This window comes from Paenibacillus sp. FSL H8-0104, assembly GCF_038050215.1.
Taxonomy (GTDB): domain Bacteria; phylum Bacillota; class Bacilli; order Paenibacillales; family Paenibacillaceae; genus Paenibacillus; species Paenibacillus amylolyticus.
Window position 1 is genome coordinate 6,113,185 of the sequence record NZ_JBBOTC010000001.1, and the last position, 57,671, is coordinate 6,170,855.

General features: G+C 44.4%; 49 protein-coding genes, 1 tRNA gene, 3 rRNA genes and 1 other annotated feature (1 of these 54 running past the window's edge). Of the genes, 3 read left to right on the plus strand and 50 right to left on the minus strand.

The window, feature by feature from the left end:
- Nucleotides 1–87 precede the first annotated feature (87 nt).
- The 17 genes from rplL to NST38_RS27090 form a co-directional block, all read right to left on the minus strand.
- Nucleotides 88–447 carry a 50S ribosomal protein L7/L12 gene (gene rplL / locus NST38_RS27010; RefSeq protein ID WP_017692065.1) on the minus strand — a complete coding sequence of 120 codons (360 nt, stop codon included), beginning with the start codon at nucleotides 445–447 and terminating at the stop codon, nucleotides 88–90.
- Nucleotides 448–519: 72 nt separating this feature from the next.
- Complete coding sequence (gene rplJ, locus NST38_RS27015; protein ID WP_047841127.1) at nucleotides 520–1,023, minus strand: 50S ribosomal protein L10; 504 nt, start codon at nucleotides 1,021–1,023, stop codon at nucleotides 520–522.
- Between the two features lie 24 nt (nucleotides 1,024–1,047).
- Nucleotides 1,048–1,194, minus strand: a sequence feature (ribosomal protein L10 leader region).
- A 68-nt stretch (nucleotides 1,195–1,262) separates the two neighbouring features.
- Nucleotides 1,263–1,955, minus strand: a complete 693-nt coding sequence (gene rplA, locus NST38_RS27020) for a 50S ribosomal protein L1 (protein ID WP_017692063.1) — start codon at nucleotides 1,953–1,955, stop codon at nucleotides 1,263–1,265.
- A 94-nt stretch (nucleotides 1,956–2,049) separates the two neighbouring features.
- Complete coding sequence (gene rplK, locus NST38_RS27025) at nucleotides 2,050–2,475, minus strand: 50S ribosomal protein L11 (protein WP_017692062.1); 426 nt, start codon at nucleotides 2,473–2,475, stop codon at nucleotides 2,050–2,052.
- A gap of 68 nt (nucleotides 2,476–2,543) precedes the next feature.
- Entirely contained in the window at nucleotides 2,544–3,077 is a 534-nt protein-coding gene (nusG, locus tag NST38_RS27030; protein ID WP_036607165.1) for a transcription termination/antitermination protein NusG, read from the minus strand.
- A 21-nt stretch (nucleotides 3,078–3,098) separates the two neighbouring features.
- On the minus strand, nucleotides 3,099–3,290 hold the full coding sequence (secE, locus tag NST38_RS27035) for a preprotein translocase subunit SecE (protein WP_017692060.1): 192 nt from the start codon (nucleotides 3,288–3,290) through the stop codon (nucleotides 3,099–3,101).
- Between the two features lie 17 nt (nucleotides 3,291–3,307).
- Nucleotides 3,308–3,457, minus strand: coding sequence for a 50S ribosomal protein L33 (gene rpmG / locus NST38_RS27040; RefSeq protein WP_072735843.1), 150 nt, complete (start codon nucleotides 3,455–3,457; stop codon nucleotides 3,308–3,310).
- Between the two features lie 304 nt (nucleotides 3,458–3,761).
- Entirely contained in the window at nucleotides 3,762–4,406 is a 645-nt protein-coding gene (gene sigH / locus NST38_RS27045) for an RNA polymerase sporulation sigma factor SigH (protein WP_017692059.1), read from the minus strand.
- A 171-nt stretch (nucleotides 4,407–4,577) separates the two neighbouring features.
- Nucleotides 4,578–5,099 carry an NYN domain-containing protein gene (locus NST38_RS27050; RefSeq protein ID WP_036607162.1) on the minus strand — a complete coding sequence of 174 codons (522 nt, stop codon included), beginning with the start codon at nucleotides 5,097–5,099 and terminating at the stop codon, nucleotides 4,578–4,580.
- Nucleotides 5,100–5,104: 5 nt separating this feature from the next.
- Nucleotides 5,105–5,851 carry a 23S rRNA (guanosine(2251)-2'-O)-methyltransferase RlmB gene (gene rlmB, locus NST38_RS27055; RefSeq protein WP_017692057.1) on the minus strand — a complete coding sequence of 249 codons (747 nt, stop codon included), beginning with the start codon at nucleotides 5,849–5,851 and terminating at the stop codon, nucleotides 5,105–5,107.
- 43 nt (nucleotides 5,852–5,894) lie between these two features.
- Nucleotides 5,895–6,374: a Mini-ribonuclease 3 gene (locus NST38_RS27060; protein ID WP_036671576.1), complete on the minus strand. Its 480-nt coding sequence runs from the start codon at nucleotides 6,372–6,374 to the stop codon at nucleotides 5,895–5,897.
- Nucleotides 6,371–7,771 (minus strand): cysteine--tRNA ligase, encoded by a 1,401-nt coding sequence (gene cysS, locus NST38_RS27065; protein WP_341344191.1) that lies wholly within the window; start codon nucleotides 7,769–7,771, stop codon nucleotides 6,371–6,373. The genes NST38_RS27060 and cysS overlap by 4 nt, the downstream gene beginning before the upstream one ends.
- Nucleotides 7,772–7,813: 42 nt before the next feature.
- Nucleotides 7,814–8,473 carry a serine O-acetyltransferase gene (gene cysE, locus NST38_RS27070; RefSeq protein WP_036607155.1) on the minus strand — a complete coding sequence of 220 codons (660 nt, stop codon included), beginning with the start codon at nucleotides 8,471–8,473 and terminating at the stop codon, nucleotides 7,814–7,816.
- Nucleotides 8,474–9,011: 538 nt separating this feature from the next.
- The gene (gene gltX, locus NST38_RS27075) at nucleotides 9,012–10,469 is read right to left on the minus strand and encodes a glutamate--tRNA ligase (RefSeq protein ID WP_036607153.1); all 1,458 of its coding nucleotides are present in this window, start codon (nucleotides 10,467–10,469) and stop codon (nucleotides 9,012–9,014) included.
- 32 nt (nucleotides 10,470–10,501) lie between these two features.
- Nucleotides 10,502–10,978 carry a 2-C-methyl-D-erythritol 2,4-cyclodiphosphate synthase gene (gene ispF, locus NST38_RS27080; RefSeq protein ID WP_017692052.1) on the minus strand — a complete coding sequence of 159 codons (477 nt, stop codon included), beginning with the start codon at nucleotides 10,976–10,978 and terminating at the stop codon, nucleotides 10,502–10,504.
- Nucleotides 10,975–11,670, minus strand: a complete 696-nt coding sequence (gene ispD, locus NST38_RS27085) for a 2-C-methyl-D-erythritol 4-phosphate cytidylyltransferase (RefSeq protein WP_339191204.1) — start codon at nucleotides 11,668–11,670, stop codon at nucleotides 10,975–10,977. Before ispD ends, ispF begins: the two co-directional genes overlap by 4 nt.
- An 82-nt stretch (nucleotides 11,671–11,752) precedes the next feature.
- Nucleotides 11,753–12,838 (minus strand): PIN/TRAM domain-containing protein, encoded by a 1,086-nt coding sequence (locus tag NST38_RS27090; RefSeq protein ID WP_047841132.1) that lies wholly within the window; start codon nucleotides 12,836–12,838, stop codon nucleotides 11,753–11,755.
- A 173-nt stretch (nucleotides 12,839–13,011) separates the two neighbouring features.
- On the opposite strand from NST38_RS27090, the gene NST38_RS27095 reads away from it, so the two are divergent.
- Entirely contained in the window at nucleotides 13,012–13,407 is a 396-nt protein-coding gene (locus NST38_RS27095) for a hypothetical protein (protein WP_017692049.1), read from the plus strand.
- A 126-nt stretch (nucleotides 13,408–13,533) separates the two neighbouring features.
- On the opposite strand, the gene pssA is transcribed toward NST38_RS27095, so the two are convergent.
- The 12 genes from pssA to NST38_RS27155 all read right to left on the minus strand — a co-directional run bounded on the left by pssA (nucleotide 13,534) and on the right by NST38_RS27155 (nucleotide 28,752).
- On the minus strand, nucleotides 13,534–14,265 hold the full coding sequence (pssA, locus tag NST38_RS27100) for a CDP-diacylglycerol--serine O-phosphatidyltransferase (protein WP_017692048.1): 732 nt from the start codon (nucleotides 14,263–14,265) through the stop codon (nucleotides 13,534–13,536).
- A 45-nt stretch (nucleotides 14,266–14,310) separates the two neighbouring features.
- Nucleotides 14,311–15,387, minus strand: coding sequence for a DNA integrity scanning diadenylate cyclase DisA (disA, locus tag NST38_RS27105; RefSeq protein ID WP_036607144.1), 1,077 nt, complete (start codon nucleotides 15,385–15,387; stop codon nucleotides 14,311–14,313).
- Between the two features lie 13 nt (nucleotides 15,388–15,400).
- Nucleotides 15,401–16,768 (minus strand): DNA repair protein RadA, encoded by a 1,368-nt coding sequence (radA, locus tag NST38_RS27110; protein WP_036671578.1) that lies wholly within the window; start codon nucleotides 16,766–16,768, stop codon nucleotides 15,401–15,403.
- A 272-nt stretch (nucleotides 16,769–17,040) separates the two neighbouring features.
- Complete coding sequence (locus NST38_RS27115; protein ID WP_036607223.1) at nucleotides 17,041–19,503, minus strand: ATP-dependent Clp protease ATP-binding subunit; 2,463 nt, start codon at nucleotides 19,501–19,503, stop codon at nucleotides 17,041–17,043.
- Nucleotides 19,504–19,687: 184 nt separating this feature from the next.
- Nucleotides 19,688–20,758, minus strand: a complete 1,071-nt coding sequence (locus NST38_RS27120) for a protein arginine kinase (RefSeq protein WP_036607140.1) — start codon at nucleotides 20,756–20,758, stop codon at nucleotides 19,688–19,690.
- A 28-nt stretch (nucleotides 20,759–20,786) separates the two neighbouring features.
- Entirely contained in the window at nucleotides 20,787–21,311 is a 525-nt protein-coding gene (locus tag NST38_RS27125) for a UvrB/UvrC motif-containing protein (RefSeq protein ID WP_036607138.1), read from the minus strand.
- A 31-nt stretch (nucleotides 21,312–21,342) separates the two neighbouring features.
- Nucleotides 21,343–21,804: a CtsR family transcriptional regulator gene (locus tag NST38_RS27130; RefSeq protein WP_036607135.1), complete on the minus strand. Its 462-nt coding sequence runs from the start codon at nucleotides 21,802–21,804 to the stop codon at nucleotides 21,343–21,345.
- 461 nt (nucleotides 21,805–22,265) lie between these two features.
- The gene (locus NST38_RS27135) at nucleotides 22,266–23,441 is read right to left on the minus strand and encodes a GNAT family N-acetyltransferase (protein WP_341344192.1); all 1,176 of its coding nucleotides are present in this window, start codon (nucleotides 23,439–23,441) and stop codon (nucleotides 22,266–22,268) included.
- A gap of 178 nt (nucleotides 23,442–23,619) precedes the next feature.
- A 5S ribosomal RNA gene (gene rrf, locus NST38_RS27140) occupies nucleotides 23,620–23,736 on the minus strand.
- A gap of 143 nt (nucleotides 23,737–23,879) precedes the next feature.
- Nucleotides 23,880–26,805, minus strand: a 23S ribosomal RNA gene (locus tag NST38_RS27145).
- A gap of 210 nt (nucleotides 26,806–27,015) precedes the next feature.
- Nucleotides 27,016–27,091 (minus strand) — tRNA-Ala (locus tag NST38_RS27150).
- A gap of 108 nt (nucleotides 27,092–27,199) precedes the next feature.
- Nucleotides 27,200–28,752, minus strand: a 16S ribosomal RNA gene (locus NST38_RS27155).
- The 16S, 23S and 5S rRNA genes sit together here with 1 tRNA gene alongside, the layout of an rRNA operon.
- Nucleotides 28,753–29,463: 711 nt before the next feature.
- On the opposite strand from NST38_RS27155, the gene NST38_RS27160 reads away from it, so the two are divergent.
- Nucleotides 29,464–30,837, plus strand: a complete 1,374-nt coding sequence (locus NST38_RS27160; protein ID WP_076254154.1) for a molybdopterin-dependent oxidoreductase — start codon at nucleotides 29,464–29,466, stop codon at nucleotides 30,835–30,837.
- Between the two features lie 133 nt (nucleotides 30,838–30,970).
- On the opposite strand, the gene ligA is transcribed toward NST38_RS27160, so the two are convergent.
- The 21 genes from ligA to NST38_RS27265 form a co-directional block, all read right to left on the minus strand.
- Entirely contained in the window at nucleotides 30,971–32,992 is a 2,022-nt protein-coding gene (gene ligA, locus NST38_RS27165) for an NAD-dependent DNA ligase LigA (protein WP_047840609.1), read from the minus strand.
- Between the two features lie 211 nt (nucleotides 32,993–33,203).
- Nucleotides 33,204–35,558, minus strand: a complete 2,355-nt coding sequence (pcrA, locus tag NST38_RS27170; protein WP_341344193.1) for a DNA helicase PcrA — start codon at nucleotides 35,556–35,558, stop codon at nucleotides 33,204–33,206.
- Between the two features lie 437 nt (nucleotides 35,559–35,995).
- Nucleotides 35,996–36,691, minus strand: a complete 696-nt coding sequence (locus NST38_RS27175; RefSeq protein ID WP_341344194.1) for a heptaprenylglyceryl phosphate synthase — start codon at nucleotides 36,689–36,691, stop codon at nucleotides 35,996–35,998.
- Between the two features lie 115 nt (nucleotides 36,692–36,806).
- Nucleotides 36,807–37,682: a phosphatidylinositol-specific phospholipase C/glycerophosphodiester phosphodiesterase family protein gene (locus NST38_RS27180; protein WP_047840611.1), complete on the minus strand. Its 876-nt coding sequence runs from the start codon at nucleotides 37,680–37,682 to the stop codon at nucleotides 36,807–36,809.
- Nucleotides 37,683–37,806: 124 nt separating this feature from the next.
- Nucleotides 37,807–39,207 carry an undecaprenyl-phosphate glucose phosphotransferase gene (locus NST38_RS27185; RefSeq protein WP_047840612.1) on the minus strand — a complete coding sequence of 467 codons (1,401 nt, stop codon included), beginning with the start codon at nucleotides 39,205–39,207 and terminating at the stop codon, nucleotides 37,807–37,809.
- On the minus strand, nucleotides 39,204–40,196 hold the full coding sequence (locus NST38_RS27190) for a glycosyltransferase family 2 protein (RefSeq protein WP_082218814.1): 993 nt from the start codon (nucleotides 40,194–40,196) through the stop codon (nucleotides 39,204–39,206). Before NST38_RS27190 ends, NST38_RS27185 begins: the two co-directional genes overlap by 4 nt.
- A 233-nt stretch (nucleotides 40,197–40,429) precedes the next feature.
- Nucleotides 40,430–41,302 carry a dTDP-4-dehydrorhamnose reductase gene (gene rfbD, locus NST38_RS27195; protein ID WP_047840613.1) on the minus strand — a complete coding sequence of 291 codons (873 nt, stop codon included), beginning with the start codon at nucleotides 41,300–41,302 and terminating at the stop codon, nucleotides 40,430–40,432.
- Nucleotides 41,299–42,324: a dTDP-glucose 4,6-dehydratase gene (rfbB, locus tag NST38_RS27200; RefSeq protein WP_341344195.1), complete on the minus strand. Its 1,026-nt coding sequence runs from the start codon at nucleotides 42,322–42,324 to the stop codon at nucleotides 41,299–41,301. Before rfbB ends, rfbD begins: the two co-directional genes overlap by 4 nt.
- An 18-nt stretch (nucleotides 42,325–42,342) precedes the next feature.
- Nucleotides 42,343–42,903, minus strand: coding sequence for a dTDP-4-dehydrorhamnose 3,5-epimerase (gene rfbC, locus NST38_RS27205; protein WP_340387724.1), 561 nt, complete (start codon nucleotides 42,901–42,903; stop codon nucleotides 42,343–42,345).
- 17 nt (nucleotides 42,904–42,920) lie between these two features.
- Nucleotides 42,921–43,664, minus strand: coding sequence for a sugar phosphate nucleotidyltransferase (locus NST38_RS27210; protein WP_340387726.1), 744 nt, complete (start codon nucleotides 43,662–43,664; stop codon nucleotides 42,921–42,923).
- A gap of 15 nt (nucleotides 43,665–43,679) precedes the next feature.
- A complete protein-coding gene (locus NST38_RS27215) occupies nucleotides 43,680–44,084 on the minus strand; it encodes a GtrA family protein (protein ID WP_341344196.1) in 405 nt (134 codons plus the stop codon).
- Entirely contained in the window at nucleotides 44,035–44,970 is a 936-nt protein-coding gene (locus tag NST38_RS27220) for a glycosyltransferase family 2 protein (RefSeq protein WP_307415951.1), read from the minus strand. The genes NST38_RS27215 and NST38_RS27220 overlap by 50 nt, the downstream gene beginning before the upstream one ends.
- Entirely contained in the window at nucleotides 44,951–46,048 is a 1,098-nt protein-coding gene (locus tag NST38_RS27225) for a DegT/DnrJ/EryC1/StrS family aminotransferase (protein WP_341344197.1), read from the minus strand. Before NST38_RS27225 ends, NST38_RS27220 begins: the two co-directional genes overlap by 20 nt.
- 350 nt (nucleotides 46,049–46,398) lie before the next feature.
- On the minus strand, nucleotides 46,399–46,629 hold the full coding sequence (locus NST38_RS27230; protein ID WP_341344198.1) for a hypothetical protein: 231 nt from the start codon (nucleotides 46,627–46,629) through the stop codon (nucleotides 46,399–46,401).
- Entirely contained in the window at nucleotides 46,626–47,045 is a 420-nt protein-coding gene (locus tag NST38_RS27235) for a sugar 3,4-ketoisomerase (RefSeq protein ID WP_341344199.1), read from the minus strand. Before NST38_RS27235 ends, NST38_RS27230 begins: the two co-directional genes overlap by 4 nt.
- A gap of 19 nt (nucleotides 47,046–47,064) precedes the next feature.
- Entirely contained in the window at nucleotides 47,065–48,399 is a 1,335-nt protein-coding gene (locus NST38_RS27240; protein WP_341344200.1) for a hypothetical protein, read from the minus strand.
- Between the two features lie 32 nt (nucleotides 48,400–48,431).
- Nucleotides 48,432–50,660 carry a hypothetical protein gene (locus tag NST38_RS27245; RefSeq protein ID WP_341344201.1) on the minus strand — a complete coding sequence of 743 codons (2,229 nt, stop codon included), beginning with the start codon at nucleotides 50,658–50,660 and terminating at the stop codon, nucleotides 48,432–48,434.
- The gene (locus NST38_RS27250; protein WP_341344202.1) at nucleotides 50,661–52,019 is read right to left on the minus strand and encodes a mannose-1-phosphate guanylyltransferase/mannose-6-phosphate isomerase; all 1,359 of its coding nucleotides are present in this window, start codon (nucleotides 52,017–52,019) and stop codon (nucleotides 50,661–50,663) included.
- A gap of 11 nt (nucleotides 52,020–52,030) precedes the next feature.
- Nucleotides 52,031–55,345, minus strand: coding sequence for a glycosyltransferase (locus tag NST38_RS27255; protein ID WP_341344203.1), 3,315 nt, complete (start codon nucleotides 55,343–55,345; stop codon nucleotides 52,031–52,033).
- A 15-nt stretch (nucleotides 55,346–55,360) separates the two neighbouring features.
- Nucleotides 55,361–56,644: an ABC transporter ATP-binding protein gene (locus NST38_RS27260; protein WP_341344204.1), complete on the minus strand. Its 1,284-nt coding sequence runs from the start codon at nucleotides 56,642–56,644 to the stop codon at nucleotides 55,361–55,363.
- A 12-nt stretch (nucleotides 56,645–56,656) separates the two neighbouring features.
- Entirely contained in the window at nucleotides 56,657–57,418 is a 762-nt protein-coding gene (locus NST38_RS27265; protein WP_341344205.1) for an ABC transporter permease, read from the minus strand.
- A 117-nt stretch (nucleotides 57,419–57,535) separates the two neighbouring features.
- Between NST38_RS27265 and NST38_RS27270 the strand changes: the two genes are divergently transcribed.
- A protein-coding gene (locus tag NST38_RS27270; protein ID WP_341344206.1) for an O-antigen ligase family protein crosses the window boundary here: on the plus strand, nucleotides 57,536–57,671 show its 5' portion. Its footprint extends 2,330 nt past the window's final position; 136 of the gene's 2,466 nt are visible here — the first part of the coding sequence; its start codon is at nucleotides 57,536–57,538; its stop codon lies beyond the right edge, outside the window.

The following is a 57,671-nucleotide window of genomic DNA, read 5'->3' on the forward strand; positions in this document are numbered from 1 at the left end:
CACTTTCCATCTACAATTACAGCAACAAACCCCTTGATATAAGTCAAGGGGTTTGTTGTTTTGTTCATTTAGCTTGTAATAGCTAAATTATTTAACTTCAACTGAAGCGCCTGCTTCTTCAAGCTTAGCTTTAACCGCTTCTGCTTCTTCTTTAGCAACTTTTTCTTTCAATGCTTTTGGAGCGTTGTCAACCAATTCTTTTGCTTCTTTCAGGCCAAGACCTGTGATTTCGCGAACTGCTTTGATAACGTTGATTTTGGAAGCACCAGCGCTAGTCAAGATTACGTCGAACTCGGATTGCTCAGCTTCAGCAGAAGCTACTGCACCTGCAGCAGCTACTGGAGCTGCAGCAGTTACGCCGAATTCTTCTTCGATTGCTTTAACAAGATCGTTCAATTCCAGTACAGTCATGCCTTTGATTGCTTCCAAGATTTGCTCTTTACTCATGAGTGAACCTCCATATATAATATTATTTTTTTAAATTCATTTGCCGCCTAAGCAGCATTCAGATCAAGTTGCTTACGCGCCTTGTTCTTCTTTTTCTGCAACTGCTTTAACCGCAAGCGCGAAGTTGCGCACTGGCGCTTGAAGCACGCTGAGGAGCATGGAGAGGAGTCCATCGCGGGATGGCAGTTCTGCCAATGCCTTAACTTCTTCTACTCCGATTACGCGACCTTCTACGACTGCACCTTTCAATTCCAGCGCATCGTTCTTTTTCGCGAAGTCGTTCAGAATTTTAGCTGGAGCCACAACGTCATCTACGCTGAATGCAATTGCAGTAGGACCTGTAAGAACATTTTCAAGTTCTGTCAGTTCTGCTGCTGCTGCTGCACGGCGAAGCAACGAGTTTTTCAGCACTTGGAATTCGATCCCTGCTTCACGAAGTTGCTTACGCAACTCAGTTACTTGGGCAACGTTCAATCCGCGATAGTCAACAACAACAGTTGTAACGCTCTCGCGCAATTTTGCTGTTACTGCATCAACGGATTCTTGTTTTGCTTGAATCACTTTTGCGTTTGCCAATCTGTACACCTCCTGATCAAATTTATCCCATTAAGAAAAGCCTCCGTAGAATCACGAAGGCTTGATATATACTCATCATCGATTTGCATCGTTCTAAGTTCTATAATCACACCTCGGCAGGAAATTAAGCCAAATGGCACCTACTGTCTACGGCAAGCATATTCAAATGTCAACGGTCAGTCACTCGGACTCACAACTTTTATATCTTATCAAAAACAGGACAAACCTGTCAAGAGATATTATCTAAAAGCTGCTGCGTTCACGCGTGCGCCAGGGCCCATCGTGGAAGAAAGACTAACATTCTTCAGATAAACACCTTTTGCTGCCGCTGGTTTAGCACGATTCAGAGCTTCCATGAGAGCTTTGAAGTTCTCATTAAGTTGCTCAGAAGAGAAAGAAGCTTTACCAATCGGTGCATGAATTTGACCTGCACGATCCAGACGATATTCGATTTTACCGGCTTTAATTTCTTGAACAGCCTTAGTTACATCGAAAGTTACCGTTCCGGCTTTAGGGTTAGGCATCAGACCTTTACCGCCGAGCAGTCGGCCCAATTTACCTACTTCACTCATCATATCTGGTGTCGCTACGCAGACGTCGAATTCGAACCAGCCTTGTTGGATTTTGTTGATCATGTCTGCATCACCAACATAGTCCGCGCCAGCCGCTTCCGCTTCTTTCGCTTTGTCACCTTTTGCAAATACCAATACGCGTTGTGTTTTACCTGTACCGTGTGGCAAGACAACAACACCACGTACAGCCTGGTCTTGCTTACGAGGGTCTACACCCAAACGAACTGCTGCTTCGATTGTTTCATCGAATTTTGCAGTAGCTGCCTTTTTCACAAGCTCTACAGCTTCTGAAGGCTCGTAAGTTGCTTCGCTGTCAATCAGCTTAGCAGCTTCCAGGTATTTTTTACCGTGTTTAGCCATGTTTTATTCCTCCTTTGTGGTGTTAGCGGATATACCTCCCACATCAACCGGTCGCGAATCGACCGGTTTTACGAAGCCATGTTTCTTATGAAAATTAGTCTTCGATGGTGATACCCATGCTGCGGGCAGTACCTTCGACCATACGCATAGCGGACTCAACGTCTGCTGCATTCAGGTCAGGCATTTTTGTTTCTGCGATTTGACGTACCGCATCACGTTTAACAGTAGCAACTTTTTTCTTATTCGGTTCGCCTGATCCTTTTTCAACTTTAGCTGCCACTTTCAACAGAACTGCTGCTGGTGGAGTTTTAGTGATGAAAGTAAAGGAACGGTCCTCGAATACAGAAATTTCAACTGGAATAATCAATCCCGCTTGATCAGCTGTACGAGCGTTGAATTCTTTACAGAATGCCATGATGTTGACACCTGCTTGACCCAAAGCTGGACCGACTGGTGGTGCTGGGTTTGCTTTACCTGCTGGAATCTGCAGTTTTACCATTTTAATAACTTTTTTCGCCATGATTGACACCTCCTTGCAAAATAGTGGTTAACGGGTTTTTCAACCCTCCCACAAGAAACTTGAAGAAACTATATCTTCTCCACTTGCGTGTATTCCAACTCAAGCGGTGTTTCCCGTCCAAACATGTTCACGTGCACTTTCAACTTGCTTTTCTCTACCAAAATCTCTTCCACGGAGCCTACGAAATTCGCAAAAGGACCGACTTTAATACGCACGGATTCCTTAATATCGAACTCAATTTTCGGCTTAGGTTCAACCATTCCCATGTGCTTCAGAATTTGTTCCACTTCTTCAGGCAACAATGCAGTTGGTTTGGACCCAGAACCTGTCGAACCGACAAATCCTGTAACCCCTGGTGTGTTGCGAACAACATACCAAGAATCATCCGTCTGTACCATTTCCACCAAGACATAACCGGGGTAAACTTTACGCATAACGGTTTTTTTCTTACCGTCCTTGTTTACCACTTCTTCTTCCATAGGAACAAGAACGCGGAATATCTTGTCTTCCATGCCCATAGACTCTACGCGTTTTTCCAAATTGGCTTTGACCTTGTTCTCATACCCTGAATAGGTATGAACGACGTACCATCTTTTTTCCATATCAAGCCACCGGAACCCTTCTTAAATAATCGCTTCGATCACAAAGGAGATGCCAATGTCAATGACCCAAAAAAACAGCGTCATAACCACAACAGTACCAAGTACGATCAATGTGTAGTTGGTCAGCTCTTTACGATTAGGCCAGCGAACTTTTTTAAGTTCAGCCCAGCTTTCTGAGAAAAAGGAAATCAGAGATTTGAAACTTCGTTTCACGCCGACACCTCCAAAAACTATCTGGTTTCGCGATGAGAAGTCTGCTCGTTACAAAACTTGCAAAATTTCTTCATCTCCATGCGGTCGGGGTGATTACGCTTGTTTTTTGTCGTAGTGTAATTTCTTTGTTTGCAGTTAGTACAAGCCAAAGTAATAATTACCCGCATGATGTACACCTCCCGAAGACTTCCACATTCAAGCAGAGTCTCTAAATTGATCCTGAAAAAAAGCCATAAATTTAGGCCTACCTAAAACACTTTATCACAAGGGTATAACCATGTCAATGAAAGAATAGTCTTTCATTCATTGGGTATTACTTCCTTACAACGTACATTCGTTTCTCATCTCTGTTTTTCTCTTCTCCTGCTTGGACCGAGCGATTACTAGTATAAACATTCTTAGATTTTATAAACTTGAGACACTAAAAAAAGACTCAAACACCGAGCCTTTTCCGTCAACGACAACATGTGTTTAATTATCTCGAACTTCCAGGTACTTTTCAAGTTTGCGCTTGACGCGCTGAAGTGCATTATCAATGGACTTCACATGTCTGTCCAAATCTACTGCAATCTCTTGATAAGATCTCCCGTCCAGATACAACATCAATACTTTACGTTCCAGATCACTCAGAATCTCGGACATTTTATCTTCCAGGCCCACAAACTCTTCCTGATTGATGATAAGTTCTTCCGGATCACTGACCTGGGTTCCACAAATCACATCGAGTAACGTACGATCAGACTCTTCGTCATAAATAGGCTTGTCCAGAGATACATAAGAATTAAGCGGAATATGTTTCTGACGTGTTGCTGTCTTAATCGCCGTGATGATCTGTCTTGTAATACACAGTTCGGCAAAAGCCTTGAACGAAGCCAGTTTGTCCCCTTTGAAATCTCGAATGGATTTGTAGAGGCCAATCATTCCTTCTTGAATAATATCTTCCCGGTCTGCCCCAATCAGAAAATAAGATCTTGCCTTGGCGCGTACAAAGTTACGATATTTGTTAATTAGAAACTCTAACGCTTCGCTTTCGCCTTCACGGAAAGCTTCGACAATGTCTTCGTCACTTTGGTAATCATACTTAGATAACATGATATCTTTGAGGTCGACACTCACAGACAATCCCTCCGGCTGCAACGCAAGGTACCCCGTTACTCTACTCTATGAAATATAGGATCAGTATATATGATGGTACCTCACACCGTCAACCACGCTCTGCCTAAAAAAGAACATCAATAACATAAATGTCAAGAGTTTCAATATTCTAAATTTTGTAAAAACGTGCTGTTATTCCCGGCGCCATCGCTCAAACTCTTTCAATACATCGGGACTTAACTTACCCCCGAGTGTGTTACGCGTGGTCTTCGCCTGATCTTCTTCCAGTCGTTTTTTTAATTCTTTTTCGTTCTGCTCAACTTCAATTAGCAACTCCCTTGCAGATACACGTAGCGCTCCCTGTCCAAAAATGACATGTTGCTCTACCATATCGCTCGTAGCCACATAGATTTGGCGTCTTCGCATGCTTAGTTCCCGAACGAGTCTCTCAATGCATTCGTCTGCCGTCTCTTTTTCCTTTGTAAAATAGATCTGCACTTTGCTCTGAGTAAAGGATTTACCGAGTCCAGGCACGAGGTAGGCGTCAAACACAACAATGACTCGACGGCCGGAGAAAGCCTGGTAGTCTGCAAGACGAAAGAGAAGCCTGTTACGTGCCTCTTCGAGCCCACTTTCCGCCAGTTTGGTTAATTCCGGCCAGTCGCCAATCATGTTGTACCCGTCTACAAGAAGCACATCACGGGAATCAGCCATACCTTCTATTCCTGCGCTTGACGCGAGCGGAGCACTTCGTACATGACAACCCCGGCTGCCACGGAAGCATTCAGGGAATTAATCTGACCTTGCATTGGTAGTTTGATCAGCACATCGCATTTCTCACGAATAAGTCGTCCCATTCCCTTGTTCTCATTTCCGATTACCAATGCCACAGGGCCAGTAAAGACTCCATTACCAAAGACACCTTCGTGAGCGGTGACATCTGTCCCTACAACCCATACACCTTCCTCTTTGAGGCGATCGATGGTCTGACCAAGATTACTTACACGAGCCACTGGCACGTACTCCACAGCACCTGCTGATGTTTTGGATACTGTCACGGTTACCGCTGCCGAGCGACGTTTCGGTACAATGACGCCATGCGCACCCGTGCAATCTGCTGTCCGCAAAATAGACCCCAGGTTATGAGGATCTTCAATCTCATCCAGCAGAATCAGGAAAGGATGCTCATTCTTCGCTTTTGCTGCGGCAAGAATGTCTTCTACCTCCACATAAGCGTAAGGTGCTGCTTGAGCAACTACCCCCTGATGCTGAATGCCTGGTACCGTTTGATCCAGCTTACGCTTGTCCACGTGTTGAATGACAATACCTAGTTTTTTAGCTTCCGAGATAATAGGTTGAGTCAGATGTTTCTGTGCTGTATCGGCAATCCATATTTTATTAATGGTCCGGCCTGAACGCAGCGCCTCCGTCACGGAGTGTTTACCGGCGATCCATTCTTCTTCCATCGTTGTTCGATCCTCTCTGTAATGCGTTGTTTTGTTGAAATTTCTATTTTTTTGTCGGTGATGGCGATTGTTGTTCCGCGTGCTCAATGCCAAGCCCGATCAGTTCAATCATGCGATCATGATGACCACTGCTATAGAGGTAACCAATGAGACATTCAAAAGCCGTAGCATGTCTGTACTCCAATACATCTGCATTTTTGGGTACACTACCCGACTTGGCATTCCGCCCTTGCCGGACGATATCCCGTTCTTCCTCTGTCAGTTCATCCTCAATCGTTGTAAGTATGCGGCTCTGTGCCTTCGCTGATACCAACCCGGTTGCACTACGGTGCAAATGATTGGGACGCATGTTTGCCTTCGACAACAGATATTGACGAACAGCTACCTCATATACCGCATCACCAATATAGGCCAGTGCAATAGGTGGAATCAACCTCGCAGGTCTGGAAGGAGGATAAGGGAACCACCCTCCCTCTGTGACCTGGTCCCGTTGTTTTGGTGTATTTGGATGTCCTTCGCTCATTTGCGCCGCCATCTCATGCCCTGCGCCGTATCTTCAAGCAGAATGCCACGTGCAGACAATTCATCACGAATTTCATCCGCTCTTGCCCAGTTTTTGGACTTGCGCGCTTCTACACGCTCTTCAATCAGACGTTCTACTTCCTCATCCAGAAGTTCTGGCTCTGCGTCAGTATAAATGCGCAGTACAGCATTCAATTCACTGAACAATTCGAGGAGTGCACGAATGTCTGCCGCATTAACCACTTCTTGCTGCAACAGTTGGTTGGCTTCCCCTGCCCACTCAAACATCGCAGTAATTGCATCAGGAGTATTGAAATCATCCTTCATCTTCTCGTGATACTGCTGACGAATTTGGTCGAGTCTTGCCGCAAACTCTGCTGTGATGTCCTGATCAACAGTTACTGCATTCAGACGATGGTTCAGGTTACCTACCGCATTTGCAATCCGGTCCACACTGTTCTGTGCCTGCTCCATCGTATCATCCGTGAAGTTCAATGGATTGCGATAGTGGGTAGACAACATGAAATAACGAATCGCTTCGCGTTTATATTGATTCCGCAAGTCTTTAACCAGAACACCATTACCGAGTGATTTCGACATCTTCTCGTTATCAATCCGGATGAATCCATTATGCATCCAGTAGTTCGCAAGTGGTTTACCTGTTAATACCTCGGATTGGGCGCATTCGCACTCATGGTGCGGGAACTGCAAATCCTGTCCGCCCCCGTGAATGTCCAGTGTATCCCCAAGGTACTCCCTAGCCATGGCGGAGCACTCAATATGCCAGCCTGGTCGACCATCGCCCCAAGGACTGGACCAATAGATCTCACCTGGTTTGGCAGCCTTCCAGAGCACAAAATCTTCGGGATGCTCTTTGCGCTCGTCCACACCCACACGGATTCCAAATTGCAGCTCCTGCAGGTTTTGTTTCGAAAGTTTGCCATATTCGCTGAATTTGCCTGTGCGATAATAGACGTCACCGCCATTTTCATACGCAAATCCTTTTTCAACCAGCTCACGGATAAAATCAATGATCAGCGGCATGTTTTCCGTTACTCTCGGATTGCTGCTTGCCTTGGGAATACCCAATCCCTCAATGTCTTCATAATAGGCAGCAATAAACTTCTCAGCCACGTGAGGAACGTCTGTTCCAAGTTGTTCTGCTTTGCGAATCAACTTATCGTCCACATCCGTGAAGTTCACCACATAGTTCACATCATGCCCTGTCTGTTCCAGGTATCCACGAACCGTGTCGAAAAAGATAACCGGGCGTGCATTCCCGATATGAATGTAGTCATATACCGTTGGTCCGCAGACATACATTTTTACTTTCCCTGGCTCTTGAGGAACAAATTCCTCTTTGGTACGACTCATCGTATTATAAATCTGAAGCGTCATGGTCACTTATCCTTTCATCCTATACTGCCTTTATTTATTGTATCACGTATCACGCACAGTCTCATTTTCACGGGCATTTTGCAGTGTACGTACTTCTTCTTGCAATCGTTCGAGTTCTTTTTGCATACCGCGCAAGGAGTCAACGACCGGATCGGGCAATTGCTGACTGAGGCGATCTACCCGTCGGCCATCCTGTTTAACAATTCTGCCCGGTATACCTACTACGGTACTATTGGAAGGGACCTCCTTAAGCACAACAGAGTTCGCACCAATGTTACATTGATCCCCCACGCTAAATGAACCCAGCACCTTGGCTCCGGATGAGATAACCACATTATTACCAATGGTCGGATGTCTCTTTCCTTTTTCTTTCCCTGTTCCGCCCAGGGTAACCCCCTGATAGATAACGACATCATCGCCAATCTCACATGTTTCTCCAATAACGACGCCCATTCCGTGGTCAATAAACAACCGATTTCCGATCGTAGCTCCAGGATGTATCTCAATTCCTGTCATAAAACGGCTAACCTGCGAAATGAACCGGGCAACCGAGAACCATCTTCGCTTGTATAAAAAATGAGCGATCCGGTGTGCCCATATCGCATGCAGCCCTGAGTAGGTGAATACCACCTCAAACCAACCTCGGGCCGCCGGATCGTTTTCAAACACCGCCTGGATATCTGATCTGATCTTCTTGAACATTCTCGTTCCCCTCTTGTTCAGGTTCCCGTCCTCCGGCTTACCGGACGGCGCGTTCCTTGGTAGTGTACTGCACACTCGCCTAAACAAAAAAACGCCCCTGCAGCATTTAGCTGCAGAGGCGTTTATCGCGGTCCCACTCTGCTCGGTCCATTCTTAAATAGAATGAGCCCTCAAGCGGTTTGGTAACGGAAACCAATCGTCACAACCTATCCTAACGTTTTCCCATGTCATGATCGACAAAGGCGGGGCCGGATTCGGCTGTGCAGCTCACGGGCGCATTTCGACTGATGGACAGTGGATGGTTCACAGCCACCGCATCCAAAGAAATCTCTCTTTGCTACGGGACCATCCTCTCTGAATCTGTCCGGGTCAGTCTACTCCTCCCGATCTTTGCTGTTCTATTAGATACATCATATCAATTATTCGTTGTGTTGTTATTATAGCGAAAAGGCCTCAGACTGACAACAGCCTCCTACGTAATCCATCCATCGTAGGACTGTGTTCAGATTCCAAATAAACGGAATGTCTTCGACTAAGATTATTTTACTTGTGCAAGCAAACGTTCGATCACCGTATCACGACCCAGAAGCACGATCGTTTGGTTCAGATCCCGTCCATGTGTCTGTCCAGTCAAGGCTACACGAATTGGCATAAAGAGCTGTTTGCCCTTAAAGCCGGTTTCTTTCTGTACTTCCTTGATCAATGCAGCCATTTTGCTTGGAGTAAACTCTTCGCTCGCCTGTACTTTATCCGCAAATGCCTTCAGTACAGTTGGCACCTGCTCCTCCGCAAGCACTGCTTCTCCTTCACTTTCAAGCTCCAGATTGGAACGGAAGAATACTTCCGACAATTCGACAATATCGGAGGCAGAATTCATCTGCTCTTGGTACAGGTGTACCAGCGTATAAGCCCATTCTTTTTGTTCAGCAGACAGCTCGGAAGAAATACGTCCCGCCTTTTGCAGATGGGGAATGGCCATTTCGGCAATACGTTCCGGGTCAGCATGTTTGATATAGTGGTTGTTCAAGTGCGCCAGCTTGTGGGTATCAAATACCGCAGGGCTCTTGGACAGACGTTTCGTATCAAAAATGGAGATCAGTTGCTCTTGCGAGAAGATCTCTTCTTCCCCTTCCGGCGACCAGCCGAGTAAGGAAATAAAGTTAAACATCGCTTCAGGCAAATAGCCGAGCTGATCATACTGCTCAATAAACTGGATAACGGACTCATCCCGTTTACTCAGCTTCTTGTGATTTTCATTCACGATCAACGTCATATGACCGAATTGCGGTGGCTCCCAGCCAAGCGCTTCATAGATCATCAGTTGACGCGGCGTGTTCGAGATGTGATCTTCCCCACGCAGGACGTGGGAGATCTTCATCAAGTGATCATCCACAGCAACGGCATAGTTGTATGTGGGAATGCCGTCTTTTTTCACAATGACGAAATCACCGGATTCCTTGCTGTTGAACGAGATTGTGCCTTTAACCATATCATCAAACGTATATGTGCGCTCTTCCGGCACACGGAAACGAATACTCGCTACGCGGCCTTCCGCTTCAAACGCACTAATTTGCTCTGGAGTCAGGTCACGGTGTTTGCCAGAATAACGCGGTGTTTCTCCACGTGCTGACTGTTCCTCGCGCTCTTGCTCCAATTCTTCTTCCGTGCAGAAGCAACGGTAAGCCAGACCTTTATCCAGCAATTCCTGCGTATATTTACGATAGAGGTCCAGACGTTCCGTTTGACGGTATGGTCCGTATTCTCCGCCCACGTCAATACTTTCGTCCCACTCAATTCCGAGCCATTTCAGGTATTTCAGTTGGCTTTCTTCACCACCGGCAATATTCCGTTTCACGTCCGTATCTTCAATACGAATAATGAATTTACCGTTATTATGTTTGGCATATAAATAGTTAAACAACGCCGTACGGGCATTCCCGATATGCAGGTGTCCCGTTGGGCTCGGCGCGTAACGCACACGAATATCCGTGCTCATATGATCCCCTCCGTCACTAATTGATGATGATATCACACACGTACAAGGCAAACAACGGATTGAGCGGCAATGCCCTCTCCCCGTCCCGGGAATCCCAGTTGCTCTGTCGTTGTTGCTTTCACGTTCACCTGCGTTACATCCGCTTCCAGTGCCTTGGCAATAACCTCAGCCATCTGTGGGATATAAGGAGCCATCTTTGGCTTCTGGGCAATAATCGTTGAATCGATATTCCCTAGCTTATACCCGCGATCCTTCACAAGCTGCCATACATGCTCCAGCAATTTCAGACTGTCCGCATCTTTGAATTCCGGATCGGTATCCGGGAAGTGCTTGCCAATATCCCCAAGTGCCAGTGCACCCAAAATGGCATCACTGATCGCGTGCAACAGCACGTCTGCGTCCGAGTGACCCAGCAGACCTTTTTCATAAGGAATCGTTACTCCGCCAATAATACACGGGCGTCCCTCTACCAGCTGATGTACATCAAATCCCTGTCCTACACGTATCATCGCTTCTTCTCTCCCCCCAGCAAAAACGCAGCATATTTCAAATCTTCCGGCGTTGTTAATTTGATATTGGTATAATTGCCTTCCACAACCTTGACCGACATTCCCTGACGTTCAGCCAGCATGGCATCATCTGTTCCCAGAAATCCGTCCTGCTCAGCTGATTCGTAGGCGGAGAGCAGGGAAGAAAGACGAAAAGCCTGCGGGGTTTGAATGCTCCACAGACTGCTGCGGTCTGGCGTCGCCGTAACGACTCCTTCCGCATTCACTTGTTTGATCGTATCCTTCACGGGAACCGCTAGCACAGCTGCTCCACCACCGGATAAGGCGGCCGCCATGCATCCCTTGATCTGCTCATGGTTCACAAAAGGACGTACCCCGTCGTGAACGAGAACCCAATCCGTCCCAAGTGCCTCAAGGCCTTTATGGACAGAATGTTGTCTCTCTTTCCCTCCGGGGATAACACGGACACGTGAATCCAGTTGGTATTCTTTTACCCAATCCTGGCAGCGTTCAACATCTGCGGTTCCTGTGACCAGCACCATCTCGCGGATCTCGTCCAGCACAGCAAATACCTCAAGCGTATGTATGAAAACGGGCTTGTCCTGCAGCAACAGAAACTGTTTGCTCTCGGTCGTCCCCATCCGGGTTCCGCGACCTGCTGCCACAATGACAACGCCCCACCCTTTATCCATGCCGCAATCCCTGCCTTGTCTGTCAGTTTATCGTCCAAAGATATACAATATCATTCAACGATACACTACCCATCATACCGCTTTATTGGGCTTTTTCCAACAGTTTCGGCTTGGCAAAAATCATTCGTCCCGCTGAAGTCTGCAACACACTGGTCACCAGCACTTCCATCATCATGCCGATATACTCGCGTCCGCCCTCCACAACGATCATTGTGCCATCATCCAGATAGGCTACACCTTGACCATGCTCCTTGCCATCCTTGATGATCTGCACCATGATCTCCTCACCTGGCAGAACGACTGGCTTAACCGCATTGGCGAGATCATTAATGTTCAACACAGATACACCCTGGAGTTCGCACACTTTGTTCAGGTTAAAGTCATTGGTGACCACTTTACCCTGAAGCACTTTAGCCAGTTTAACCAGTTTGCTGTCCACCTCGGAGATTTCCTCGAAATCCCCCTCGTAGATCAGGACTTTTACATCAAGTTCCTTCTGTATTTTGTTCAAAATGTCCAGTCCACGCCGTCCTCTGTTCCGCTTGAGCAGATCCGATGAATCAGCAATATGCTGTAACTCCTCCAGAACAAATTCCGGAATTACGATCGTGCCTTCAATAAATCCGGTTTTGCATATATCAGCGATACGCCCATCGATAATAACACTGGTATCCAGAATTTTATGTTCTTCCATCCGTCTATCCTCGTCCACCTCGGGATGACCCCATCGTCCAGACATCCAGAAGGCCCCCAGATCGTCTTTCTTCGCCATGGCAAGGGTATAACCGGAATAAGCACTAATCACCGTCAGCGCCACTTGCAGCACTTCTCCTGCCGTCCCCATCCATCCCACAACAGGGTAGAGCAACAAGGCCACGAGCAATCCTGCAACTGTACCTGCAGCACCTGCAGCCAATTCGTTCATAGGTACTTTTGCCAATGAGTCAATTCCACTATGCAGCCTGTCTGCCATCAATGTTCCACCAATATTACATACAGCCATAAACATTACAGCTCCCAGCAGCGTCGATATACCAGCTCCCAGTAATCCTGCTGACTGAATCCACTCCGCCATCCATGGGACCGATTTTCCTGCCAGATGATATGCCGTGTAGCCGAACCATGCACCGCACAATCCTGTAAAAGTTAAAATGCCTTTTTTCCACATTAGTCCCTGCACCTCCTTCAATGTATCTTGATCTTTATATCCAGTATGATCCAATTCCTGAATTGCTAATCCCATCTGGAAGAACTTTTTGGAAATGTTGCAATCGTCAGTTGAAAGTAGGTAAATTATTGGCATATAATGAATTCAATTCATATCCCGAGGTGAGTGGCAAAATGAGTACGCTAAGTTTACAGGCTTTCCAGGATCAAGTTTCTGAACTGTTGTTGCGTCATCGCAGCCTGATTGATGTACTGTCCAAAACGGGACAAGCCGGAGCGTCTGTTAACCGTGCCGTGTCCAAAGCCATTACCGAATGCGGCTGCATCGAGCTGCACGCCACCAAGCAGAAATATGCCCCGGAGAGCGATATCGCTCAAACCAAGGGCCTGCTGGAAACGCATGTGGAAGGTGAGTTGTGTGAGAACTGCAGAGAGGTCATCAGCTCTGAACTAGGGCGGAACCTGTTCTACATGTCGGCTCTCTGCAACCTGCTGGACATTAACATGGAAGAGGTCGTAAATCACGAATCACAGAAGTGTTCAACGTTAGGGATGTTTAATCTGTCGTAAGAAGATATGTATGTCGTCCGTAAGGGTTTCTTTTACCGTAAATAGATCTGAATAAACAAAAAGCACGCATTCTCCAGTTCAGGAGAGTACGTGCTTTCTTTGTATAGTGTCTGTCCCCAAGGCGACTTAACGATCGGAAGGACGGGAAGATTTCTCATCCTTGCGCTTTTTCGCCCGACTACGCGAGGCTGCTGTTCGCACATTATGCTTCATTCCATACAAGGCGTATAACACCAGCGGAATAAAGATCAATTTGGATAACTGCTCTGGGAAAATAACGGCTACAGCTATGGCAAATAACACAACCCATGGTGCAATCCAGATTGCCTTGCGTGGCAAACCAACCTTTTTGAAATTGGGATATTTAAGCGAACTCACCATCAGATACGATAACAGCAACGTAGCAATCATCATGCTAACCGGGCCAATATCCTTATTGAACAAGGACAGTGTGGCCAGTACCCCGCCGGCTGCCGGTATCGGCAGACCTGTGAAGTACCCGGGAATTCCCGGACGAACATTAAATCGAGCAAGACGAATGGCTCCACAGATCGGAAAAGCCGCTGTTGCGATCCAGGCGAGAATCGGCATTGAATCTTGAAACGACACCATAAATATGATCAGGGCTGGTGCTGCACCAAAGGAAACCATGTCAGACAAGGAATCCAGTTCCTTGCCGAATTCACTTTGGGCATTAAGTGCACGTGCCACTCGGCCATCCAAACCATCCAGCAGCATCGCTACAATGACCATAATGGCAGCCAAACTGTAATTTCCATCAATCGCAAGCAAAATTGCCATCATTCCAAGAAACAGATTACCCAGGGTAAAGAGATTCGGAATGAATCTGGTTAGCATCGTTGTTTCACCTCATCCATTTCAAGCCTTTATATAGGCAAACCCTTACATCTGTCTGTCGATAAACATTTGCTCCTGCAAACGTTTGAGGCCTTCCTTAATGGTCCGGGCACGAACTTCACCAATACCGTCCACTTCGTCCAGTTCTTCAATTGTAGCCATAATAACATGAGGCAATTGTTCGAATTGATCCACCAGATTATGGATAATGACATTGGGCAGGCGGGGGATCTTATTTAATACCCGGAATCCACGAGGGGCAACCGAATCCTCAGAAGTAGCCGCTGATGATGGATAGCCGAGAAGACGGACAATATGATGTGCATCCAGCAACTCATCGTCCGACAATCTTTTCAGTCCCACGATAATTTCACGGATTTTGTCATCACTGTCGTCACGGGCATAGTCTTTATACAATAACCAGGCTTCTTCTTCCGTTGTACCCACAAGTTCTTCCATTTGCATGGAAATGAGTCGTCCCTCATTCCCGAGTTCATGAATGTACCGTTGGATTTCCGTTTTGATCCGCATCACCATTTCGGTACGCTGAATCACATTAACCACTTCAGGAATCGTTACTAATTCCTCAAATTCCGAAGCACTCAGATTCGTAAGGGACTGTGTTAATACCGCTTTGTATTTCTCCAGGGTTTGGATCGCTTGATTCGCTTTGGTCAAAATAACCCCGATTTCCTTGAGGGAATAACGAAGTGTTCCCTGATACAAGGTAATGATATTCCGGCGCTGCGATATGGATACGACCAATTTACCCGTTTGCTTTGCTACACGCTCTGCCGTCCGGTGACGAATCCCCGTCTCTGATGAAGAGATAGATGAATCCGGGATTAACTGGGTATTGGCGTAAAGAATACGCTTCAAATCCTCGCTAAGAATAATGGCTCCATCCATCTTGGCGAGTTCGTACAGATAGTTTGGGGAGAAATCACAGTTAATTGAGAATCCCCCATCCACCACTTCCATTACTTCAGGGCTGTATCCTACAACAAGCAGTGCGCCCGTCTTGGCGCGCAGCACATTTTCCAGACCTTCGCGGAAAGGTGTACCTGGTGCGATCAGCCTTAACAACTCATTCATATTATCCAGTTGGCTCATATCTTTCATCTTGTTATGCCCCCTAATCTAAAGCAACCGCTAGTGCATCTGCCACGGTATTCACACCGATCAGTTGTATCCCGCGAGGATGTTTCCAGCCCTTTAAGCTTTTTTCTGGTAAAATGACTCGTTTGAAGCCCAGCTTTGCGGCTTCCTTCACTCGTTGTTCGGCCCGTGATACGGCTCGAACTTCACCTGTCAGACCGATCTCGCCAAAGATGACGTCGTCTGGCTTGGTCGGTACATCTCTCAAACTGGATGCAATGCTAACAGCAACCGCCAAGTCTACAGCGGGCTCATCCAGCCTTACTCCTCCAGCTACATTTAAGTATGCATCCTGGGTCTGTAAAAACATGCCCATCCGTTTCTCCAGCACTGCAATGATCAGATTTAATCGATGCAGATCTACCCCTGTTGCCATACGGCGAGGAGAAGGAAAATGGGTCGTCGAGATCAACGCCTGTAATTCCACGAGCAGAGGACGTGTCCCCTCCATACTGGCAACTACCGTTGAACCTGCTACACCCAGTGGACGTTCCGACAAAAAGAGTTCGGACGGATTGCCCACCTCACGAAGTCCATCCTCGCCCATTTCAAAAATGCCAATCTCATTGGTGGAACCAAAACGGTTCTTCACCGCACGCAGCAGGCGATACGTATGATGCCGTTCTCCTTCAAAATAAAGCACGCAATCCACCATATGTTCTAACATACGTGGACCAGCAATGGCACCTTCTTTGGTAACATGCCCCACAAGAACCGTTGCAATGCCTCTGCCTTTGGCAATCCGCATGAACCTTGACGTACATTCCCTTACCTGTGCAACACTACCAGGCGCACTGGTAACTTCGGGAAGATATACCGTCTGAATGGAGTCGATGACCAGAAAATGCGGCTGGATCTGATCCACCGCTTCCTCTACACGTTCCATATTGGTTTCACACAGTACATACAACTCGGCAGAGAGTGCCCCGAGACGGTCGGCCCGCAATTTGGTTTGCTTGACTGATTCCTCACCGGAAACATATAACACACGCAAACCCGAATGCGTCAAAGCATGGGACGTCTGCAACATCAACGTTGATTTACCGATACCCGGATCTCCGCCCACCAGAACGAGTGAACCCGGAACGATTCCACCACCCAATACTCGGTTCAACTCTCCGATTCCAGTCTGTACACGCGGTTCCTGACCGCTATCTATATCTATGATAGGAAGCGGTTTATCTTTACTGTCAAACAGAGGAGAATTTCTCCCTTGTGTTTTGACCACCGTCTCTGTTTCTTCCACCATTGAATTCCATGACTGACAACCCGGACACTTACCGTACCACTTGGGGGCTTCATAGCCGCATTCCGTACATTGAAACTTGGTTTTAACTTTGGCCACTTCAGCACTCCTATAATTTAGTTTTATAACAGCATTTTGCATTATTCGACGAATTTCACCCAAACTCCCTGACGTGCAGGGTTACTAAAAGTTTACCATTGTTTGAGATTTTTCGTAAAGGATTATCGCAAACTTTACACATGTTCCTGACATAATCATGTCCGTCTTCTGTCCAAAGTGCAAAAAATCCTCCCCGGCCGAAGCCGAGAAGGATTTGATTAAGGATTATGGATCAATACAAGCTGAAGTTTAACTCCAAAGCTTGCTAAATATTATTTGGTTTCGATTTCCTCATTGGACGGAACGACTACGTCTTTTTTCGTAACAGACAGTGCACCGTTCTCTTCGTCGATGAGCAATGAATCCCCTTTGGTTACGTTACCTGTGAGCAACTCTTCGGACAATTTGTCCTCGATATGCTTCTGGATCGCCCGACGAAGCGGACGCGCACCGTAAGCCGGATCAAAGCCTGACTTCGCAAGGAAAGACTTGGCATTATCAGTGAGTTCGAAATCAACCTCATGTTCGAGCAGTCGTTTACGAAGTTCTTCACTCATAAGCGTAACAATTTCAGCGATGTGTTTTTCTTCGAGTGAATGGAACACGATAATTTCATCAATCCGGTTAAGGAACTCTGGACGGAAGCTTTTCTTCAGCTCATCCATCACTTTCCCCTTCATGTTGTCATAATCTGCTCCTGCATCTACAACTGCAGTGAAGCCCAGTGTAGAGTTACGTTTGATCGCTTCGGCACCCACGTTGGATGTTAGAATGATCAGCGTATTGCGGAAGTCAACGACGCGACCTTTGGAATCCGTCAGTCGGCCATCCTCAAGCACTTGTAACAAGATATTGAATACTTCTGGATGTGCTTTCTCGATTTCATCGAGCAAGACTACGGAATATGGTTTGCGACGAACTTTCTCTGTCAGCTGACCACCTTCTTCGTACCCAACATATCCTGGAGGCGCTCCGACAAGTCGGGAAGTCGAGTGCTTCTCACCATACTCGGACATATCAATCCGGATTACTGCATTTTCATCGCCGAACATCGCTTCAGCCAGAGCACGAGCAAGTTCTGTTTTACCTACCCCTGTAGGGCCGAGGAAAATGAATGAACCCATCGGACGTTTTGGATCTTTAAGTCCCGCACGAGCACGACGAACCGCACGGCTGACAGACTTCACTGCCTCATCCTGACCGATGACACGTTCATGTAGAATAGACTCCAGATTCATCAGACGCTGTGTCTCTTCTTCTTTCAGTTGGTTCACAGGGATTCCTGTCCAGCTGGCTACCACTTGTGCGATATCCTCAGGAGTAACCTCGGAATCGGTGCGACCTTGTTTCTCTTTCCACTGGTTCTTTGTTACATCCAGCTCTTCACGGATTTTTTGTTCCGTATCACGCAGAGCTGCTGCTTTTTCGAACTCCTGACTTTGAACTGCAGCGTCTTTTTCCTTACGGATATCTTCCAGACGGCTTTCCAGTTGTTTCAGGTTTGGTGGGATCGTGTAAGAGTTCAATCTTACTTTGGAACCCGCTTCATCAATCAGGTCAATCGCTTTATCTGGCAGGAAACGGTCTGTAATGTAACGGTCAGACAGTTTAACCGCCTGCACAATTGCTTCGTCCGTAATTTTCACGCGGTGATGCGCCTCATAACGGTCACGCAAGCCGTGCAAGATTTGAATCGCTTCTTCTGGAGAAGGCTGATCTACAGTAATCGGTTGGAAACGACGCTCAAGCGCTGCATCCTTCTCGATGTATTTACGATATTCATCCAGTGTTGTCGCACCGATACATTGCAATTCTCCACGAGCCAGAGCCGGTTTCAAAATGTTAGAAGCATCGATGGCACCTTCAGCTCCGCCTGCGCCAATCAAGGTATGCAATTCGTCGATAAACAGGACAATGTTACCTGCTTGGCGAATCTCATCCATGATTTTTTTCAGACGATCTTCAAACTCACCACGATATTTGGTTCCAGCGACTACTGAACCCATATCCAGGGTCATTACCCGTTTGTCGCGCAATGTTTCCGGAATCTCATTTGCAATGATTTTTTGTGCAAGGCCTTCAGCAATCGCTGTTTTACCTACACCTGGCTCACCGATCAATACCGGGTTGTTCTTCGTACGACGGCTGAGCACCTGGATGACACGTTCAATTTCTTTGCTACGTCCAATAACCGGGTCAAGGTTATTCTCTCTGGCGTATGCCGTGAGGTCACGTGCCAGACTGTCCAGCGTTGGTGTGCTGACATTGGCAGGTGTGCCATTATGGCTGGATACAGCTTCACTGCTGCCAAGCAATTGCAGCACTTGTTGACGTGCTTTGTTCAGGCTAATTCCCAGGTTATTGAGCACACGTGCTGCAACACCCTCGCCTTCACGAATCAATCCGAGCAGGATATGCTCTGTGCCTACATAAGTGTGGCCCAATTTACGAGCTTCATCCATAGACAGTTCAATTACTTTTTTCGCACGTGGCGTATATGCAATGTTGGTAGGTTGCTCTTGGCCACGGCCAATCAGCGTTTCTACTTCATCCTGAATTTTTTCCAATCCGAGTCCCAGGCCGATCAGTGCTTTGGCTGCGATGCCTTCGCCTTCACGAATGAGGCCGAGCAAAATATGCTCAGTACCGATGTTATTATGACCGAGACGGACAGCTTCTTCCTGCGCGAGTGCGAGCACCTTTTGGGCCCGTTCCGTAAATCTTCCAAACATCATATCTCCTGCACCTCCATGGTTTTGGATAAAACGAGGTCATGTAATGAAATAACCGTCGTATTCTTCATATCATTTTTGTTTGCAGCCGTGCTGCGAATAAAATCATTCGGCATTTGTACATGCCTTATTATATAAAAGCCGCAATGCGGCATGAAACCATAATTCAATACTATATCAGGCTAAACTAGGACTGCTTCGCTGCATTGATCGTATCACGAATCAACTGAGCTCGGTAAATGTCTCGCTCATCTGTGCGCATATCTTCCCCGAATGTTTTCTGCAAAAATCCCGGCTGTGTCATCACATTCAACTCATTCATTACCGTGATGGACAGTCCATCCAACAAGCCGAGATCCACGCCAAGGCGTACATCCGATAAGCGCTGTGCAGCTTCCTTGGAATCAACAATAGCTGCATGAGACAATATGCCATAAGAACGCATGACACGATCCGTAATCCGCAGTCTGGAGTCGGTAATTAACCGTTCTCTGGCTGTACGTTCATGACCAATCATCTGTAACACAACACCATGCAGGTTCTCGATGACTTCCTGTTCGGTCTGTCCCAAAGTAATCTGGTTCGAGATCTGGAACAGGTTACCCATCGCCTCGCTACCTTCACCGTATATTCCTCTCACCGTCAATCCAACTTGGGAAACTGCGGTTAGAATACGGCCAATCTGCTGTGTCATCACCAGGGCAGGCAAGTGCATCATAACCGATGCTCTTACACCTGTACCTACATTAGTAGGACAGCTGGTTAAGTATCCTCTGCGATCATCAAAAGCATAATCCACGTGCGCTTCAAAAGCATCATCTATTGCGGAAGCTTTCTCCCAGGCTTCTTTCACCTGGAACCCCGGATAGAGGCACTGGATACGAAGATGATCCTCTTCGTTAATCATAATACTGACTGACTCATCCTCACTGAGAATAACCGCACCATTCCTGGATTCATTCGCAAGACTTGGACTGATGAGATGTTTCTCCACCAGCACCCGTTTGTCGAGTTCGTCAATATCGATCAGATCCAACGTATGAAAATCCCCAAAGGCATGAACGTCATCGTATTGAAGTACTTCGCTCAGCTTATTCAGCACCTCTTCCGATTGCTCATTGGAAGCCAGCATCGGAAACGGAACATGCTGAAGGTTGCGTGCAATCCGGACACGGCTGCTAATGACAATTTCGGAATCAGCCGCATCACTGCGCATCCAGTCGCTGAGCGCCTTCTCTGTAAAGCGCAGATTAGGCATTACGCATCCCTCCTACTCATGACAAACTTTACTCCTGAGCTATTCCTTTTTCAAGTCCTCTGATCTGGTCACGGATCTGGGCCGCCTCTTCAAATTCCTCTTGCGCGATGCTCTCCTGGAGCTCACGCTTCAGATCAGCGATTTGCCGTTTCACCTTGATGCGACCACCAGCTCGTGCAGGCACTTTGCCTACATGGGACGTATTACCATGAACCCGCTTGAACAAAGGATCCAGACGGCTGTCAAAATATTTATAACATGAACTGCAGCCGAAACGTCCTATCTTACTAAATTGTGCGTACGTCATACCACACTCTTCACATTGAAGAGCTTTTGCAGGCGGTGTTCCTGCCGATCCACTTTTGCCGGCTGGATCAAAATCAAGCAATCCGGACAACAAGTTGTGGATGGAAAACCCACCTGCTGTTCCAGGGATCATTTCCCCTTTTTCACGGGCACATGACTCACAAATATGGAATTCCGTCTTCTCTCCATTTACGATTTTCGTAAAATGAAGTGTCGCCGGACGTTTATTGCATTCTTGGCACAGCATATTGATGTACCTCCTTTGACCCCGATAGTTTTCATTTACCGAGCAAAGATATTAACATCGCCTTCAACATTCTGGCACGAATTTGATCCCGGTAAGGAAGTTTGACCAATATAACCTCTCTAGATACAGCAGCTCGCATCAACCCGGCTTCCCGCTTGCTCAAGAAGCGCGCTTCTTCCAATTGATAGATCAGACCTTCGGCAGCTGTCTGCCCGATCTCTTCACCAATACTATGGTGCAAATGATTATGCAGAGCTGATTGGGCCGGTAATTCAATGCGCTGTATGCGAACATAACCACCACCGCCGCGTTTACTCTCTACCAGGTATCCCTTCTCGAGTGTAAAACGTGTGCTGATGACATAATTGATCTGGGAAGGTACACATGAGAATTGATCTGCCAGATCATTACGCTGAATTTCAACCATTCCTTCGGGACTTTCATGCAAAATACTCTTCAGATATCGTTCGATAATATCAGAGATATTACGCATCCAATCATCCTCCACTGTCTGAAACGTTAAGTCAATAAGGACCCACACGCCCCCACAGAGTACACCTTCTCTACCCATTTAACCAATCAGGGAAACAGCGAATCTTGCTTCCACAGGTGTTAACAGGAGAGCGAAGGAAGCACGAAGGTCCTTTAATATTCCCTTGATCCTCCGATGAAATGAATCCCGTATATTGGCGATCATGCATCAGATTGTAGAAAGAAAGCTACTTAAGTATTAAACCTTTAGTTGACTTTGACTTTCTTTGACTTTATAACCATTATAGCATATTTTGTGGTTTTGCCAAGTGGGGTCACTATTCATTTTTTACGATTTTACACGAAATATTCCCCGGACACAAAAAAACCTCCCCAAAATTGCTGGAGAAGTCCATTTGTCTTTCAATCACGCCGTATTTCTATATAAGCTAATCAAGTTAAATGGAGCAGTGGGCATAGCCATCAGAAAAAATCGAGCAAATAGGTTTCCCGCTCAGGAATCGCTTTTTCCAAAGCCTTGATTGCTGTGTTCGGTCCGTGAATTCTTCCGATTCGTGCCATTTCCGTTGGTCTGCGATATCCCATCAGCACCGCGGTAAGGGATTGAATATCCACCTTAATGGTCTGATCATCAGTAATTGGCTCCGATGTTTTCCATATGGACGCCGTTCCGTTCATTGCCACGTTTAATTGCCATGCCCCTTCATTCCATGGAGCGTGGGCATCTTCTACCTGAAGTACAATCTGCACCGGTGAGTCCTGGCTTGCAAAGGGATACTGGGATATAAACTGCTCTACACTAACGATACGCGCCATAAAATAAGGTACAATCTCCTGCTGAATCCGTGGGTTATCCAATTGGAAGGCAAGCGTATCACTGGCAGGCGCCTGCAACGTAACTTCCTGAATCATGGAATCATGGTTGGCAATGAAGGTCCACAGCCCTTGCCTAGCCTCTTCATTCAGATAGATGATCTCTTTAATGGTAAACTTATTTTCCTTAACCTCATATAAAAGATAACCTTGTGCTGCATCAGCTTCATCGTAATATACAGCCTTCTGGCTGGTCCCATTAACAAGAACTGAATTCTCCCACCTTGCATCATCCCGAACCAGAGTTCCGTTATAACGCTCAGCATACGCACTGTATACTTCCTTTAATATGCTGAGGCCCGGATCCCCACGCCGAATTGTTCCAGGTGTCGCTTTTTTCTGAGGCAAATGAGCTGTAGGTACTTTATAACGTTTAAATTCAACATACGTCTCCCATCCATACTTCCGATAGAAACCAAAAGAGAATGGATGCAAGAATGATATGCTTTGTTTGTTACGATTCATTTCTTCCAACGCATGCTTCAGCAGACCCGCTACCCAGCCTTTGCGTCTATACTCTGGCCAGGTGGCAACACCCGCAATACCGCCCATCTCGAACGATCTGCCATGAATATAGGTTTGAAAAGGAATGATGTGAAGTTTGGCTCCTAGCTGCCCGTCCTCATATACACCCCATATATCCTGTGACGAAAATTGACTCCGCCGTTTTTCTTTCTGTTCTTCACTCATTACTACTTGAAAAGCATATTCGGAGAGTGCCATCGCCGGTTCAAAATCATCTACCGTCAATTTCTGAATTTCCATGTTGTCCTACACCCCATTCGCTAGAGTTATATCAATCCAAATCATGGCCTGATATCTGATATATGTACCCCTTAGAGTGTGTCAGAGGATTCTTACAAAGTCAAATAAGAGATGCTTTCGCATCACCTAAAATAAACAAATAAAAACCACCACCGAATAACATCGGCAGTGGTTCTTCGCTTGGCGGCGTCCTACTCTCCCAGGACCCTGCGGTCCAAGTACCATCGGCGCTAGAGGGCTTAACGGTCGTGTTCGGGATGGGTACGTGTGGAACCCCTCCGCCATCGCCACCAAACGCGATTTGTCGAAGCATAGCTTCTTAAAATCAGATATGGAACTGAAAATCATACACACGTTCTGTGATGTACCAATTTTCATTTCAGAGATCGTTCTCTGAAAACTAGATTCGAAACGAAACATGCGAATTATCACTTGCTATTGGATAAGCCCTCGACCGATTAGTACTGGTCAGCTCCATGCATTGCTGCACTTCCACCCCCAGCCTATCTACCTCGTCGTCTTCAAGGGGTCTTACATACTGGGAAATCTCATCTTGAGGGGGGCTTCACGCTTAGATGCTTTCAGCGTTTATCCCGTCCGTACATAGCTACCCAGCGGTGCTCCTGGCGGAACAACTGGTACACCAGCGGTACGTCCATCCCGGTCCTCTCGTACTAAGGACAGCTCCTCTCAAATTTCCTACGCCCACGACAGATAGGGACCGAACTGTCTCACGACGTTCTGAACCCAGCTCGCGTACCGCTTTAATGGGCGAACAGCCCAACCCTTGGGACCTACTTCAGCCCCAGGATGCGATGAGCCGACATCGAGGTGCCAAACCTCCCCGTCGATGTGGACTCTTGGGGGAGATAAGCCTGTTATCCCCAGGGTAGCTTTTATCCGTTGAGCGATGGCCCTTCCATGCGGTACCACCGGATCACTAAGCCCGACTTTCGTCCCTGCTCGACTTGTAGGTCTCGCAGTCAAGCTCCCTTATGCCTTTGCACTCTTCGAATGATTTCCAACCATTCTGAGGGAACCTTTGGGCGCCTCCGTTACTCTTTAGGAGGCGACCGCCCCAGTCAAACTGCCCACCTGACACTGTCCCCGCACCGGATTACGGTACCAGGTTAGAACCTAGATACGATCAGGGTGGTATCCCAACGTTGCCTCCACACAAGCTGGCGCTCATGCTTCAAAGGCTCCCACCTATCCTGTACAGATCGTACCCAAATTCAATATCAAGCTGCAGTAAAGCTCCATGGGGTCTTTCCGTCTTGTCGCGGGTAACCTGCATCTTCACAGGTATTAAAATTTCACCGGATCTCTCGTTGAGACAGCGCCCAAGTCGTTACGCCATTCGTGCGGGTCAGAATTTACCTGACAAGGAATTTCGCTACCTTAGGACCGTTATAGTTACGGCCGCCGTTTACTGGGGCTTCGGTTCACAGCTTCGGATTGCTCCTAACCACTCCCCTTAACCTTCCAGCACCGGGCAGGCGTCAGCCCGTATACTTCGCCTTACGGCTTCGCACAGACCTGTGTTTTTGCTAAACAGTCGCTTGGGCCTTTTCACTGCGGCCCCCTCGTGCTATTCACACTACCGGGGCACCCCTTCTCCCGAAGTTACGGGGTCATTTTGCCGAGTTCCTTAACGAGAGTTCTTCCGCGCGCCTTAGAATACTCTTCTCGCCTACCTGTGTCGGTTTGCGGTACGGGCACCATCACCTGGCTAGAGGCTTTTCTTGGCAGTGTGAGATCATGACCTTCGCTACTATAATTTTCGCTCCCCATCACAGCTCAGCCTTACAATGTGCGGATTTGCCTACACATCAGCCTTACTGCTTAGACGGACATCCATCAGTCCGCGTCACTACCCTACTGCGTCCCCCCATTGCTCATAACGGCTTACGGTGGTACAGGAATTTCGACCTGTTGTCCTTCGACTACGCCTTTCGGCCTCGCCTTAGGTCCCGACTTACCCTGAGCGGACGAGCCTTCCTCAGGAACCCTTAGGCTTTCGGCGGATCAGATTCTCACTGATCTTTTCGTTACTCATACCGGCATTCTCACTTGTATAATGTCCAGCGCTCCTTACGGTACACCTTCAACCCTTATACAACGCTCCCCTACCCCTGATGCAAAGCATCAAGCCATAGCTTCGGTGGTGTGTTTAGCCCCGTTACATTTTCGGCGCAGAGTCACTCGACCAGTGAGCTATTACGCACTCTTTCAATGATGGCTGCTTCTAAGCCAACATCCTGGTTGTCTGTGCAACTCCACATCCTTTCCCACTTAACACACACTTGGGGACCTTAGCTGATGGTCTGGGCTGTTTCCCTTTTGACAATGGATCTTAGCACTCACTGTCTGACTCCCGGAAGTAAGTCTATGGCATTCGGAGTTTGACTGAGCTTGGTAACCCTTGCGGGCCCCGCACCCAATCAGTGCTCTACCTCCACGACTCTGTTTTCCGAGGCTAGCCCTAAAGCTATTTCGGGGAGAACCAGCTATCTCCGAGTTCGATTGGAATTTCTCCGCTACCCCCACCTCATCCCCGCATTTTTCAACATGCGTGGGTTCGGGCCTCCAGTGCGTGTTACCGCACCTTCACCCTGGACAGGGGTAGATCACCCGGTTTCGGGTCTACGTCCACGTACTAAGTCGCCCTATTCAGACTCGCTTTCGCTGCGGCTCCGGCTCTTCACCTTAACCTTGCACGGGAACGTAACTCGCCGGTTCATTCTACAAAAGGCACGCCATCACCCCTAAAACGGGCTCTGACTTTTTGTAAGCACACGGTTTCAGGTTCTATTTCACTCCCCTTCCGGGGTGCTTTTCACCTTTCCCTCACGGTACTGCTTCACTATCGGTCGCTAGGAAGTATTTAGCCTTGGCAGATGGTCCTGCCGGATTCATACGGGGTTTCACGTGCCCCGCACTACTCGGGATCCGTCTCGGAGGGAACCAACTTTCAACTACAGGGCTTTTACCTTCTTTGGCGGGCCTTTCCAGACCTCTTCGCTTAACCGGTTCCTTTGTAACTCCATGTGAGACGTCCCACAACCCCAAAGAGCAAGCTCTTTGGTTTGGGCTTCTCCGCGTTCGCTCGCCGCTACTGACGGAATCACTATTGTTTTCTCTTCCTCAGGGTACTTAGATGTTTCAGTTCCCCTGGTATGCCTCTACATAACCTATGTATTCAGTTATGAGTAACTGGAAATTACCCCAGCTGGGTTTCCCCATTCGGACACCCCCGGATCAAAGCTTGCTTACAGCTCCCCGAGGCAGTTTCGTTGTTCGCCACGTCCTTCATCGGCTCCTAGCGCCTAGGCATCCTCCGTGTGCTCTTAGTAGCTTAACCATTGCGCTCGTGTTCGAGCTGTCGCTCCGCTTGGTTTGGACTACGTCCAAATCCAAAAGTCGCTCCATTTCGATCACTCGCTCCAGCAATCTACCTTATAAAAACACTTCACTTGTTTACACAAGATCAGCTTAAAGGAATGTTCTAATTCGCGTTTGTTTCGTTTCGATATCTAGTTTTCAAAGAACAAGCCAAATAGATGAAATTGTTTGGTGGAGCCAAGCGGGATCGAACCGCTGACCTCCTGCTTGCAAGGCAGGCGCTCTCCCAGCTGAGCTATGGCCCCTCAAATTCCATCAAAACTGAACAAATGGATAAGTAACTGTGTTGCTGTTGCAGGTTCTAAGAACCTGCATATTTGAATGTTTCCGTTGCAGGAAACGATTCTCCATAGAAAGGAGGTGATCCAGCCGCACCTTCCGATACGGCTACCTTGTTACGACTTCACCCCAATCATCTATCCCACCTTCGGCGGCTGGCTCCTTGCGGTTACCCCACCGACTTCGGGTGTTATAAACTCTCGTGGTGTGACGGGCGGTGTGTACAAGACCCGGGAACGTATTCACCGCGGCATGCTGATCCGCGATTACTAGCAATTCCGACTTCATGCAGGCGAGTTGCAGCCTGCAATCCGAACTGAGACCGGCTTTGTTGGGATTGGCTCCATCTCGCGATTTCGCAGCCCGTTGTACCGGCCATTGTAGTACGTGTGTAGCCCAGGTCATAAGGGGCATGATGATTTGACGTCATCCCCACCTTCCTCCGGTTTGTCACCGGCAGTCTATCTAGAGTGCCCATCCGAAATGCTGGCAACTAAATATAAGGGTTGCGCTCGTTGCGGGACTTAACCCAACATCTCACGACACGAGCTGACGACAACCATGCACCACCTGTCTCCTCTGTCCCGAAGGAAAGATACATCTCTGCATCGATCAGAGGGATGTCAAGACCTGGTAAGGTTCTTCGCGTTGCTTCGAATTAAACCACATACTCCACTGCTTGTGCGGGTCCCCGTCAATTCCTTTGAGTTTCAGTCTTGCGACCGTACTCCCCAGGCGGAGTGCTTAATGTGTTAACTTCGGCACCAAGGGTATCGAAACCCCTAACACCTAGCACTCATCGTTTACGGCGTGGACTACCAGGGTATCTAATCCTGTTTGCTCCCCACGCTTTCGCGCCTCAGCGTCAGTTACAGCCCAGAGAGTCGCCTTCGCCACTGGTGTTCCTCCACATATCTACGCATTTCACCGCTACACGTGGAATTCCACTCTCCTCTTCTGCACTCAAGTCACCCAGTTTCCAGTGCGATCCGGGGTTGAGCCCCGGGATTAAACACCAGACTTAAATGACCGCCTGCGCGCGCTTTACGCCCAATAATTCCGGACAACGCTTGCCCCCTACGTATTACCGCGGCTGCTGGCACGTAGTTAGCCGGGGCTTTCTTCTCAGGTACCGTCACCTTGAGAGCAGTTACTCTCCCAAGCGTTCTTCCCTGGCAACAGAGCTTTACGATCCGAAAACCTTCATCACTCACGCGGCATTGCTCCGTCAGGCTTTCGCCCATTGCGGAAGATTCCCTACTGCTGCCTCCCGTAGGAGTCTGGGCCGTGTCTCAGTCCCAGTGTGGCCGATCACCCTCTCAGGTCGGCTACGCATCGTCGCCTTGGTGAGCCGTTACCTCACCAACTAGCTAATGCGCCGCAGGCCCATCCCCAAGTGACAGATTGCTCCGTCTTTCCAGTTCTCTTCAGGCGAAGAAAACAATTATTCGGTATTAGCTACCGTTTCCGGTAGTTGTCCCAAACTTGAGGGCAGGTTGCCTACGTGTTACTCACCCGTCCGCCGCTAACCATCAGAGAAGCAAGCTTCTCTTCAAGTCCGCTCGACTTGCATGTATTAGGCATGCCGCCAGCGTTCGTCCTGAGCCAGGATCAAACTCTCCAATAAAGTATTGAAAAGAGCGATAAGCTCATTTTGAATCTGACGATTCATTGTGAATCAAAAGTTACTATCCATTTGTTCAGTTTTCAAGGAACTTGTATGTCCGTTTATGTTGATGTTTGCCAACCGGACAGGAATCTTATCATATCATGTTAACTAACTTACTGTCAACACTTTGTTTTCGTCATCTTTCAAATGATTATGACAATCATTCGTTTGAAGCGACAAGAAATAATATATCACGTAGTGATTTATTTAGCAAGCATTTTTAATCAATCTTTTGATATCATGATATCTTCATCTACGGTGTCTTGTTTCCAACCTGTATTCGACAGATTAGCACATTCTCTAAACAAGTGAAGGGTACCCTTAAAGTGCATTACATATAAAAGAAATAACTCAATTCTATAAATACTCCCTTCTATAACCACAATTAATAATGATCTAGATGAGTTTTAGTTAGAGTACCGATCGATATAAATATCCCTGGCCTTCTGATGGTTTGAAGAAAGTGATCCAAAAACTCTATAATAAGGTATATAGATATAGAGATAAGGTTAAGCAGTCAAGTGTACTACTTTCATAAGTAGCCTATGAACAATCGTATAACCATCTCGCATTGCACCTTTACACAGATCACGTACTCCATTCACAGCTAGCTATTACATATCAAAGTTCTGAATAAACTCATTACTAACCTATATGGGGTGATCGCACTTGAAGCAATGGTTGAAGAACAGACGCAAAGGTTACGGCAAAAAGTTGGTTTCCATCCATGCTTGGAATGCCTGGATTGTTGTGATCCTTGCTATAACAGGTCTTATGCTGGTAGGCGGCTTTTGGCGCGAGATACTCGGAATTGGACGTGTCTGGTTAAAATGGCTACATATCATCGTTGGGCTAGCTATGCTGGCACCCGTATTATATTACTTGATTTTGGCCGGAAAGCACTGGAAACAGCTTCGTAATAGGCCTTGGCAAAGGGTGAACACCATCTTTGTTCTTGCGCTGCTGGTAGGCTGGCTACTCTCGGGTATTGTATTATGGCAGTTCAAGCTAGCCGGACCTCGATGGTCGAATGCTGCACTTTTGATCCATGACCTGCTGACTTGGGTGGGCCTACCTTATATTATCTATCACTCCATCACTCGGACCAAATGGTTAAAGGATCCTGCACGTCGTGCGGTTAAAACCACTACAACTTCAACACCAACTCAAAATAGAGCTGATCCATCTGATTCAATATCGGATGAAAAAGAAACTCCAGCTGCTATATCTTCTTCCCAGTTTGATCGCAGTTCCCAGAGAGATCCCCTCAAATCAGAGGAGCGACCTCAACCTTTGTATACACGACGAGCTTTCATCCGTTCTGCTGTGGGGGTTGGTCTCGCCGTGACTCTTGGCCCTACTTTTATATCCTGGGTAGGACGAAATCTCAAGATCGATAATAGTATTGATAGCATGCTGGAGAACGATTCTAACCGTATGGTTCCTCTGCCACAACCGCTGTCTGCCTCTTCACCTCCCATTGGAGGCGGAGCTGAAGGTCATTTCCGCGTATATACGGTTACGCCTATACCGTCCTTCTCCAATGCTAACTGGTCTTTCCGAATTGATGGACTGGTTGAACGGGCACAGGTTTGGAATTGGGAACAATTCGTGAAGCTGACGCGCACCGTACAGGTTAGTGATTTTCACTGTGTAACGGGCTGGTCTGTATATAAGAATACCTGGGAAGGTATCTCTCTTGCACAGCTTTTGAAACAAGCCGGGGTCAAACCGGAAGCTCACAGTGTGAAATTTTATTCCGGTGATGGTGTGTATACGGATGCCATTACGATGGATCAAGCGCAAATGGAAGATATTATGGTCGCTGTCATGCATGATGGCAAACCTATCCCTGCTGATCTTGGCGGTCCGGTACGGCTCGTCATTCCTCAGATGTATGCCTATAAATCAGTAAAATGGTTGAATCGCATTGAACTCATCGACAGCGAACATATTGGTTACTGGGAAGAACGAGGATATGACAAGGATGCATGGCTTACAGGCGCATCTCAGCGCATCCCTAACAATTTAAGTGGATCATGATCAGATAAGATAAGACTGGTAAGCGTTCTTTCGTTGTAAAAATAATTCAATTAATAGCAAAAGCCCCCGATCACATATTCGTGTCTTCGGGGGCCTTTTTCTTTTTCCTCATTATGAACTCTCTGATTACACTTTAACCCTGTGGGTTCAAAAGACGTACAAGTTCATCCTCATCCTCAATCGTTGGAATACCGAGATCATGAGCTTTGGTTAGTTTACTACCTGCCTTCTCTCCGGCAATAACCAAATCTGTCTTTTTCGACACACTGCCAGTCACCTTCGCTCCGAGCGCTTCCAGTCTTTGCGTTGCCTCTTCCCGCGTCAATTGATGCAGCGTTCCGGTCAAGACGACCGTTTTACCACTGAAGAAGGAATCTTCCACAACAGCAACGGCTGGTGCCTCAGGTGCCTGAGCTTTCACACCCAAGTTAAGCATTTTCTCAATCGCAGCCTGTGTAAACGGATCTGCAAAAAAGTTTACGATGCTCTCAGCAACGATACCACCCACGTCGGGTAGTTCAACCAGTTCTTCCACGGTTGCATTCATAATGGCGTGCAGATCTCGATAATGATCAGCGAGCATGCGCGTTGTCGATTTACCTGTGTTCGGAATACCCAGTGAGTATAAGAAGGAAGCCAAGTCTCTATCTTTACTAAGCTCAAGCGCAGCGATAAGGTTGTTCGCTTTCTTTTCCCCAAACCGCTCCAGCTTCACCAAATCATCAAACTGTAACGTATACAGGTCGGCAGGCTCACGTACGTTCAATTCATCATACAACTGAATCGCTGTTTTCTCACTGAACGTCTCGATGTCCATAGCATCACGGGAAGCAAAATGGGAAATACGTGCCACCGTTTGTGGTTTACACGCAAGTCTATTGTTGCAGAACAGATGCGCTCCGCGTTGCTCCAGTGGGAATCCGCATGCCGGACACTGCTCAGGGAAGACGATTTCCTCACCATCACTCTCCTCCGTCACTTTACCCAGAATCTCAGGAATGACGTCGTTGGAGCGACGGATAAAGACCCGTGTGCCCAGAGCAAACTTCAGATTTTTGCGCTCAATATCGCCGACATTGTTCAGAGTACAGTTCTGTACCGTTACCCCGGCAAGTTCAACCGGTTCTACGCGTGCCAGCGGAGTTACTTTGCCAGTACGGCCCACATTCCATACCACAGCGTTAAGAACCGTTGTGGTCTCTTCAGCCTCGAATTTATATGCCACCGCCCAGCGAGGGAATTTATCGGTATAACCCAACACCTCGCGGGTGCGCATGTCCGTAATTTTGATAACAGCTCCATCGATCAGATAGTCTAGCTGCCCTCGGTTCTCCTGAATCGCGGCCAGTTGTTCCATCACATCATCAAACTCATGGAAATAAGTAATCGATGGATTAACTTTGAAGCGGTTCTCACGCAGGAAATCCATCATCTGCTGATGATTGGCAAACTGAATGTCATCCGAATAACCTACATTATAAAAATAAGCATTCAACCGACGCTCAGCCGTCGCCTTCGGATTCAGGTTGCGGAGCGCTCCTGCTGCTGCATTACGCGCATTCTTGAGTGGCTCTGCCGCTGTCTCATTGTATCGGTCCAAGACAGACAGATTCATGATGCCTTCACCCTGTACTTCAATCGTACCGCTTGTGTAAGGAATTTTGAGCGGAACGGATCGGATCGTTCTTACCTGTGCCAAAATACCTTCACCTACGGTACCGTTCCCTCGTGTAGAGGCTTGCACCAACTCACCGTTGGTGTATGTCAGGTTCAGCGTCAATCCGTCAAACTTCAACTCAATGACATAACCTGGTTCCGGTAAAGGCGTATCGGGATTTTTACTGTTATAGTCATTAATCAGTTTTAGTACACGGGTATTCCAGCTCCGAAGCTGCTCAATATTCTGTGCTTTGTCCAGACTCCATAAGGAGGATAAGTGGCGATGCGGGGTAAACCCCTTTAGCAGTTCGCCACCCACACGCTGTGTTGGAGAATCAGGCAGAACCATGCCGCTTTCCTGTTCCAGCGTAACCAGTTCATCGTACAGAAGATCATACTCCTTATCGCTGATCTGTGGCTGATCCATCGTGTAGTACTGATAATTATGCTGGTTCAGCTCGGTAACGAGTTGCTCCATCCGGTGCATCGGGTCCATACAGGGCCATCCCTCCGTTAATTTGATCTATGTAGAACGAACACTCCTATTGCACGTGAACTCCGATAACAGAATAACTTTCTGATCGCTGTTATCCCCGGACTTCTTTTAATCCATTTTAAAAGGTGGAAATCCGGGGATAAAGGCGAACGTCTTGCTTCTTCAATTTATTTCTGCTCTCTCTGTTATCGTGCAAAAGGAGGTTTCGTTCTTATTCTACTTTCGTAATTGGGGCAAATCCGGCAAGCAAACGTTTCACACCCACCGGAGCCGGGAAGGCAATCTGCAGTTCGGTATCATTACCTGTCCCTTTGACCGCAACAATGGTGCCTGTCCCCCATTTGCCATGCTGCACTTTATCTCCTGCCTTGAATCCTGCTTCACCATCAGAAGCTACCGGCTTGGAAGCAGAGGATGGCGTAGAATATGTTGGGCGGGAGACACTTGTGGTCACACGCGAAGTTGGCGTGGATGAGGTAGCAGATGAACCGCTTTTACTTTGGTGATCGAACAGCTTGGTGCCACCACCGAAGTTACTTCCTCCACTAGAGCCTAACCCACGTCCACCATATGAGCCTCCTCCGCTACTGCCACGGCGGTAACGATCACGAGCCATGGAGGTGTCTTCCTTCAGCTCATCCGGAATTTCATCCAGGAAGCGGGAAGGCGGGTTCGCTGTTGTACGTCCAAACAACGTCCGCATCTGTGCACAAGACAGGAAAAGTTGCTCTTCCGCACGGGTGATCCCTACATAAGCAAGTCGGCGTTCTTCCTCCAGCTCTTCATTGTCCATAAAGGCACGGCTATGCGGGAAGACTCCTTCCTCCATACCTACGATAAAGACAACCGGGAACTCCAGACCTTTGGCACTGTGCATGGTCATCAGGGTAACAACGTCACTCTGATCCTCTTCATCATCGTTCATGCTGTCGATGTCAGCAATCAATGCAAGATCGGTGAGGAACGAAACGAGCGTTTTGTCTTCATTATTTTTCTCAAATTCCATCGTTACCGACAGGAACTCTTCAATGTTCTCCAGCCGTGCACGGGATTCGAGTGTATTTTCATTTTGCATCTCAAGACGGTATTGACTCATCTCAAGAATCTTCTCGGTCAATTCAGTTACAGACAGATACTCTACCATCTGATGCAACGCAGCGATCATGTCATAGAACTCCACCAGCGCATTCCGCGTACGGCCAGCAAAACCAAGATCGTCCACGACCTGAAGTACACGGAAAATAGAAATTCCACGCTCTCCTGCCGCAGCCGCCAGCTTCGCTACCGTTGTATCACCGATGCTACGTTTCGGTACATTAATGATCCGGGTAAGGCTGATATCATCGTCGGGGTTGGATAACAGGCGCAGATACGCCAGAATGTCCTTGATCTCTTTACGATCATAGAACTTGATGCCGCCGACAATCTGATACGGAATATCAGACTTGATCAGAATTTCCTCTATAACCCGGGACTGGGCGTTAGTACGGTATAAAATCGCATGGTTCTGATAGGATTTGCCGTTCTTCACATTTTTACTAATCTCGGAGGTAACAAAATACCCCTCATCATGTTCGGAATCCGCACGGTACACCTTGATCTTCGAACCGCCCTCTTTGTCCGTCCACAGTTTCTTCGGTTTACGCCCTGTATTCAGGCCGATCACTTCATTCGCTGCATTCAGGATATTGGAAGTTGAACGGTAGTTCTGCTCCAGCAAAATCGTACTTGCTTCAGGGTAATCTTTCTCAAAGTTCAGGATATTGCTGATGTCCGCTCCGCGCCAGCGATAGATCGACTGGTCACTATCTCCCACAACGCAGATGTGGTGGTGACTGTCAGCGAGCATGCGGCACAGCATATACTGTGCACGGTTCGTATCCTGATACTCGTCCACGTGAATGTACTGGAATTTCTTTTGGTAAAAGTCCAGGACTTCCGGCACTTCCTTGAACAGTTGAATGGTCTGCATAATGAGATCGTCGAAATCAAGTGAGTTGTTGGCTCTTAACCGTTTCTGGTACATCTTATATACCTTCGCCACAATACCCTCGAAATAGTCTCCCGACTGCTTCTCATATTGCTCCGGACTGATCAGTTCATTCTTCGCCGTGCTCATCATCGATTGAACTGCTTTGGGTTCGAATTTCTTGGTATCGATATTCTGATCTTTCATACAGCTACGAATTACAGATAATTGGTCCGATGAGTCCAAAATACTGAAGTTGGAGGTAAACCCAATACGTTCAATATCACGGCGCAAAATACGCACGCACATGGAGTGGAACGTGGATACCCAAATGTCGCGGCCTTGGGAGCCACCAACCAGTTGGGATACCCGGTCTTGCATCTCACGGGCGGCTTTGTTCGTAAATGTAATCGCTAAAATGCCCCATGGGGGCGCCTTCCGTGTTGCAATGAGGTAGGCAATCCGGTGTGTCAGCACCCGGGTCTTGCCTGAGCCTGCTCCGGCCATAATCAGCAGCGGGCCATCCGTCGCCTCGACGGCTTGCCGTTGAGGGGTGTTAAGTCGTGCAACGGCATCATGTATATTTACAGGTTGCATGCATGCATGCTCCTTTCGTTGGTTGGTCGGTATAAATGATCTATCCATTACACTTGGACTTCGATTGCAGCAGCATCTTCCGATCGTCGTTATCCCCAGATTTTTTGATTCCCTTTATCAAAGGTAAAAATCCGGTGATAAATACGAACACTTCGTTTCTTCAGATTGCTTCTGCACTCTCCGTTTCTGTGTAAACATAGTCCCTGTATACGAATTTCTTAGTAAAAAAAGAACAAAATCCGGTAATAGAAGTATGCTTAGGATTTAGCTTTCTTACAGAAAGCTTTTAACGAGCATTTCGTTTCTCCAGCTCACTTCTCTCCTCTTCGTTCTCGTGTAAACGACATTACGCTCATATAACTTCTTTAATTAGTAAGGGCAAAGTTCTATTTTAACAGATCATAAGGGGAAAATGGGGGAATGGTAAACTAAACCGATTAAATGGTTCCTTTTACAGCCAACACCGTCTCAAGTGCCTTAGTTAAATCGCTGTAAACAATGTTACCTACCACGACAGTATCTGCCACTTGGGCAGCTTGCGCGGCTTTCTCCGAATCATCAATTCCGCCGCCGTAGATAAGGTGTGCCCGATCCAATTGTCTGTGTGTCTCACCAACAAGCTCCATATCTCCGAACGTTCCGCTGTACTCCATGTATACAATTGGAAGATTGAGTAGACGCTCCGCTGCCTGGGCATATGCCACCGCAGCTCCTGTCGTCAGATCCGTATCTGCACCAGTCAACCGCGCTACCATAGAGTTTGCATTCAGGACGATATAACCTTCGGCAATCAGCAGATCCCAAGGGATAAGATAACCGTAACGCTCTATGGCTTGCTGGTGGTGCCCAATCATCCATTTGCTGTCCGTTGCATTCAAGACCATAGGGATCAAATATCCGTCAAACCCGGGAACAACAGCCTCCAGATCGGATACTTCAAGCACACATGGCAACTCATAACGACGCACACGGGACATCAGGTCTACCGTGTTATCATAGGTAATCCCCGAAGATCCGCCAACGATAATTGCATCGGTCCCCGACATGCAGACCAGATCGAGTTCTTCGTCTGTAATTTCCCGGTCCGGGTCAAGCTTAAATACATGTCTCCACTGCTTAATCATGTCTATCAACGAACATTCCTCCAGAGGTTCTTCTGCATCCTAGAAAGCTTGTAAACTAAGTCTAAGTCAGCAGACAGTGAGTGTCAATGTTCGTATAAAAAGGGGAACAGAAAAACATGAATTTTTACGGTTTCCAGGCAAAACGTGTATTCATCTCATCCAGTTCCTGCTCCGTCAGCACGTCCGAGTAGACCCCGTACACGCCCCATTTCTCATAGTTAGCCACCTGTTCAGTGTCATTGATAGTATGCACGTAGGTGACTGAGCCTGCACTATTCAGCTTGGCGACGAAATTCTGGTTTACTTTATATTCCGGCATAGTCACGGCATCAATATCATTCTTTTGTACAAAATCAACAACCTGAGCTTCTGTATCCTGTGTGGCATATAACGTATAGATAATGGAAGGGAATGCATAGACTTCTTTCACCGTTTCGAGCATCGGTTCGTTATAGATCTGTACAACCACCCGGTCCAGCACGGATGGATCATGTTCTTCCGCTGCATCCACGAGGGATCTTAACACCTGCTGAATATCCTCATCCTTCTGTTCCTTGGTGTCGGTTACGATATACATATCCGGATACTCGGCCAGTACATCTATAATGCCATCGGCATCCATGGGTTGATACATGCCCAAGATTGGCGTATCCATGAATTCATCATGTGTCAACGCCCCGGCCTGTTTATCCTCCGGAAGCTCTTCGTCTTGTCCTAGCATTTTGCTCATATTAGCGGTCCATTCATGTCTGGCTACGGCTTTGCGATCCGAGGTTAACATAAAGTCGATCTCAAATACACGTGTGCCTTTCTCGTAATTGGCAATCATCGCTTCATAGGCGTTGGTATATGGTTGATCACGAATGCTGCCCATCGCATGGGCGATTAATCTATAAGCAGTAAATCCGTCCCGTTGCTCCTCACTCTCACTTTCGTAGGCGAAAAAGAGTGTGCCCACGGTAACGATCAGTAGTATTAACACGGCGGCAATGCGTTTCATATAGCTTTCACATCCTCAGTACCTTTTTGTTAGCTAACTACCCGAATTGATGAGGGGCAAAACAAAATAGCCGCCCGAGGCGGCTGTTAAATGGTGGTATGCAAGATTAAATGAATTGTGAATCTCAGTAAGCATTCTTAAGGCCTTTGCGAATAGTCTCCCATATGATTTTGATATCAAATAATAAAGACCAATTTTCAATGTAAAAGATATCTTGTTCAATTCGATCCTCAATCGAGGTATCTCCTCGTAATCCCTTGCTCTGTGCCAATCCTGTTATTCCCGGTCGGACGTGGTGTTTGATCATATATTTAGGAATTTCATCCCGGAATTGATTCACGTAGTATGGACGCTCTGGCCTTGGACCAACTACACTCATATGACCAAGCAAAACGTTGAAAAATTGAGGTAACTCATCCAGGCTTGTGCGTCTTATAAAAGTGCCAAAAGCCGTTCGTCGCGGATCATTCTTGGTGGACCACCCTGTGTCCATTGTGCCCTCAGGAATGACTTTCATCGAGCGGAATTTGAACATCATGAAGTTGCGTCGGTTAAGTCCTACTCGCTCTTGTTTGAAGATGACGGGCCCAGAAGAAGTAAGTCGTACTCCTACCGCGACAACGAGCATTACCGGAGAAGTTAAGATGATCGCAGTAAGAGAGAAAAGAATATCGAAAGTTCTCTTCATCAATCGGTTCACCGCAATATCCAGTGGAATGTCGCGAACGTTAATCATGGGCATACCCGCAAAGTTATCGAAATGCGGCCGTGCTGGCAAGTAATCAAAGAAATCAGGAATGATTAGTGTCCGAACTCCTGCCTTCTCACACACATTGATAATATGTGAATACTTATCGTGAGCATCCAGAGGTAATGCCAGAATGACTTCATCAACAAGATGCGTAGACAAGAACTCTTCCAGTTCGTCTATTCGGCCGAGAATAGGTTTGTATCTTTTCTGTTCACTCTCATCCCAGTGACGATAATCATCCATAAATCCAGTTACTTCGTATCCAAGTTCGGGATAATTTCTAAGGTTATCATAGAAACGTTTACCTAGTGATCCAGCACCAAGGATGAGCACAAACTGACGGTTAAATCCTTTTTTACGGAAGCGTTTCAGTTGTACTTTCACTATATAACGATAGAATAGTGTGAATGATACATTGCCAATCATATACATGGCGAGATATGCACGAGAGATGTTTACTTCCTTGAAAAAGAACATCAGACTCAGCAGCATGAAGAAGGCTATGCCATGAGATTGGAGAATTTTCCAAAGTTCGTCTACAAATCGTTTTTTCCGCTTGGCTACATAAAGAGAGGACATCAGTCCTGTGATGATGGCAAGAACTGCGTAAACCAAGCTCCACATCATATATTTCTCTATAGGTAGTGGATTTTGGTTCGTTAACAGGTCACTCTCAAATTTCAGCCACCAAGCCACCAAGAACGAAAGCTGAATCACGCCAAAATCAGCCGCAATATACAATTGGGTTAGAAATCGTTGATTACGCCGAATCATGGGTTCACCTCGGAAGATGCTTCATTCTCCGCTCTCAGGCGGGTTTCAGTCCGCACTTGACGGGAAGGAGGAGACAACTTGCTGCGTAATAAAGATAACGTAAACTTGAGTGAAATCCCCATCCACACAGCCGTATTCGTGAGTAGATTGTACTTCTTCGCGTAGTGTTTGCGGTGGAACACCCACATCGCTCTATGAAACTCATACGTTATTTTCAAAGGTTTACGACGAGCACTGCCGCCCTTGTAGTGCACAATATATGTACGCGGATAATAAAAAATTCCCCATCCCGCTTCTTTGATGCGATAACACCAGTCAATATCTTCTCCATACATAAAGAACGTCTCATCCAACCCGCCAACCTGGTCAACCGTCTCACGCCGCACTAGCATGAACGCACCAACAAGACAGTCTACCGGATATTCATCATCCGGGCTCAAATGTCCCAGTTGATATTGATTGAACTTCGGCCGATCAGGGAAAAGACGAGAAACACCGAATGCATAATAAAATGAAGCCGATAGTGTAGGAAATCCACGCTTACAAGCCTTATCCAAGGAGCCATCAGGCAGGATGACTTTGCAGCCTGAGGCCCCCATCTCGGGGTAGCGGTCCATGAATCCGACCATAATTTGCAGCGTATCCGGCTGAATAACGGTGTCAGAATTGAGTAACAGGATATAGCGTCCTTTCGCTACTCTCATGCCTTGGTTGTTGGCAACTGCGAAGCCTGTGTTGTCTTCGTTAGCTATAAGATGCACTTGAGGATATGCCTCTCGGATCGCTTGCACAGAATCATCCTGCGAGGCATTGTCCACGACGATGATCTCGTAGCTGTATGAAGTATTGGAGGCATAGACAGAGTCCAGACAATCCAGCGTCAGCTGAAGGGTGTTGTAATTGACGATGATGATGCTAGTGTCGACCTTTTGAAATGCCTCTGTTGATTGTAAACCGACCGAATGGGAAGCTTCTGATACTTGGGCCATTTGTAAAACTCCTGACTTGTGATTCTTTATATAAAAACTGGAACTTGTCCTCATACGAAATATACATGGTAAAAGCAAGCTTCAATAAACTATCAATTCTTAAGATAGACGATATCTATCCAACGAGAGTATATCATATTTTGGAGGAGGTAGCAGTTGAAAGGTATTATAGATATTTTCTATACCATGAAAAATCTCCCGCTCAACCATTAATGGGCGGGAGATTAGAGTGCTTAATTTTGTACTTCGGATATTTTTTTCAAAAAATCGCACAGTCCTTCACGCCAAGGCCTAAGATCATTAAAACCATTGGTACGGATCGACAGATGCTCCATCACCGAGTTTCGCGGGCGTGGGGCAGGGCGAGGAAACTGATCTGTAGCACATGGATCAACTTTGGCTTGAATATGGAAACCAGATAATAACTGAGCCTCCTCAAAAATTGCTTGAGTGAATTCATACCATGTACATGCCCCACTGTTGGAAGCGTGGTAGACGCCGTATTTTTCAGTACTCATTAAATCATGCAAGAAGTAGGCCAAATCAACCGTATACGTGGGTGATCCCTTCTGGTCGTGTACAACTTGAAGCTTTGGCTTCTCCTGACCAAGTTTCAATATAGTTTTCACAAAATTATTACCATAAACGCCATACACCCACGAAGTGCGGACAATAAACCATCGGGAAGATAAAGATTGCACCAACAGCTCTCCCGCACGCTTGGACTTACCGTAGACGCTCTGGGGATTCGTGTTATCATATTCTTGGTAAGGCTCTTCGGAGGTACCGTCGAATACATAATCCGTACTGATATAAATGAGCTTTGCTCCAATACGCTCAGCAGCTACCGCAATATTTCGGGTTCCTGTGGCGTTGATTAGGTAGGCTCCATCTACATCCGTCTCGGCGGCATCCACCGCAGTATAAGCCGCACAATGGATAACCACCTCTGGATGATACGTCGATATAACATCATTGCTTTGAAACTGATCCGTAATGTCCAATTGTTCGCGATCACAAGCCATGACGTCATGCCCCTCTTTTTCCAAAAGAAGCACCATATCCCGGCCCAATTGTCCGTTAGCTCCAGTCACAAGCACCTTCATGCCTTGGCGTCTCCCAAACGAGAACCGTATTGCTTCGCATAGTAATCCTGATACGCACCAGATTGAATACGCGTCCACCATTCCTTGTTATCGAGATACCACTGGATGGTTTCTTTGATTCCTGTCTCAAAGATATATTTGGGCTTCCAGCCGAGTTCAGTCATCGTTTTGGTCGGGTCAATACCATATCTGCGATCATGTCCAAGACGGTCCTGTACGTATTGGATCAGAGATTCGGGTTTACCGAGCTGCTCCAAAATCGTTTCGACAATGTGTACATTGGTTCTCTCGTTATTGCCACCAATATTGTAGACCTCACCATTGCGTCCCTTGTGGATGACCAGATCAATAGCACTGCAATGATCCTCTACATATAGCCAATCTCGAATGTTCAGCCCGTCTCCATATATAGGCAGAGCTTCATCATTCAACGCACGCGAGATCATGAGTGGAATGAGTTTTTCCGGGAACTGGAAAGGTCCGTAATTGTTAGAACAGCGTGTAATATTCACAGGAAGACCAAAGGTTTCGTGATAAGCGCGTACCAATAAATCTCCTCCAGCCTTTGAGGCAGAGTACGGGCTATTCGGCTGAAGTGGCGTCTCTTCCGTAAACAATCCCGTAGGCCCGAGAGAGCCGTACACCTCATCTGTTGAAACTTGAACAAACTTAGTAATATTGTGCTTTTTGGCAGCATCCAGTAATACCTGAGTACCGTTGACGTTCGTTCTTACAAACACATCCGGTTCCAGAATACTGCGATCCACATGAGACTCAGCTGCAAAGTTAACAACCACATCCACGCCCTGACCGATCAGGCGGTCCATCTCCTTGGCGTCAGTGATATCTGCTTTAACAAAGGTATGTCGCTTGTTGCCTTCAAGTGACTTTAAGTTCTCCAGATTGCCAGCATATGTGAGTGCATCCACGTTGATAATCTCATAGTCTGGGTACTGCTCAAGCATATACATGACAAAGTTACTTCCGATAAATCCGGCACCGCCGGTAACGAGCAGTTTCATACAGTTGAAACCTCCTAATTACTTCACTTCTAAATTGAAATTGATCTCCGCATTCTGGAGCAGAGGATGCCTTTGGTCCTTATCTGATAAGGTCGGATTCGATGTTGGCCAATCAATTCCAAGTGCCGGGTCACTCCATAATATGCCTCGATCGTTCTCTGGGGAATAGTGTTCGTCCACTTTATACAAGACTTGAGTGTTCGGCACCAGGGTACAGAAGCCATGAGCGAACCCTTTGGGTACTAGCAACTGACGGTGATTGTGCTCACTCAGGATGAAGCTCTCCCATTTTCCGAAGGTCGGCGAGCCTTGACGAATGTCCAAAATGACATCATAGATCGCTCCGGAAATGACATGGATTAGCTTGGTTTGAGCTTTAGGATTGAGTTGATAGTGCAATCCGCGCAGGACACCCGGCAGTGCTGATAAGGAGTGATTATCCTGAATAAAGTGATAGTTGAGTCCATGATGCTTCATGAGCTGGTCATTGTAACTTTCCATAAAAAAGCCCCGGTGATCTCCATGAACCATTGGTTCCAGCAGAACAGCTCCCTGTAACTTTGAGGAAGTCACTTTCATCGTTGAGATCCCCTTTATTATAGTTTTAATTTACCGAATTCATCTCCAAATTTGATTTCTTGTGAAAGCTCATTCGCCCTAGCGAGAGAAGCATGAGTTCCTGCGTCCGTCCACCAACCTTGCAAAATATCAAAGCTCAGCTCGCCTTTTTGAATATATGCATTGTTTACATCGGTTATTTCAAGTTCCCCACGTCCAGATGGTTTCAATGTCTTGATTATCTCGAAAACCTGGCTATCAAACATATATATGCCGGTAACCGCGTAGTTGCTTTTAGGCAACTGTGGCTTTTCTTCAATGGATAGTATGCGTGTTCCTTCAATTTCAGGAACTCCGAAACGTTGTGGATCCGAAACCTCCTGAATCAGGATTTTGGCTCCAGTTCCCTGTGCTCTAAAGTTATCAACAAAAGGAGTTATAGTATCCGAAAATACATTATCTCCTAAGATGACAGTCATTTGATCATTTCCTACAAAGTGTTTGGCAAGATCCAAGGCTTGAGCAATTCCGCCAGCCTCATCTTGAACTTTATATGTGAACGTAACACCCATGTCACTACCACTACCAAGAAGATTGACAACGTCCCCCATGTGCTCTTTACCTGTAACAATCAGAATATCCTCGATACCTGCCTGCTTAAGTTTGTATACGGAATGAAAAATCATAGGATACTTCCCCACTGGAAGAAGGTGTTTATTAGTGACCTTGGTCAAGGGATACAAGCGTGAGCCTGTCCCACCTGCAAGAATTATGCCTTTCATGAGTATAGCCTCCATTTATTTGCTTTTTATAATCATTTTAGACAAAATAAAAGTGATCGGAACTGTGATTATCATGGCAACCAATGGCACGATTTGAACATTAAATTGAGCGTACTCAACTAAAACATAGAGCATTAGCATGTTAACTATATATTGTACCAAATAAACAATTGGGAATTTAAGGAATTTCCGAAATGATATTTTCTCTTTAAAAACAAATACCGAATTTAGATAATAGGATAGAAAAATACCTGCAATATAAGATACGGAGTAAGATAGGGAATAATTGTAGAACAGCAGCAAAAATAAATACATCAGATATGTAGCCAGCGTATTTATTCCTCCACTGATCAAAAATTTCAAGAATTCCTTATTCAAATGTTTGGTCAATAACATAAGAAGGCCGTTCCCTGCTTTCATCTAATATCCTCCAAAGATATTCCCCAATTGTTCCTAACATAACCATAATAACACCTAACAAAAATGTGATTAGTGCAATGATCGTAGTCCATCCCTGCAACTCAATAATTCCAAATACGGTACTTACCACTACAAAAATCCCATATATAATACTAAGTACAGCAGTGAAAAATCCAATTAAAGACATAAAACGGATTGGTGCATAAGAAAAACTAACAAATGAATCGACAAATAACTTGATTTTTTTTGAAAGTGTCCATCTTGACTTCCCAAGTTTACGTTCTTGTCTGACATAAGGAATTTGAACTTGGTCATGTCCAAGCCAAAAAATCAAACTCATAATATTAGTGTTTTTTTCCCGAATTTGAAGTATTTCCTGAACCACTTGCTGGTCTATTAGTAAAAAATCGAATCCACCTTTGGGATACCCCTTCAGTGCAAGCTTCTCTAACAAGAAATAGTAGGTATTAGAGAACAACTTCTGGGAGAAGGATTCTTCACGGTCCGCTCTGGTTCCGAGTACAATCTTTTTACCTAATTTCCAATGGTCCAGCATCTCCCTGAACATTTCAGGTGGATCCTGTAAGTCAGCAGCAATGATCCCAACACAATCACCAGTTGCATACTCCAATCCGGCTTGAATTGCAGCCATGGAGCCAAAGTTCCGGCTAAGTTTGACTACCTTGATTCGTGAATCTCGATCCTTAGCTTCAAGAAGTAAATCTAAAGATTTATCTTTGGACCCATCGTCAACAAACACGAACTCAAATTCACACTCTGGCATAAGACTTTGCAGTTTCTGCAACCGTGGAACGGTATGCGGTATATTTAATTCGTTGTAGTAGATGGGCACCACAATAGAGAATTTAATTCGTTCTGTACTCATTTACGACCTCCACAACTCTCACAACCTCTTCCATATCCATGACTGGACTTATGGGCAGGCTAACCACTTCAGCATGAATTTGCTCGGAAACAGGATATACAAGATCACTCCACTCTTTGTAAGCTTCTTGCTTATGGGGTGGAATCGGATAATGAATCATCGCCTGTACGCCATTTCTGTTCATGTGCTCCATGAAATGATTCCGTTCTTTCACCCTAACAACAAATAAATGCCACACATGAGATTCTGTAGCATGCTGTACAGTAGGCAAGATCACTTCAGAATTAATAATATGGTCAGAGTAATACGCAGCAATCTCTCTTCTTCTCTCATTGTCCTGTTCAAGCCACTTTAGTTTTTCACTTAAAATCGGTGCCTGAAGTTCGTCTAATCTGCTATTGTACCCCTTGTATAAATTCTCGTATTTCTTATGAGAGCCATAATTACGAAGAGCCATTAATCGATTGTACAAACCTTCATCATTTGTAGTGATAGCCCCACCGTCTCCTAAGGCACCCAGATTTTTTCCTGGATAAAAACTGAATGCAGCCGCATCTCCCAAATTCCCCACACGTTTGCCGTCATACAATGCACCATGGGCTTGGGCACAGTCTTCTATTACTCTTAAATTATGTCGATTGGCAATCTCATTAATAGGGTTCATATCACAGGATTGTCCATATAAATGTACGACTAATATTGCTTTTGTTTTGGGAGTGATATGTGCTTCAATTTTGGCAGGATCCAGATTAAAAGTTAGCAAATCAGGCTCCACTAATACAGGAATAGCACCATTAGCAGAAATTGATAATATCGAAGCGATATAAGTATTGGAGGGCACGATCACTTCATCACCTGGGCCGATATCGTAGCCATAAATAATAAGTTCAAGCGCATCCAACCCATTAGCAACACCTACGCAATATTGAGTACCACAATATTCAGCAAATTCATTTTCGAAAGCTTTTACGTTACTACCTAAGATGTACCAACCTGAATGAAGAACTTTATGTACTCCGTCCAACAAGGCCTTCTCATGGCGTAAATTTATTTTCTTGAGATCCAAAAATGGAATCAATCTAGCTCACCTAATTTCCATGAAGTATTAATTTTCTACAATGAAGCCACGTTCAAGAGAATATTTTTTATGGCATTCTGGACATTCCAACAATTTGTTTAATTTCTCTCCACAGTTACAGATATAGCTCTTAAACACCGCTGGATTCCCATACCATAGGGTATTGTTAGGGATATCCTTGGTAACAACAGAACCAGCACCAACCATAGCATATTTACCAATAGTGTTCCCGGCTATTATAGTTGAGTTTGCTCCTATAGATGCCCATTCTTCGAGAGTGGTTTTCAGAAATTCAGACGGGTACTGTTTAGATCGCGGTCTAAGATCGTTAGTAAAGGTGACATTAGGCCCTATAAAACATTATCTTTAATTCTAATCCCGTCCCATATATAAACTCCTGACTTTACAGTGACATTATTTCCAATAGTTACGTCATTCTCAATGAAAGTGTGATCGTTGATATTACAGTTTGAGCCTATCTTCGCATTGGGCAATACATGGGCAAATGCCCATATACGAGAGTCGTCCCCGATATCCGTTGTTTCGACAATGGCTTGAGGATGCACGAAATAACTATTCACCCACCATACACCTCCATAAATTGAGTATAATCGCGGATGTAATCTTCAGGGTCGTATAAATGTGAAGCAAGAACCAAAAGTACACAATCGGGCGAAAAATCATACATTTCATGCCAATCGTTAGGCTCAAGAACAAGGAGTTTGGTAGGTGAGTCCAATGTAACGTCTGTTTTACGTTCGGTATTATCCAAAAAAACCTTGCACGTTCCAGACAGACATACCAAGGCTTGTCTAGTTTTGTGATGGGCATGGAATCCTCTTCGAACTCCTTCAGCCGTTCCATAAATATAGAAAATCCTTTTCGTCTCGAAGGGAATATTAATATTGCTTTCTATAACTGCTAAAGCCCCTCTCTCATCACCTAGCTCTTGCACCTCTATAATTTTGCTAATTTTTTTTGTGCGCTCGTTACGCATCATCATTCCCCCTCAATATTCAGAAAAAACCAAACCAATTAATTCTACCTGTAGATAATTCTAATTTAAAGGACAATAAGGAGATTGATGTAATCATAATAAATAAAATAGAAATAAGGAACAATGTAATTCTAGTTTTTGAATACTTGTTTTCCTTATACAATTCAATAATACGAACAATTCCAAACCCGACAAAAGGAAGCGCCATAAACCACAGTGGGTAACCAAAACGTGATTCAACAACTGCTGTACCAATAAATAATGCATATACTACAAAAGGTATGATAAAACCAAGTGCCATAAACTTATATTCGACTGTCTTCGCTCTGTTCTTTAAGAATACAATCATTCCGTAAAATGACACTGCCCAGAAAATATATAACAATATCGGCGCATAAACCCTACTCGCTGGATAAAAATCATGGATGTACGTATCAATATATCCCCAATCCAAGACTCCAAAAATATGAGAGAAGTACGCAAGTAAAAAGGCAGGTATGTTATGAATGACAAGATCAAATATGCTATAAGCAGGATCTATTTTGAAAGGTGTTGCATATATCAATTGTGGAACTTCATCGGGAATAACTACTGTACCGTATTTCAAATATGTTGCGGCTAATCTGCTTTGAAAATCATACAATTTATCATGTATAAGTATATTCCAATCATTATAATTTACAACGTTATTGTACAACTGTGGAAGAAATATAATTGATGATATAACCCCAGCTAAAATTCCTTTCAAGAAACTTAAATCTTTCAAGAGAAACTTCCTTAGGAAAAGTAGCACAAAAACACTAAAAACCAAAATCAAAGTAGATGGTCTAATCATTACCGCTGAAAAACTTAACATAAAGACCCCAATATAGATTTTTATACTTTCAAATCGATTAAATATAGTAATAAATATCGCTAGAGCTATGAGACAGCAAGCGGTAATATCTGTGAGAAATAATGTCGTTGATTGAATTAAATAAGGATTAAGAAAACCAAAGCAAATTATTGTGTAATACATAGCATTAATATTAGTACGTAATAACACCTGACGAGCAATATATGAAACTGTGTATATATAAAGAACATATTGCAATATACTCACAATCACTTTTGTGTAGTGCATTGCATCACCAGTAAAAATTCTTACAAAAGAAATCAATAGTGGATATAGATATGTTCTAAGGGACTCATTAAAACCGAATACACCTTTTTCCATAATTTGCTGGCTCAAGGCAATATAACCTGTCTCGTCATAATAATTGATTGTGTAATTTTGCTTCAGATAATGAAAAAATATTAGACAGGATATAAGTAACAAAAATATATATATTTTCTTGACAATGATTATCTTCAAAAAAAGTCCCCCTGCAGATGAAATTCACTTAATTATTCTTTTAAGATAATCTGGTTTTCGTTTTTCTGACTATAGTAAAGAGAAAAGCCGATCTTTTTGAAAAATTGAGAGATATCCTTGCCAGTAGGAGAATAATTATTATCCCAGCCTGTTAAATCATTACTAATTGAAATCACAAAATGCTTGGGATCTTCCCAATGTCTGAATGAGTAATTATTGGGTAAAGAAAACTCATCTCCAAATGTAAATGAGACATCGTTTGGTCCTTTGACAAGTATCGAAAGCTGGTCTTCGGGTAAATCTGCTATACCATTAGTCTGAATGACTTTATATCCCTCTTTATTTTGGAGTAATTCCCAGCCCTCGTCGCCTGTAATATCCCTTTCGGTCCCATATTGTATCTTGTTAAGCGCTTCTATATTTCTCTCGATCCATATTTCTTCGCCAGTAGATGCTTTAAGCTTATTCGAATATGACCTAAGATCGTAGAATACTAACTCTTTATTATCACTTTCAATAGGTTCTTCTATTATGTTGTCTGACAATTCCTTTTCAAGCTTGTCAACATATTCAGCCGAGTAACCATTTCTATCTATATATATCCCTGTATAACCGGAGTAAGCCATAATATCTATTGCCTTTTTCACAGGTTGTTTAACTAATTCTTTCATCCAACTATCCCCATAGCTATTTTTCATAACTCCGAAACTCCACTTCAAATCTGAAGAATGTATATAACCTTTTAGTAAATCATAGTTCCCCATGTTATGAAGAGTCTCACCTTCTGGAAAAGAAACATAAGGTAACTGAAATATCATAGATCCTTGCGGCATAGTGTTACTGATACGCTGTATAAATTCTGAATCATTGTTATAGTTAGAGGCAATCACTTCTTTAGGCGGTAAAGGATGCGTAGTTTGATCGTAGATTCCGATTAGTGATATAAGTAGAGATAAAGACACTATCCAGAGAATCCTTAATTTTCTCTTCCTTTTTTTCACCCAGCCATCCAAATTTAAAGCAAGAGCTAAAAAGGAGAACAACGCAATAAATATACTCAATCGATTATAGCTTCTTATTTGGGGCGAAACTAAAGCAGCAAAGAGAACACCAAAACCTCCAATTGTGCCCAATAAGATAGCAGTCATATTCAAAATTGATAGTGAGTTATTAATATTATCTAGTTCGTTATTGTTTTTTCTTTTAAAGATCAACAAGAATAAAAGAAATAAAAACCCTATCGATCCAATAAAGCCCAGACTAGCTGTATCATTTTCATTGACTAGGGGTGCTTTTGAGTTGTACTCATTTTTCTTTTCTTTTATCCAGTCAACATTATGGTTGGTCGTAGGTAGTAATAGTTGAGCGATTTTAAGACCATATACCTCTGCTGCTTCAAAATTTCTATCTGAACTTATTGAACTTTCATCCGATTTACTTAATTTATAAATTATAGTGGGGGATATATTACACAATAAAGTGGATGCTACTAAAAGGATTAGCACCAGAGTTTTTATTAAATTAATCATTTTCTTCTCGGTTATCAGTTGCACTAGACCAACTACAAGTAGAAAAAAGCAGGCAAAAAATGCGTAATATGCACCTGTTGACCCTATTAAAATACAAATAAGAATAGCTACCACAAACTTAAAATTAACATTAAATTGATGTTTAAGAATCCTTCTCTGTTGGGATTCATTTCTAACCAAAAGAAAATCTGGTTCTTTAACAACCCATATCATGACCATTACGATTAGTGGAACAGCATAATAGCCTAGCAAAAATAAATGACCCAGTCTGATGATGTGGTAGGGCAAAAATGCATAGAGCAAACTAAAGCTAACAGAAAACAAATAATTCACTTTAAATTGTCTAAAGACTGTAAAGGTAGTGAACATACACAATAAAAAAGTTAAAAAATAATACATATTCATGACCCATACATAATTCGGGTTAATAATAGACAAAATTTTCATTATAAGATACTGAAAATTATCCCCACCTAAAGGATAGTCATACATTTCAAGCCCAAAAGGAGCTCCTACGAATGGATTAAGATTGTACCACCCGTTCTCAATCATTCCTTTAATAAACAGACTGCTAGATATGCTATCGCCACTATAAATATAGGGTAAGTTCATATCAAAACCATTAATTCGTAACACATAGTACATTACAACTAACGTGAATATTAGACAGCTTACATATTCCAGTGGGACTCTTATTTTTTTATTCATAAAGATTTTATATATTCGTTCCAATTAATTGTCCCTCCTGATTACATCATCTTCTCCAATATACTCCCCTACTTGAACCTCAATTAAATGTAAATCTATCTTCCCTGGGTTCTCGACCGTATGCTCATCGCCCATATGAATGAAGGTTGATTCATTTCTACGAAGTAGGGACTGTTCTCCATTCACTGTAATTAAAGCCGTCCCGCTTACAACGATCCAATGTTCATTACGGTGGAAATGTTTTTGCACACTAAGCTTTTCCCCTGGCTTCACTACCACTTTTTTTATCTTATAATTCGTTGAAATATCTAATTCCGTATGGTTTCCCCACGGTCTGTAAGCAGTAACATGGTTATCACAAAGATTAGATTTTCTTCGTTTCAATTCATTAACAATTTCTTTTACTTTTTGAGAAGAGCCATGTCTGGATATCATTAATGCATCAGGCGTATCTACAATCATGAGATCTTCCACATCGATGGTTGCAATCGTCCTGTCATTTGACAGGATAAGATTACGCGAAGAATTAACACTAATATAATGATCAGCCAGAGAATTACCTGCCTCATCTTTGGGCAGTTGTTCATATAAAGCTTCGAAGCTGCCAAGATCGGACCATCCAATGTCGGACGAGACGACTTTTACGTTGGTACTGTATTCCATAACCGCATAATCGACACTGTTAGAAGGTATGGCCTCCATCTCTTCTTTGAGTACACGAATGGTGTCGTAATGGAATCTTGCATTGTTAAAAGCCAAGAGCGTTCTATCATAAATCTCATTGGCTGAGGCCTCTAATTCCTTGAGGAATACCCCTGCTTTGAATAGAAACATTCCGCTATTCCAATAAAAGTTTCCTGATTTCAAATACCTTTCAGCAGTTAATAGATCTGGTTTTTCTTTAAAGGAAACCACAATCTGACCATCCGCTTCTATGTATCCGTAACCTGTTTCAGGATAATTCGGGTTAATCCCAAATGTTACCATGTGTCCTTCAAGAGCCAGTCCTTTGGCTATTTCGAGACAACGATTATATTCTTGCTGATTTTGAACTACATGATCAGATGGTGTAATCAATACCAATTCATCTTCCTCTGCAGCAAAACAAGCCAAAGCTATAGCCGGCGCGGTATTCCGGCCGACTGGCTCCAGGATAAATTTATCTGCTTTCATCTCTAACTCATTAAGATGATCTAATGCCAGGAAATACTGTTCTTCATTAGATACAATATATGTTTGATCACAAAGGGAGGCATTTCTCTCCACGGTCATTTGAAATAAAGAGCGGTCTCCTATCATTTTATTAAATTGTTTAGGATACAAAGTTCGAGATAGCGGCCATAACCGGGTACCATTCCCTCCGCATAACACAACATTTATCATATTCGTATCTCCTAGTCTTTAAAATCGAGAGCAAGGATCTTACTAGCAGCCTCTCGCGTGAAATATTTTTCTATATATTGGACTGATGCTTGGAAATGGGCATTCCACATCGTTTCGTCTTGATACAATTGAATGACGGAATGAGCAAACTGCTGTGCATCATTGGCTATTGTCATTACTAGCTCAGACTCTTCCAATCCTTCTGAACCGATTGATGTTGTAATAACAGGCACTTGATAATAAATCGCTTCGACTACTTTTCCTTTGACGCCCGCTCCGTAACGTAGAGGCACAATGACAAGCTTGGACTGATTATAATATCTCTCCAATTCTTCATCGGATACAAACCCAGTAACGATTACATCCTCTGCGGATCTTGCTTTTAAATCATCAGGAGGATTCGAACCCACAATATAAAGCTTCACATTTGGAATGTCCCTCTTGATGGTATCGAAGATCTCATCCAAAAACCATACGATTCCATCATAGTTCGGAGCATGGTTAAAACCACCAACAAATAGCAAATCTTTTCTAGCATCAAAGCCCTCAATCTTTTTAGCGTAATTATAAGAATGTTCATACGGAAATAACGGAATATTTCTTACTGGTTTATTCGGGAACTCATTTTGAAGCAGTGATTGTTCATATGAACCTACTACATGAATAACATCAGCATCATTAAATAGGGAAAACTCTGTTTTCTTCCACTCTTCTGAGGATTTTATAAGATTTATATTTCCCGTTAATTCATAATTTCTCATTTCTCTAAGAAAATGAAGATCGTGGCCGAAATAGATGATTTTCGCTGAAGTGAATTTCTTAAACGTTTCCATGTATTTTATAGAAATATGTGGACGATTAAGATAAACATAATCAATATAGGCTCCATTATTTTTAATCCATTTGTTTATATTTTTCGCATAATAGTCTCCATATAAGACTTCTATTCCAAGTTCTTGTAAGTTCGAAGTGTAAGGCTCATGTTTAAAGAAATTATCTCCTATGAAAATCACATGGAAACCCATCGAAACAAATAACTGTAAATAGAAATACGTCGCTCTACTACCTGCATCTTTGTCATAATGCGGCACATAGTGGTCCACGACTACAATGGTTTTTCTACCTCCAGATCTGTCTCTTGCCCAAAAAATATGTTCTGCATTTGGAAAATGTTCTTGCTTCAGCACCGAATCCCATTTATGCAAAAACTTCTCTTTATTTTTGACCTGATAGCTTTTAATCCCACTGTTTGTATCTGTCCCATGAGATATTCCTTCGAAATGGACAATGACAGATTTGGGTTGGAATATAACTTTATATCCTAAATCCCTAATGGAAAACGCCAGATCTGTATCTTCAAAATAAGCGGGCACATAGCGTTCGTCAAATCCGCCCAAATCCTTCCATATATTGTGTCTAACTAAAATTGCCGCCCCTGAAATGTAGTCAACTTGCTTCACATAGTTGTATTCTGGCTTGTTTGGATCGTCCAATCTTCCGAAATTCCAACCACTCGCATCATTCCAAATAATGCCGCCTGCTTCCTGTTGTCTACCATCCGGATAAATCAACTTGGATCCTGCCATACCAATTCGGGAATCTGAGTCCATCAGTTCCACTAGTGAACTTAACCATTTAGGCTGTACATTCGTATCGTTGTTCAGGAAAAATAGATATTCTCCTTTAGCACACGCCGCTGCATTATTGCAGTTAAGTAGGAACCCACGGTTAACTCCATCTCTTACTACTCTAATGTTAGAAACATATTCATTTATCTTTACGGTATCATCATCGGACATGTCATCGGCAATGATTATTTCGTAGGTTACATCAGTGGTGTTTTCAAGAATGGACGCCAAACAAAGATACGTATATTTCCATTGATTATACACAGGAATAATAATGGACACTCTTGGATTCTCTTCAATTGGGAAGCTCAACTGTTCAAAATTCACAATGTCAGGCACTGCAACTTGAAGAGTTGGAAGTGGCGTTTCATTATGTTTCTCAATGTAGTTATTAATCCTGCCGTTAAGTCGACCCGTGTCTTCCGCTTTTAAATAATATTTAAGTTTCCGAAAATTGGCTTTGTTCAAGGCGGATAACATGATTTGAGGTCTTTTTATAGTCATTTTGGTGAGTTTTAACAACATACGACGCTTGCTGTTCATAGGAACCAGACTATCACGCAACCTATAATAACTGCTCAGAACTTTCCAACCGCTGGACTTGTAAATATTTTGGAGTGTCCTCTCTTCTTGAAGCAATAGATCGATATGCCCTTTCTGGTTCTCGATCCGAACTAAGTGTTCATTCAGCTGCTGTGAGAAATATTCGTTCTCTTTTTTCACTTTTTGAAGTTCGTTCTCGGCCTCCAGCTTTGTGCCGTAAAGTTCATCAAGTTTCTTTTGAATTGCCTCATATTCTTTATTAGAATGTTCTAACTGATCATTTAAATCTTCTTTCACATTCTTCATTTGCGCGAGCCTGATCCGGATTGATTCGAGTTGCTTATACTGTTCTCTTAAAAATTCAACTTCTTTGTCTTGAAGAGAAATATGATTATTCCGTTCTTCAACTTCATCCTGAAGAGTCATAACTCGTTCAATAAGATTTTGATATTGCCCTAACTGTACATTAATGGAGTATGCAGGTTGGGCATTCTGAGAATCATTTGAGCAAAATGCAATCATATACTTCTCATAAAATCCCTCTTTTTTCTCCTGTTCTTGCATAAAAAATTCAGTCCCTCTTGCAGTTGAAGGGTTATCGATTAGTGATACCACTTCGAAACGCTGAGAGACCATATTTACATAAATAAAATATTCTTTTAGTAGTTCAGAAAATTCTTCTTTATATAATTCTTTCACATGAAAATTGTTACTGTATCCTCTTTCATCAGAATAGTATTTCTTGTTTGGGGTAGAGATAATGAAGGTTCCATTTTCCTTCAACAACCTTTGAACCTCTTTCAAAAATGCTAACTGCATTTGTTCATCTACGTGTTCCAATGTTTCGAATGAAACAATGATGTCAAATGAGTGATCAGGAAAGGGCATATGATCTATACTCGTTACAAAGTAATCCAAATTATCCTTCACATATCTATTCTTCGCATGATTAATTGTCTCTGAATCAATGTCTATACCGATAACCTTAGCCGCGGAATTTGATAATAAAAATGAACCATAACCTTCGCCACATGCGGCATCCAGAACTGATTTATTTTCGACTAATTGATTTAGCATATTGTACCTTTGAGTATGCTCAATCTCTAACTCCTCATCTGATTCATTAGGTATAAATCGCTCCCCCGTAAAATCCAAGTTTATCCCCACTTTCTATACGATTGCTGAAAAAGAAACATCTTTCAAACACAGAATACCACTAACAGATTCATAGCCGAGAGGTAACACTTCAACGACCAAAGCATCGTGGACCCAGCTATGTTGCTTATGTTCTTGTTGCGTCCCGGAAGCAATCGCTGGCGATATTGTATAAGAACCATGATTAAGGCTTGGGAATCGGAAACCAAAGCTAAAAACGTAGCTTTCACCAGGCTGAAGTGACTCGAGTTCGTCTCCAAGGATATAATTGTTTGTTTGAACAATAATATTTCCAAGCCGATCCTTCATTGAAAAACCAACAATGGGATAATCAATAATTTCATAAATATCCAGTCTGATCAGGACTTCTACTTCTTGCTCCGCTTCTACAAGCGTGACCTTATCTTGCCCGTTGGCTTCAAACATTGATATTCCAGTGATAACTGCTTTTTCATCACCCATCATATCTAGATTACCTTGTAATGAATCTACCAAGTGTGCCTTCGAAGAACCAGTGAACTCTTCCCCGGAATCAGACAACTCACTAAGATCTAGCTTTTTGTAATTAGCGCCAATCATAAACGCTTGGTATTTTTTTGAGATGTCTCTTGGCGAACCTTCCTCCACAAGTTTCCCCTCATTGATCCATACAACTCGATCACAATACTTGTTAATTACTGACATATCGTGAGTTACAAACAAAATGGTTTTCGTTTGCTTCAGCTCATCAATTTTTCTGTAACATTTCTGCTGGAACCGTAGATCACCAACACTGAGTGCTTCGTCTACGATCAATATATCAGGGTCAACGTTTATGGCTACTGCGAAAGCAAGTCTTACAAACATACCACTGGAATATGTTTTAACTGGTTGGTATATAAATTCACCAATGTCCGCAAATTCCAAAATCTCGTCAAGCTTCAACTGCATTTCGTCCCTGGAAAAGCCCATTATCGTTCCATTTAGATATATATTCTCCAGTCCTGTAAGATCAGGATTAAAGCCTGCTCCCAGCTCTAATAACGCAGAAATACTACCTTCTACATGAAGTGAACCGGATGTTGGGGTGAGTACGCCCGTAATCATTTTAAGTAACGTAGATTTGCCAGATCCGTTTTTACCAATAATGCCGAGACATTCCCCTCTATTTACCTGAAAATCAAGATGATCTAGCGCAGTGAATTTTTTATGATATATTTTGTTTGAAAAATGTAAAGCTTCTTTCAATCGATCTACCGGCTTATTATACAGTTTATATTGTTTAGTTAGGCCTTTAGCCTCAATCACATAATTGTTCATTATATTCCACCCTTAGAGAACATCAGCAAAATGCGGTTTCAGTTTGCGATATAAGAAGTACCCCACTACAAGTGTAACAAGAGTAAACGACCAAAAATAAATTGTAAGTTTCATGTCTTGCCAGAACCACTGCCGATAAATAAATACCCTCCGGTAACCGTCTGTAATATAGTACATAGGGTTAGCCTTAAAGAGAAACATGTATTTTTCTGGGATCATTTTTAGTGGATACATAATTGGAGTTAACCAAAACCCAAATTGAACGATCAAGGCCACAATCTGTGCGGTATCCTTAAAAAAAAGAAGCACTGAGCTTGTTATCCAAGATAGACCTACAACAAGCAATACTGTAGCAATCAGATAATAGAATATTTGGAGATAGTATAGCGTGAATTCATATTTATATATTGTAAACATGAGTATAAGGAAAACTAAAAAAAACAAATGGACAAACAATGAAGAACAAATACGAATAATCGGCAGTATCTCTAATTTAAATACAACTTTCTTAACGAGAAAATTGTTGTCGGTCACGGACGTAGTTGCCGTTTGAAATGCATCTGAAAAGAAATTCCAAGGAATCATGGCACATATCAACCACAGGATAAAAGGTGCATCATCTACTGGAGTTGATCTAAACCCAACTTGAAACACAAACCAAAACAATAGGATAGTCACCAGAGGCTGGATAAACGCCCATACAGCACCGAAATAAGATCCCAGGTACCTTTTTTTGAAGTCACTTTTGGCCAAATCAAAAATTAGCCTTCTCATCTTTACAAACTCCGAATACATATGTTAAGTCCTCACTCACTTTTTATTTGAAGTGGAATAGCTGAATAATCCTATGTTAGAATATTGTCGTATCTACAAGAAAAGGAGACTCAAACCTTGTCGAATCCAGTATACGGGAAACAAAGGAAGACGTCGAGCAAAGTAAGTACTAGCTCAACTTCGCCTCTACTATGGACCCTGACCATAGGACTGATCATATTTTTACTCTGGTCCGCTTTTCAAGTTGCGCTAT

Coding starts and splice junctions, on each gene's coding strand:
- rplL (WP_017692065.1), bottom strand. CDS start 447: ATGAGTAAAGAGCAAATCTTGGAAGCAATCAAAGGCATGACTGTACTG.
- rplA (WP_017692063.1), bottom strand. CDS start 1,955: ATGGCTAAACACGGTAAAAAATACCTGGAAGCTGCTAAGCTGATTGAC.
- rplK (WP_017692062.1), bottom strand. CDS start 2,475: ATGGCGAAAAAAGTTATTAAAATGGTAAAACTGCAGATTCCAGCAGGT.
- nusG (WP_036607165.1), bottom strand. CDS start 3,077: ATGGAAAAAAGATGGTACGTCGTTCATACCTATTCAGGGTATGAGAAC.
- rpmG (WP_072735843.1), bottom strand. CDS start 3,457: ATGCGGGTAATTATTACTTTGGCTTGTACTAACTGCAAACAAAGAAAT.
- NST38_RS27050 (WP_036607162.1), bottom strand. CDS start 5,099: ATGGCTGATTCCCGTGATGTGCTTCTTGTAGACGGGTACAACATGATT.
- rlmB (WP_017692057.1), bottom strand. CDS start 5,851: ATGGAAGAAGAATGGATCGCCGGTAAACACTCCGTGACGGAGGCGCTG.
- NST38_RS27060 (WP_036671576.1), bottom strand. CDS start 6,374: ATGAGCGAAGGACATCCAAATACACCAAAACAACGGGACCAGGTCACA.
- cysS (WP_341344191.1), bottom strand. CDS start 7,771: ATGACGCTTCAGATTTATAATACGATGAGTCGTACCAAAGAGGAATTT.
- cysE (WP_036607155.1), bottom strand. CDS start 8,473: ATGTTCAAGAAGATCAGATCAGATATCCAGGCGGTGTTTGAAAACGAT.
- gltX (WP_036607153.1), bottom strand. CDS start 10,469: ATGAGCACGGATATTCGTGTGCGTTACGCGCCGAGCCCAACGGGACAC.
- ispF (WP_017692052.1), bottom strand. CDS start 10,978: ATGATACGTGTAGGACAGGGATTTGATGTACATCAGCTGGTAGAGGGA.
- ispD (WP_339191204.1), bottom strand. CDS start 11,670: ATGGATAAAGGGTGGGGCGTTGTCATTGTGGCAGCAGGTCGCGGAACC.
- NST38_RS27090 (WP_047841132.1), bottom strand. CDS start 12,838: ATGTGGAAAAAAGGCATTTTAACTTTTACAGGATTGTGCGGTGCATGG.
- NST38_RS27095 (WP_017692049.1), top strand. CDS start 13,012: ATGAGTACGCTAAGTTTACAGGCTTTCCAGGATCAAGTTTCTGAACTG.
- pssA (WP_017692048.1), bottom strand. CDS start 14,265: ATGCTAACCAGATTCATTCCGAATCTCTTTACCCTGGGTAATCTGTTT.
- disA (WP_036607144.1), bottom strand. CDS start 15,387: ATGAAAGATATGAGCCAACTGGATAATATGAATGAGTTGTTAAGGCTG.
- NST38_RS27115 (WP_036607223.1), bottom strand. CDS start 19,503: ATGATGTTTGGAAGATTTACGGAACGGGCCCAAAAGGTGCTCGCACTC.
- NST38_RS27120 (WP_036607140.1), bottom strand. CDS start 20,758: ATGCCTAATCTGCGCTTTACAGAGAAGGCGCTCAGCGACTGGATGCGC.
- NST38_RS27125 (WP_036607138.1), bottom strand. CDS start 21,311: ATGCTGTGCCAAGAATGCAATAAACGTCCGGCGACACTTCATTTTACG.
- NST38_RS27130 (WP_036607135.1), bottom strand. CDS start 21,804: ATGCGTAATATCTCTGATATTATCGAACGATATCTGAAGAGTATTTTG.
- NST38_RS27135 (WP_341344192.1), bottom strand. CDS start 23,441: ATGGAAATTCAGAAATTGACGGTAGATGATTTTGAACCGGCGATGGCA.
- ligA (WP_047840609.1), bottom strand. CDS start 32,992: ATGGACCCGATGCACCGGATGGAGCAACTCGTTACCGAGCTGAACCAG.
- pcrA (WP_341344193.1), bottom strand. CDS start 35,558: ATGCAACCTGTAAATATACATGATGCCGTTGCACGACTTAACACCCCT.
- NST38_RS27180 (WP_047840611.1), bottom strand. CDS start 37,682: ATGAAACGCATTGCCGCCGTGTTAATACTACTGATCGTTACCGTGGGC.
- NST38_RS27185 (WP_047840612.1), bottom strand. CDS start 39,207: ATGATTCGGCGTAATCAACGATTTCTAACCCAATTGTATATTGCGGCT.
- NST38_RS27190 (WP_082218814.1), bottom strand. CDS start 40,196: ATGGCCCAAGTATCAGAAGCTTCCCATTCGGTCGGTTTACAATCAACA.
- rfbD (WP_047840613.1), bottom strand. CDS start 41,302: ATGAAGGTGCTTGTGACTGGAGCTAACGGACAATTGGGCCGGGATATG.
- rfbB (WP_341344195.1), bottom strand. CDS start 42,324: ATGAAACTGCTCGTTACCGGCGGTGCCGGATTTATCGGAAGTAACTTT.
- rfbC (WP_340387724.1), bottom strand. CDS start 42,903: ATGAAAGTGACTTCCTCAAAGTTACAGGGAGCTGTTCTGCTGGAACCA.
- NST38_RS27210 (WP_340387726.1), bottom strand. CDS start 43,664: ATGAAAGGCATAATTCTTGCAGGTGGGACAGGCTCACGCTTGTATCCC.
- NST38_RS27215 (WP_341344196.1), bottom strand. CDS start 44,084: ATGAAAGCAGGGAACGGCCTTCTTATGTTATTGACCAAACATTTGAAT.
- NST38_RS27220 (WP_307415951.1), bottom strand. CDS start 44,970: ATGAGTACAGAACGAATTAAATTCTCTATTGTGGTGCCCATCTACTAC.
- NST38_RS27235 (WP_341344199.1), bottom strand. CDS start 47,045: ATGCGTAACGAGCGCACAAAAAAAATTAGCAAAATTATAGAGGTGCAA.
- NST38_RS27250 (WP_341344202.1), bottom strand. CDS start 52,019: ATGATAAATGTTGTGTTATGCGGAGGGAATGGTACCCGGTTATGGCCG.
- NST38_RS27260 (WP_341344204.1), bottom strand. CDS start 56,644: ATGAACAATTATGTGATTGAGGCTAAAGGCCTAACTAAACAATATAAA.
- NST38_RS27265 (WP_341344205.1), bottom strand. CDS start 57,418: ATGAGAAGGCTAATTTTTGATTTGGCCAAAAGTGACTTCAAAAAAAGG.